This is a genomic window from Succiniclasticum ruminis DSM 9236, from assembly GCF_900112895.1.
Taxonomy (GTDB): domain Bacteria; phylum Bacillota; class Negativicutes; order Acidaminococcales; family Acidaminococcaceae; genus Succiniclasticum; species Succiniclasticum ruminis.
In genome coordinates, this window is sequence record NZ_FONL01000003.1 from 115,344 (window position 1) to 171,896 (window position 56,553).

Below are 56,553 nucleotides of genomic sequence, written 5' to 3' on the forward strand. Positions count from 1 at the left end.
CCTGTGCACAAAAAGTCGAAACCGGGATGAACCTGGAAGAAATCGACGGAGAGACGGTGCTCCTGTTTTCCACGCTGGGCTTCTGGCATTCCGTTCATGTTAAGTTGATGCCCCATTCCCGTTTTTTAATTCAGCACGACCGGGATACATTCAGCGAGCTGGTGAATACCACCATGCTGCCATCTTTTATGACGAATCTTTCGGTAAAATATTTCGGGAAAAACAATGACCGGGTGCTGGTTCCCCTGTTGAACCCGGAGGCCAGCGTAACTTTCCACTTCCTTTGCCGGAAAGAGAATTACAAAAAGCTGAAACCGTTTTTCAGGCAGTTGCCAAAGGGTGAATAGCAGATATCGTGAACAGTTTCACAATGTCTTTGTAATAGAAATTACAGTTTTTTTAAACAGAAAGCAGGAAAACCACATGAAACACAGAAAAATCTGGCAGTTGTTGCTCACAATCTTGTTGATGGGTGTGATGTTTGCAGGCTGCGCTTCAGCAGGCACAAAAACGGCGAACAACAATGGAAGCGCATCTGCGTCGCAAAAAACGGAAGAAACATCCGGGGCAGTGAAAAAGAAAGCTGCGGTAAAGAAAGAAAATGGAGAAAAAGGAACTGCTATGTCTGACACAAACCTGAAAATTAAAGTGGTTGCAAACGGTAAAGAAATTGTATTTGCGCTGAACGATACTTCCGTGTCCCGGTCGTTCTATGCGCAGCTACCGTTAACTGTTGATGTGGAAAATTACAGTAACAACGAAAAAATCTTCCAGCCTCCCAAAAAGCTGGACTGCAGCAAGGCGCAGGAAGGGGCCTGCCCTGTGGGGTCAATTGCCTATTTCTCGCCCTGGAACAACGTGTGCATGTATTACGGCGATATGTCACGCTACCCCGGCTTATATGTGATGGGCAAGGCGGTGAGCGGAGTGGAACAAATCCGTAACATAACGGGAAAAGTGAAAATAGAAGCAGTCAGGCAGTAACAAACAAACGGAGGAATCACCATGGCGAAAAAAGTATTAGTTATCAGCACAAGCATGAGAGGTAACAGCAACTCGGAAAAACTGGCGGAGGCGTTTGCGGACGGTGCGAAAGCGGCGGGCAATGAAGTGGAACTGGTTTCCCTGAAAAATAAAACGATTGCCTTTTGCAAAGGCTGCCTTGCCTGCCAGCAGACAGGTCATTGCGTAATCAAAGACGACGCGAATGCCATTACGGATAAAATTTTGGAGGCGGACGTGGTCGCCTGGGCGACGCCCATTTACTATTACGAGATGAGCGGACAGATGAAGACTATGATCGACCGCGCCAACTCCCTGTTCCCGAAAGATTACAAATTCCGGGACGTGTATCTTCTGACCGCGGCGGCAGAAGATGAGCCGGATGTGGATGAAGGCGCTGTCCACGGATTAAAAGGCTGGATTGCCTGCTTTGAAAAAGCGCGCTTTGCGGGTAAGGTCTGCGCGTGCGGTGTAGGTACTCCCGGAGAGATCAAAGGGAATGCAAAGCTGGCGGAAGCCTATGAAATGGGAAAAGGGATTGTGTGAGTATAAGTGATGCTTGCCCGACAAATTTAATTCAGAATCGTAATGAATGACAATGACGATGGGCACTCTTATGGTGATGTTGAGCGCTGCGATGTGGGGGCTCAGCGGGGTATGCGGGCAGTTTCTGTTTGAAAATTATCATCCGTACCCGGTCTGGCTGATTGCAGTGCGGCAGGTGGCAGCGGGGATATTATTTCTGCTGTTCATGCGTATAAAAGGAGAACCGCTGTTAGCTTTATGGCGGAGCGGGCGCAAAAATATTACAGAGATGCTTTGGTTCACCCTGGGGCTTTTGGGCGCGCAGTTTATGTATTATTACACGATCAGCGTTTCCAACGCGCCCACCTCGACCATCCTGCAGTATCAGGCGCCGATATTCATTATTCTATGGCAGGCTTTTGTCCGGAGGCGCATGCCGGAAGGGCGGGAACTGCTGGGCGTTGTGCTGGCCATGACCGGCGTGTTCCTCATCAGTACCCATGGCGATCCGTCGCATCTGGTCATTTCTCCCGTGGCGCTGGCATCAGGAGAGCTTTCTGCCATTGCGCTTTGCATTTATATGATTGCGCCGGAAAACATCCTGAAACAGTTTCCGACCATGCTGATCATGGGATGGGGGCAACTGATCTCTTCGTTGTTCCTCTTACCGTTCTGTAATCTCACTGATTCCGGTGTAAGCGCCTGGACGCCTGCAGCAGCAGGCGCGGTAGCGTTTATTATTCTGGGGGGAACAATCATTCCCTTTACACTGTTTCTGGCAGGGGTGAAACTTATCGGGCCGACGAAAGCGTCGCTTATCAGCTGTTTTGAACCCCTCGCTACAATCCTCTTTACCGTTTTCTTTTTGGGAACCGTGCTGCTTACCGTTGATTACGCAGGGATGGCACTCATTATGATTACGGTGTTTATGTTAAGCATGAAGAAGAATACGTGAAAATAGTAAAACCTGTAATTAAAATGCCCTCACTCTGATGTGTTTCAGGGTGAGGGCATAAATTATTCTTTTCTGTTTCCACTTGCATTTTCTGAAAAAACGTATATAATAAGTGCTGTCGTACAACTGAACAAAGGTGGATGAATCTTGTGGGAGAACGGCGCAAGCCTGCCGAAGGAGCTAAACTCTCAGGCGCTGTAAAAAGCGGAACCATAAGGGGACACGACTCTGGAGAGTCCCGGCACGGATGCGGTTCAGCCGTTTTTCCGGTACGGGCGCCGAAGGTGCACGGAAGCTTACGAGGCTTTCTTATCTCTCAGGCAAAAGGACAGAGAAAGATTTCAGGACGTTTCCTGTTATTTTGATTTGCAAACTTATCTCCGGAGCAGTTGGAGGTAAGTTTTTTATTTTGTACCCTTGGAGGAGAAACTATGAATCTGGAGTTGTTGAACGAAATTGACAGTTTTGTCTGGGGACCGCCGTTGCTTGTGCTGCTCGTGGGAACCGGCGTTTTTCTGAGTCTGCGCCTGGGATTCTTGCAGGTTGCGCGGCTGCCCAAAGCGCTGGGACTCATTTTTAAGGCAAAGAGCCAGGGCGAAGGGGACACCTCGTCGTTCCGGGCGTTGTGCACGGCTCTTGCCGCCACCATCGGCACCGGTAATATCGTCGGCGTGGCTACGGCCGTGAAAGCCGGCGGACCCGGCGCGCTGTTCTGGATGTGGGTGGCTGCGTTTTTCGGCATGGCGACCAAATATGCGGAAGGATTGCTGGCTGTGAAATACCGCGGCGTGGACGAACATGGCGAAATTGCCGGCGGTCCCATGTTTTATATTGAAAACGGCATGGGCAGGCAATGGAAACCGCTGGCTGTGTTTTTCGCGGCTGCGGGCGTGCTGGTTGCTTATTTTGGCATCGGCACCTTCGCCCAGGTGAATTCCATTGTGGATATTACAAAACTTTCCATCGGACTCGATCCCATGTATACGGCTGTCGTACTCACACTGGCAGTTGCCGCGGTAACCATCGGCGGGCTGCAGTCCATCGCCTCGGTTGCCAGCAAGATCGTTCCGGCAATGGCGGTGATTTACTTTGTCGCGACGGTTGGTTTCCTGCTTATGTTCATTGACAAAGTGCCCGGTGCGGTGATGGAAGTGCTGCGCTGCGCATTTACGCCGACAGCGGCGGCGGGAGGATTTGCCGGGGCAAGTGTCATGCTGGCCATGCGGTCCGGCGTGGCCCGCGGCGTGTTCTCCAACGAGTCCGGTCTGGGCTCTGCACCCATTGTGGCCGCTGCGGCTAAGACAAAATGGCCGGCGGAACAGGGACTGGTGTCCATGACAGGCACTTTTATCGACACGATTATCATCTGTACCCTTACCGGACTCACCCTTGTGGTATCCGGGCTGTGGAAGGGTGACCTGAACGGGGCGGCGCTGACTCAGGCGGCTTTCATGCAGGGCTATCCGGAAGCAGGGAAAATCGTGCTGATGGTGGGTCTTGTGCTGTTTGCCTTCACCACTATTTTGGGATGGAATTATTACGGGGAACGCTGCATCGTTTATCTGGCCGGCGTGAAGGCCATTCTTCCGTACCGTATCATTTTTATTGTGCTGGTAGCCGTGGGCGCTTTCCTGAAGTTAGAAGCTATCTGGGTGCTGGCGGATATTGTCAACGGCCTCATGGCGATTCCGAACCTGATCGCCCTGCTGGCGCTCAGCGGCGTGGTGGCTGCCGAGACGAAACGGTATTTCAAGCATGTTGAACAAGGGGATGTTGACGAGGTGAATGGGCTTCTGCCGGACGGACCGGAAGAAGTGATTGAACAAAAACTGGAAGGCAGATGAGAGTGTCATCGGCAAAAGTAAAAAGCCCGCACGGTCAAGATGCGGGCTTTTTTCTTGCCTTTATATAAAAAACTTGATTTTAACGCGTCGCCTCAATGGCAGCTTTCTCTGACAAAGCAATTAAATAAGCGAAAAGTATACTACCTGGAGACAAATAAATATGATTGTCTATATATATTAACAGAAAGCAGGCTGGAAAACCGTGCCACGACTGGAGTTGCGAAAAAAATCCGGTCACTAAAGTGACCGGAAAGAGGTTTTTGATTATACTTTTATTACTTAATTGATTTTCCGAGATTATATGCTTCGACAAGTTCTGGTTTCCCTTTCGTGTCCCCGGGTTGCGCTACATAGCCGCATAATATTTTTCCGATGCTTTTCCAGCCGATGTGGCGTTCCAGATGGTCGTACCAGAATTCGCTTTCCTGGAATTCATCACCTTCCGCCGCCATAATCAGCGCGGTTAACTTTTTAGGATTTTCATAGTTCGGATCGGCTTCTGCAATGGCAAACAGCCGGTCAAACGTGTTTTTCAAAAATCCGGAAATGAACCAGTAATAAAGTGGGGACGCAAGCACGACAATGTCCGCTTCTTTGTAAAGGGGATAGATTTTTTCCATGTCGTCGCGCTGTACACAGGGATGTGCCGCGTCTTTTCCGCCTTTCCAGCAGCCGAGGCAGCCGTTGATTTTCATATGCGCCGGGAAAAATTCCGTCACGGTATGGCCGGCTTCTTCCGCACCCCGTTTAAAAGCAGCGGTCAGCGAAGCGGTGTTGCCGTTTTTCCGGGGACTTCCATTTAAGATTACAATTTTTTTTGCCATTTAAATCAGCTCCTTTGCGCATTGATTTTTCCTGTTCGGTATGATACCATGAAGCGGGAAATGTAACAAGTACCAACATTTAAGTTAGGTACTTACCCGGAGGTAAGAAATGGGAAAAAAGCGGATTGAAGATGCAAATTTTAACGAAACCGGATACAGCTACACCCTTTCCCTGATTTCAGGTAAGTATAAACCGGTCATCCTGTACTGCCTGATGGAATATGAACCGGTCCGGTTTAACGAAATGCAGCGGTATCTGCAAAAGGTGGCGGATAAAACCCTCAGCCAGAATTTGAAAGAACTGGAAGCCGATGATCTTATCATGCGTAAGGTTTATCCGCAGATTCCTCCCAAGGTTGAGTATTCGCTGACCAAGCGGGGGCATTCCCTTGTCAAAGTACTGGATAAGCTTTGCGATTGGGGAAATGAAAACCGGAAATAATTGTTTTTGATAAAGTCGGCGTGCTGTGAGACGCTAAAAGGACGTGAGTGTATGATTATATATTTTTCCGGTACCGGGAATTCGTACAGCGTGGCAGAAAAACTGGCTGTAGCGCTGAATGACAGGGCGGTGCCGCTGATCCGGCTGCAGGAAGAACCGGATGCATTTGATCTGACAAAAGAAACAAAAATCGGTATTGTGTTTCCCGTGTACTTTGGGGATATTCCCCAACCGTTGGAGGACTATCTGAAAACCGCAGCGCTAAATCCTTCCACCTATTTTTATGGCGTAGCGACATGCGGGGGATCTTTTGGCGTTTCGCTGTATCATCTGCGGGAAATTCTGAAATCGCGCAGCTGTAAGTTAAGTTACGGACGGGTCTGCTATATGATTGCCAACAGTACGGCAACCTGGAAAAAAGAAGTATCGTATGATTACCGTAAGTTGGACGGGGAGGCGAAGGTGGTAAAAGAAACGGTGCAGGCGGTCACAGACAGAAAGGTTGATACGTCGCTGATGAAGCCGTCGCTTGTGGGAAAGATTATGGCAAGCGGTTTCGTTAAAAAGTTGGGGATGAAACGTTTTGCCGTTTCCGTTGATCCGGATCATTGTGTCGGCTGCGGTATTTGCGTCCGCATCTGCCCTGCGCATAATATAACGGTACAGAATCAAAAAGCGGTAACAGGTTCACATTGCGCGCACTGTATGGCCTGTGTGCATGCATGCCCTCATGGCGGCATGCTGGTAAACGGTCACAAGATTAAGAAGGAAAACCAGTACCGGCATCCGGAAGTGGAAATGAAAGACCTGTTTTTAAGATAAAGCGACGCTTTACCCTCGGTCATCGCACAAACTCATTTAATCAGCGTCTCCATATTTTTTTTGCAAAAAATAAATTCCAACTTGTGATTTAATTATGGCTGTGTTATAATACCCGCGTAATAAATTCCAATATGGTACTTATTTTCGAAAAGGTTTGTTCGGGAGGATTTATGAGCGTTTATGATAAACTTTTTAAAACGGAGGATGAGCAGAAGTATTTCCGCATAGCGCTGCCTGCGGCAGTGGAATGTGTTTTTATGAGTTTTCTGGCTTCCGCGGATTTGATCATGGTGGGGTCGCTGGGCGCGGTATCCATTGCCGCCGTCAGCATTTTTGCGCAGCCCCGCATGGTGCTTCTCTGTTTTGCCCGTTCCATTGCGTCCGCCGTTACGCTGCTGACCGCGAGAAAAGCCGGTGCAAAGGACGTGGTGGGCGTCTCGGAGCTGTTGCGCAAGTCGCTGTTCCTTGCCGGTATTTTTATGGGACTGCTTCACATCCTGTTTTATTTCCTGCTGGAAAAAATCTTATTGCTGATGGGTGCCGGAAGCGATTATCTTCCCCAGGCGCTGATGTACAGCCGCATTGCCATCTTTTCGGTATATGTTACGTCCATGACTTCGGTATTGCAGGCCGTCCAGCTTGGCTTCGGGGAAACGGCCGCGATTATGCGCACAAACGTGACCGGTAATATTGTCAATGTCATTGTGAACGCCCTGCTGATTTTCGGTGTGGGTCCGTTCCCAAAACTGGGCGTTGTGGGGGCGGCCATCGGTACCGTGACGGGAACGTTGTTTACGCTGTGCGCTACGGTTTATGTTATGAATTACAACAAATACTTTTCCCAGGGTGGCAGTTTTATTCCTGACAGAAAATATTTTAAAGAGTTTTTACCGTTTTTTGGCAGCATAATCAGCGAGCAGGGCTTTGAACGTCTCGGCATGGTGCTTTTCACCCGGATGGCAGCGGGTCTCGGCACGGTTCCCTTTGCAGTGCACAGCATCTGTATGAGTGTAGTTGACTATTACTGGGATTTTGCCATGGGGCTGGGCAAGGCGAACATGGTGCTGGCAGGGCAGAGCTGCGGCGCGAAGAATGAACGGGACTGGCATGTATTCCGTAAAATCGGCGTCAGGTGGGGTCTGATTTTTTCCACGGTCAGCTTTGTGTTTATTTTCCTGCTGCGTAAGCCGATTTTCATGGTGTACTCAGACGATCCGGCAGCATTGGCAATGAGCGGGATCATAATGTTCGTGGTTGCCATCGTGGGCTATCCGGAAGCGCAGGGGCTGGTGAGCGCCGGCATTTTGCGGGGCAGCGGGAAGACGGCTGTCGTCGCGTTGTATTCTTTTGTGTCCATCGCCGTGCTGCGCCCGTTGCTGACTGCGTTATTCCTGTACGTGGCCGGTCTTGGACTGCCTGGGGCCTGGATTGCCTTGTTTCTGGATCAGTCTATTCGTGCGGGCTGTGCCACGTTTTTGGTTCGGCGTCTGCAACCGCATATCGGGCGCCATATGGAAGAATTGGGCAAAGCGGCCTGAGTATGATATATTTTAATCAGGAATAACTGAAATTTTTTATAAAAATGCAGATGCAGACGGGATGTGGCAGCAATGGATTTTATCAGAGCGAGAAGCGAGGAGCAGAAAAGAATAAGAATAGAACAGATTACAGAAGTGGCGGCGGAGCTGTATGTGGAAATCGGATACGACAAAGTGACTTATTCAGAGATTGGGCGGAAGCTAAATTTTACGCGCCGTAACCTGTATAATTATTTTCGTTGCAAGGAAGATATCTTCCTGACACTTTTGCTGCAGGATATTGACAAAATGGTGGAAGATGCTGAAAAATCATTCACGGAACCGGTCGCGGATCAGGAGAAATTCTGCCTTGCCTGGGCCGGTATGCTGCTTCGTCATCAGCGGATGCTGGCCTTGTTCGGCATTGTGAATACAGTCATTTTGAAAGATGCTTCTTCCGATGTGCATCGCGGTTTCCGGATCGAGATGAACCGTTCGTTTAACAGGCTGAAGGCGGTGGTGCAACGAATCTTTCCCAAGTTTTCTGAGGAACAGGCATGTCAGTTTGTTGAGTACGAAAACAGCTATGCGATGACGTTGTATCCGGCGAGCCTGGAATATAAAGAGTTCCATCATATCGAAATATTCCCTGATGCAGGCTTTGGCACAAAGGGCTTTGTACCCCAGTTTGTAAAGTATTTGAGGAGGCTGCTGAAAGGGTTGCAGGAGTAAATTCATAGTTAGTTAACAGCCGTGGAATTTATTTTCTGCGGCTGTTTTGTTATAATTAAAAATAACGATGTTTACACATATAAACCGGGTCTTATTTGATTCGACGGATGAGAGATAAGGAGGACACATGAACAGGGCAGAAAACAATACAGCAATCATGAAACAGTTTGAAATTATGATTAACACGGCGGATGAAGCGTTATCCCGGAAACTGATATCCGAAAAGGCTTCATTTTTCACACCGGCAAGCCCGGTTCCGTTATATGGAGGCAAAGGCTATTTGTCCGTTGTGCATTGGATGCGCCAGGGTTTTTCTGATGTACAGTGGAAATTAGAGGAAATGGTCGCTGCCGAGGATAAAGTTGCGGTTCGCTGGACCATGACGGGAACACATGACGGTGACTTTTTAGGCATAAAAGCTACCGGAAAGAAGATTTCTGTCTGTGTCATGAACTTTTATTATTTTGATGAAGATGGGAAAATCAGTAACGATATTGCGGCGGAAGGTATGATAGGAATCCTGCGCGGCATAGGGGCGATGGACAGATAAACCGATGTTTTGAGGTATAATCATGTTTGGTATTTTGGAATGGGAATGCATTGTTCAGGGGAAAGAACTTGAAAACGTAAAACAAGACCGCAAACACAGCAAGCGGTTTGAACGTTATGAAGTTTCAGAAAACGCGATTTATTTTGAAGGGAAGTATCTTCCGGTTTCACTGATTAAGAGCATGCGAAGCCAGCCATCTGCGTATCGCCCGCATGGATGTTGCGGTATAGGCATTCCTGTTTTTAAAATCAGAGTGGAGTACGGCGCGGAGAAGCCTTTGGTTCTGGTTATCGAGCAGGAAGAAAAGGTGGAAGAACTGCTTGACATGGTTATCAAAGCAAATCCGTACATTACCCTGGAATACTATTTGAGTCCTCATACCGGACTAAAACCGGAAAAGATTTCACCGCCATTATATTGAGCAGAAAAAAATATTAGTTTTCTTAATGCTAAAAAATCCCTGTTTGCCACTGAAGTCTATCAGCGCAGGCAGGGATTGATTTTTTCTCAACGCAAACGTTTTCTCAATGCATACTCTTACATACTCGTCTCATGCAGTATTACGTTGCCGCAAAATTACAGGAATGCACCGTTGCAGACCTGGATGACCTGTCCTTTTACATGTTTACCCATGTCGGAAGCGAGGAAAAGGCAGGCGTTTGCCTGATCCATGGGATCGCATTCCGGGCCGGGAAAATATACAAAGTGTTTGCTGAACTCCAGCATCTTTGCGCCACCGGGTTGTTCGCCTGCTTTATTAGCCAGATGGGCAGGCGTTACGGTAGCGCCCGGAGCCACGGCGTTGATGCGGATATTGGTATTGATCAGACGCATAGCTACGTTTTTGGTCAGTGTGTTGATAGCGCCTTTAGAGGAGGTATAGGACGCCCCGCAGAAAGGACGGTCTCCATTGACGGAAGAAATGTTGATGATACAGCCTTCGTTTTTGGGCAGGAATACTTTCAATGCTTCCCGGATAAAACGGAATGGTCCGAACACATTGGTCTGATATACATGCTCCAGCCATTCGTCATCCGTTTCGTCGATCATTTTCTGTTCGCCGATGGCCGCATTGTTGATGACAATATCAAGATCGCCGTAAACAGTCAGAGCAGTCCGGATTACATTTTTTACGTCTTCCAGATTCTTATTGTCCGCTACCACGCCGGTAACTTCCAGTCCCTGTTCTTTCAACCGGTTGACCGCTGCCTCTAATTTCTCTTTGCCCCGCGCGGTCATAACAACTTTTGCGCCTTCTTTTGCAAAAAGTTCGGCCATGGTTTCTCCCATTCCATAGCTTGCGCCGGATACGATGGCAACTTTTCCTTCTAACATTTTTTCTTTCATATTATCTTGTCTCCTGTCGTTTAATTTTTGGAATTTGAATGTTGTTCCTGCTTTGTATTATAAAAAAACAGCTTCAGAAATGTCTAATACTTATTATTAATTTCCAGATATGCTTTTCGTCTATTTTTATGTTATACTGAAAAATAGAACAAGGCCGTCTGTCTGAATTTAAAAGGTCAAAAACAAAAATTACCAAATAACGGTCAGGAAGAAACCGAATCTAATTCGGTGGGTCAACAATTAAAATACGAGAAGACACCAATGTTAATGCAGGAACTTACCAACTTATAATTCAGAAAGTTACTATATTCATTTCAATAAAGTTACCAAAGGAGGCGCCATCATGGAAATCCGGGTGCTGCGTTATTTTCTGGAAACCGCGCGGGAAGGGAACATCACCCGCGCTGCCGAACGACTGCATGTTACCCAGCCCACCATGTCCAGGCAGTTAAAGGATTTGGAAGAGGAGCTGGGGAAAAAGCTGTTTGTCCGTACCAATTATGCCTTGAGGTTAACGGAAGCGGGGTTGCTTCTGCGCAAGCGGGCGGAGGACATTCTAGATCTGGTGGACAAGACGGAAACGGAATTTAAGATGCTGGACGATACCATGGGCGGCGAGATTTTTATCGGCTGCCCCGAATCCGATTCCCTGAAGTATTTTGCCAGGGCGCTGAAACGGGTGCAGGAGCTGCATCCCGGAATTCGCTGCAACATCACCAGCGGAAACAGTGAAGACATCACGGAAAAACTGGATAAAGGCATTTTGGATTTTGCGCTGGTCATGGAGTATGTGAATCCTCTGAAATATAATCATCTGGAGATTCCGGCAGAGGATACCTGGGGCGTCTTCATGCGAAAAGACTCACTGCTGGCAAAGAAAAATGCATTGCGCCTTGCGGATTTATACGACCTGCCTTTAATCTGCTCAAGGCAAAATATGGAACAGAATTTTCCTGCCTGGTTCGGAGAAAAACTGGACCGCCTGAACATTGTAGCTACCTACAATCTGTTTTTTAATGCTTCCATTTTTGTAAAGGAAGGGTTAGGGTATGCCATTGCCTATGATAAACTGGCGCATACCGGTAAAGGCAGCGATATGACGTTTGTACCGCTGACGGACGTACCTGCTTCAGAAATGAAAATCATCTGGAAAAAGTACCAGGTGTTTAGCCCCGTGGCGTCGTTGCTTCTGGCGGAACTGCAAAAAGAATATGGGGAAAATCAGATATAGATGAAGAGCATAACTAAAGATGATTATTAAGTATTAGACATTTCTGTGCGACTCCTTTAGAATGAACCTGAAAGAAGCAAACAGCTTCCGATGAAATCCAAATGAGTGATGATACAGGCTGCTTTAAGAAGACTGCAAACACGTCGTGCAAAGCTGACAGATAAGAAACGCAGTGTGAAACTGTGGCAGAACGGTCAGCGAAATATTCAGATTCATGAAAAAGGAGAAACGCAAATGAAAAAAACTTCCCGTACCCGCAAACTGATGAAATCCGTTGTCCTCAGCCTGGCACTGGCCGCTGTAAGTTTTGCAGGCGCCGCTTTTGCCGCTCCGGCCGATGCGAACGCTGCGGCTGTAATGGCAAGCCAGATGAAAAACTCTTCCATTACAGAACTGACCAACGATTCCCGCGTGTTCAAAGTTGATAAAAAAATCCAGACAAAGATGGTCCGTTTCCAAAACCGGTACGGCATCGAAGTTGCCGGTCATCTGTACCTGCCGGAAAACTTTGACGCGAACAAAAAATACAGCGCCATCGTATTCAGCGGTCCTTTTGGCGCAGTGAAAGAACAGTCTTCCGGTCTGTATGCCCAGGAAATGGCAAAGCGGGGATTTGTAACCGTAGCCTTTGACTGCTCCTTCACCGGAGAGAGCGGCAGCAACGTACACGACGTGGCATCCCCCGATATTTTTACCGAAGACTTCCATGCAGCGGTTGACTTCGTGGGTCTGCTGCCCTTTGTTGACAAAGAGCGCGTCGGCGCCATGGGCATCTGCGGGTTAGGCGGCATGGCTGTTACCGCAGCGATCAACGACGTGCGTATTAAAGCGGTGGCAACCTCTGCCCTGTACAATATGAACGACAGCATCCGGAATCACTATAAGGGAGATTACTATACTCCGGCCCAGCGGGAAACCGTGAAAGGATATCTGGCCGAGATGCGGTGGAAAGAGGCGGAACTGGGCAAAACGCTGCCCGGTTATCATGAAGTTGCCATCGGGTCTGACGGAAAAGCCGTTCACGCTACCGGCGAAGGCGTAACGCTGCTTCCCAACAAACTGCCGGAAGGGGCAGACCCTGTGACCACCGATTTCTTCAACTACTATAAAGGCCGCGCGTTCCATCCCCGTGCCATCAACTCCAACGGTATCTGGTCTTCAACCACGCCGTACGGTTTCTTTGACTTCGACCTGATGGCCCATGTGGAAGAACTGAGTCCCCGTCCGCTGCTGCTGATCACGGGTGACAAAGCCCATTCCCGTTACCATTCCGAAAACGTTTACGAACGTGCGAAGGAACCGAAGGAACTCATCGTGATGCCGGGTGCGACCCATTGCGACCTGTATGATATCTATGAAAAGATTCCCTTCGAAAGACTGGACGGGTTCTTTACCAAACACCTGGGAAAATAGGTAAAAACAAAACTGGGAAACTGCGTGAATCGTCCAACCTGAAGCTGATCAGGCAGCCGTGGATTTAGTATCTACGGCTGTTTTTTTACAGGGGCGGTGATGTCAAAGTCGTTGACAGTTGTTAAAAATTTTGTTAAAATTTACAAGTTAGCAAAGGCTAACAGAAATTTGGACTATACATACACTTAACAATTTCAGGAGGTTCTATGTTATCCGCTGTCTGCTTCGCAAACTACCAAATTGAACCCGGCACCAAGTTGCGTACTCTCGTTGAAGTGCCGCATACGCTGAACGCGATTCCCGTAACGTTTATCAACGGAAAATATGATGGTCCCACTGTGCTTGTCACCTCCGGTGTGCACGGCAGTGAGTATCCCGGCATTGCCGCTTCCATGGAGCTGGGCAAGGAATTAAAGCCCGAAGATATCCACGGCTGCCTTGTCATCATGCACCCTGTAAATGTCTCGGCCTTTTGGGCGCGTATGGCGGAGATCTGTCCCGAAGACGGGCTGAACCTGAACCGCGTTTTCCCCGGCAATTCCACCTTCAGCCGTACCTATAAACTTGCTGATTTCCTGCTGAACGAATTCATCCTTAAGGCTGACTACTATCTGGACCTGCACAGCGGCGATCTTCAGGAAGATCTGCATCCCTATGCCTATTTTCCCGGAAACGCTTCGGAAGAAGTCAACAAAAAATCCCGCGAGCTTGCCAGCCTGATCAACGTTGAGTATATGGTTCGCTCGACTGCCACCACGGGCGCGTATAACTGCGCGGCGTTGCACGGTGTGCCCAGCATCCTTGTGGAACGGGGCGGTACCGGTTTCTGCTGCCGTGAGGATATTGACGAGTACAAGGACGATGTCATGCATGTCCTGCAATATGTAGGCATGATTCCGGAGTATGACCACGGCCATTTCCACACGTTCACACCCCAGGAGCTGACCAAGATTGAGTACCTTGAAGCTACAGCGCCGGCATGCTGGTATCATGCAAAACACAGCGGCGAAATGATTGAAGAAGGCGAATTGCTGGGTTACACGACAGACTTTTTTAACGAGAAGCAGGAAGAATTCCACGCTAAGTTCAGCGGTGTGATTCTGTATATGACCCCGTCGTTTTCTGTTACTCCGGGCCGCGTGCTTTGTGCGTATGCTGAGCTGCCTGAAAACTATGTGCCTCAGGCTCCCCATACCCACGTCCATACCCATACGTTACCGGAAAAGGTGATTGAGTAAGGCGGTGGACACATTAAAATCAGTGGACGTGTAGGTTCATGATTTTCACTACAACCTCGGTTTGCAAAACAAACAATCCGTGTTATACTAAAGTGTCACAAGAGTGACGCGGTTCGCAGAAGCGAAACCGGAAACCCGTTACTAATTTTTAACGATTTGGCTATGAAGGCTTACTGTCGCAAATGCAGACAGCTTCATAGCCTTTTGTCTTTTGAAAGAAGCTATGATAATGATCAGGAAAGCGGGGTACATCTCATGACACAAATCAGCGAAAAGAGCATCGTCCACAGGATAAATGCAAAAGAATTTATAGAAGATTACTGGACAAAACGCGCGCCGGGTTTCAAAAGCCTGCGCCGGGAAGAACTGCAAAGCGAAAAAATGCGGCAATGGCAGGAGGAAATCTGCCGTCACCTGCCGACGGAGAAACCGCTGAAAATATTGGACATCGGCTGCGGCGCCGGTTTCTTTTCCATACTGCTGGCCGCGAAAGGCTATGACGTCACCGGCATCGACTTAACGGAATCCATGATTGAAGAAGCTGCCGCGTTAGCTGCGGAAGTGAAATCCAACGCGCGCTTTCAGGTTATGGATGCGGAAAAGTTGTCCTTTCCAGACGAAAGTTTTGACGTCGTGGTCTCCCGTAATGTGACATGGAACCTGCCTCATCCGGAAAAAGCTTACGCGGAATGGCTGCGCGTCCTGAAAACCGGTGGATTGCTTCTGAATTACGATGCGGAACACGGTAAGTATCATCACGGCGATTATGAAAAAGAAGCGGTTTATGCTCACAAGGACGTAACCAGAGAAATGGTGGAACAGTGCCACCAAATCTATCACATGCTGGACATCAGCATATTTGACCGCCCCCGCTGGGATCTGGATATATTGCGGAAACTGGGGGTAAGCGCCTGCTCTGCCGATACAACGGTAGGCCGGCGGCTGTATCCGAAAAAGGATAAGTTTTACGATCCGGCTCCGCTGTTTGGCATTGTTGCGGTAAAGTAAATGAATCATTCAGGTACGATTATATTCATGTTTAATTCAACAGCTGTGGAATTTATTTTCCACGGCTGTTTTGCTATAATAAATTATAGATGAGACTGTTAAAGAGATTTGGAAAAACCGGTTTGAAGAGGCAATTAAGCATGAAGCAAAAGAAGCGTGCTGTTGTAAACAGAAAACTATGTGTTGCCTGTGGAAGCTGCCAGAAGGTCTGTCCTATGGGAGCAATCCGCGTGTATAAAGGACTGTACGCGCAAACAGATGAGGCACGTTGCATCGGCTGCGGACGCTGCGCAAAAGAATGTCCGGCTTCTGTGATTACGCTGGAGGCGCAGCATGAAAACTGAAAAACACTGGTACGATTATTTATGGATTGCGGAACTGATCTACTTCAGTCTGGGCTTCTTCAACATCCTTTTTGCCTGGGTCGGGTTGTGTATGTTTTTTATCCCTTTGCTTTTGGCTCTGGCAGGCTGGGATAAAGCGTATTGTAACCGGTATTGCGGAAGGGGCCAGCTTTTTGCCCTGTTAGGCGGCAGGCTGAAGCTTTCCAGGTATCGCGATGTGCCGGGCTGGCTTCGCTCCCGTTTCTTCCGTTACGGTTTCCTGCTGTTTTTCATGGTCATGTTCTGCAATATGCTTCACGTGACATGGCTTGTGTTTAGCGGCGCTGAGAATCTGCGGCAGGTGGTGACGCTGCTCTGGGTTTTCAAATTACCCTGGCAATGGGCTTACAGCGTAGCGGTTACGCCCTGGGTCGCACAGTTCGCCTTTGGCTTTTACAGTATCATGATCACGTCTACGGTATTGGGCATTATTTCCCTGTTGCTGTGGAAACCCCGTTCCTGGTGCGTGTACTGTCCTATGGGAACCATGACGCAGTTAATTTGCAAAGCAAAACACGAGTGACGGCACTTTGATCAAAGATGGGGAAGAAGCAGTATTAAAGTGGGGATTGGAATGATTCATTCCGGTCTGCGGAGGAGAATTTGGTAATATGAACTACAGGATTATCGACAGGGAATCGTATTATCGGAAAGGTGTCTTTCATCATTTTTCCGAAGACTGCAAATGCTCCACATCGATGACAGCCCGGATTGATGTCACGGATCTTGCGGAGTGTTCCCAAAAAACAAATACGAAGTTTTATATCAATTTCCTGTATATTCTCTCCAAAGTGATGAACTCGAGAGAGGATTACAGAATGGGTTATCTCTGGCAGACGGAAGAACTGATCTGCTATGATGTAATTCATCCAATACAGTATGTTTTTCATGAAGATACGGAGACCTTCACGCTGGTTTATACAGAATACTGTGAGGACTACGCGGTGTTTTATGCCAACGCGCTTCAGGATGTGGAAACGGCAAAGAAGACACGGGAATACGGGCTGGATATGGAAAATCATCCGAACTGGTTTGATGCTTCCTGTATTCCGTGGCTTTCCTACGATTCGCTGCATATTGAATTGCCGGACGGATATTTGTTTTTCGCTCCTATTGTCAACTGGGGAAAATACCGCAGGGAAAACGGAAGGCTGTTAATGCCGGTGACCGTGCGTCTGAATCACGCCATAGCAGACGGGTATCTGGTTGCCAATGTTTATCGCCTGCTGCAGCAGGAAATTCAATCGTTTGTACAGCAAGAGGCGTAAAACCGGGTTTGTCAGGCTAATTTAACAGACAGTTTATCGATAAACCGCGGATTGCCTGAAAAGCAACAAATAAAGGATGATAGAGCATGGAGTATATTCATCATTATGATTCACCGCTTGGCGGCATTACAATGGCCAGTGACGGCTGCGCCCTGACCGGATTATGGTTCGATGGGCAGAAATACTTTGGCAACGGTCTGGGTAAAGATGTCCGGAAAGAAAATCTGCCTGTATTTGATCAGACAGTTCAATGGCTGGATATTTATTTCAGCGGCAGGGCACCCGGCTTTACTCCGCCGCTTAATATGAAAACTACGCCGTTTCGGAAGGAAGTCTGGGAAATCCTGCTGACCATTCCCTTTGGCCGGACCATGACTTATGGAGAGATTGCGGACAGGATCGCAAGGCAAAACGGTTTATCACGGATGTCGGCGCAGGCAGTCGGGGGAGCAGTGGGGCATAATGTAATTTCGCTTATTATTCCGTGCCACCGCATTGTCGGAACAAACGGCAGCCTGACCGGATATGCAGGGGGAATCGATAAGAAAGCGAAACTGTTAGCGCTGGAACAAGTGGATATGTCGTCGCTATTTGTGCCTGGGGCTTTAAATGTTTCGGGGTGATGCAATTTGATGGGGGGACAAAGTCAGCCTGCAAGTGGGATAGAGATATCCGTGTTTAGCGGAGGTGCTTCGTGATTCGTAATATGGTTTTTGATATTGGCAATGTGCTGATGGATTTCCGGTGGAAGGGGTATATGCGGTCTTTGTTTGGCGAAGATGAGACACTGATACAGACTATCAATCAGGGAATCTGGCATAACGGCTGCTGGGCCGCCATGGATAAAGGTGAGATGGACGGAGCCGCAACGTTGCGGAGCGCTGTTGCTTTTGCGCCGCAATATGAAAAAGAAATCAAATTGACACTGGACAAGGTTGCCCTTGCTTTTCATAAATGCGATTATGCGATTCCATGGGTACAGGAGCTGAAACGCATGGGGCTTAACGTATATTATCTTTCCAATTATTCCGCGTTTTCCATTGCGGCCAATCCGGATGTATTGGATTTTATTCCCTGCATGGACGGCGGTGTATTTTCGTTTGAGGTGAAGGCCGTGAAGCCGGAACCGGAGATTTACCGCTGCCTTTGCGACAAGTATGGGCTGAAGCCGGAGGAGTGTCTCTTTACCGACGATGTTCCGGCCAATGTGAAGGGAGCGCAGGCCTGCGGATTTCAGGGCGTTGTGTTCGAAGGATATGAAAAAACGTATCCGCTGATTATGAAAGCGTTGCGATGAGAATTTGGTTTATCACTAACAGCTGTGGTATTTAATTCCCACGGCTGTTTTGTTATAATGATTAAAAGAGTTACCGCATATGGAGGATACCTATGGATTTTCGCAGGGCAAACGGGGAAGAACAGAAACGGATACGGATGCAGCAGATTATTGACGCAACCGCCGCGCTGTATGACGATATAGGCTACGACAAGATAACGTTTTCAAAGATCGCGTCGCGCGTAAATTTTACCCGGAATCTGCTGTATCATTATTGTTCCTGCAAGGAAGATATCTTTTTGTTATTACTGCTGCAGGACATTGATAATTATGTAACCGATGCCGCGCAGACATTCACGGAAGAAGTAAAGGACGTAGATGCTTTCTGCAGGGAATGGAACGCGTTATGGCTGCGGCACCAGCGGATGGCGGGATTGTTCAGCATCGTCAACACCGTTATCCTGAAAGACGCGACGGAAGAAGCGCACATAAACTTCCGCGCGAAAATGCACGCCTCTTTCCTGCAGCTGCGAAAAGTCGTCCATCTTCTGTTTCCAACCTTTACCGGGAAAAAAGCGTACCAGTTTGTGGAGTATCTGCATATGTTTGCGCTGGCGCGGTACCCTGCCAGCCTGGAATATAAACAGATTCAGCACATCCCCGTGTATCCGCATGTGGGACATGGAACCAATCCATTTGCCGACGAATTCATTCCGTACATTAAACTGATTTTGCAGGCCCTGACGGAAAACGTCTGATATCGCAGGGGCAGTGACAAAAAATACCGTAAGATTTATTTCCAAATAATAAAATACACTATCAATTCTTTGCGCCGTTAGTTATATATCGGCGCATTTTTATTTTGCTGAATACTGCTTTAATACAGTATTACACTATATAAGCGAGATATTTACACGTTGACAATAAGAAAAAATTGCTGTATAATATCGACAGTTTAAGAAAAGTTTTTTATTAGAATTACATACTAATAATTTAAGAAAAAATGCAGAAAGGAATGAAATCTATGAAAAAATTATCCAAGAAATCGGCGGCTTTACTGGTGGCAGGTCTCGTAACCTGCGGTCTGCTGGGAGGCTGCGGCGGCGGTGACAAAAAAGCGGAACCGACGAAAGACGGCAAAGCTGCTGTCAAGACGCTGAACTTTGGAAGCCAGATGTACTCAGAAGGATATCTCAATCCGGCTGCCCAGGTCAACACGGCCTGGAACCTGACCCGCTACGGCATTGGGCAGGCGCTGTTCCGGTTTGACGATCATGTAAAACCGGTTCCCTGCCTGGCGGAATCCGCAACGCCCAGCGACGGCAACAAGACATGGGTCATCAAACTGCGCAAGGGCGTTAAGTTCAGCAACGGCGAAGCTATGACAGCTACCAAGGTCAAGGAATATCTGGACTGGATCCGGGAAGCCGGTAAGAAAGGCTCTTCCAACCCGACCAAGTTCCTGGATGCCAAGGCAGTGGTTACGGCTGACGATGCTGCAGGAACCATTACCATTAAATCTGAAAAGATTTATGCGAACATGCCGGCCAATCTGGCGGATCCCACCATGTGTATCCTTGATATTAAGAACACCAAGAACCTTGACACCGGTGTCATTGGTACCGGTCCGTACATGATTAAGAGTTTCAAACCGCATGTGGGCTACGAATTGGCTGCCAATCCCCATTATTGGAACGGCAAGCCGCCCTATGATACGGTTAACATCATTTACATGGGCGATGCTTCCGCCAAGGCCAATGCGCTGCGCGCCGGCCAGATCGATCTGGCAGAAAATATCATGAGCGTTGCGGATCTGAAGGCCATGCAGTCTGATAAAAAGTACAAGGTTGATATTGCCCCCGGCACCCGTGTAGGCTTCAGCTGGATGAATGTGAGAGAAGGCCGTCCGCTGGCTAACAAAGCCCTGCGTCAGGCAGTACTGAAAGCCATTGACTACAAGACCATCTGTAAATCCAACACGATCGGCGGTCTGTACACCCCGGGCGCGTCCATTATCCCCAGTTCTCTGGGCTATGGCTTTGACAAACTGAAAAATCCGTATGAATATGATCCGGAAGGCGCAAAGAAAATTCTGGATGAAGCCGGCATCAAAGACACGAATGGAGACGGTATCCGTGAGCTTAACGGCAAGAACATCGAGCTGCGTTACGTTTCCTACGCAAACCGTCTGCTGAACGACTTCTCCGATGCGCACACCCAGTATCTGAAAGCTGTCGGCATCGGCGTGAAGAGCGAGTACGGCAGCTCGGACGACTGCTGGCAGAAGCTGGTTGCCGGTGATTACGATTTTGACAATAACAACTGGAATGTAATGATTGCCGGATCGCCGACGGTCTTTATGGGCAACTGGTGGAGCAAAAACAAGGATAACTTCTGCGGTTTCAAGAGCGATGCCTACGATAAGGCCTATGAAGAACTGCGTGTAACCACGGACCAGAAACGTTATGCCGAACTGATGCAGCAGTGCCAGCAGATCCTGATTGATGAAGCGGCGGTCCTGGTGGACGGTTACTATAACAGCTGCTTCGTCTATAACACTGATAAAGTCGGGTACGCGCATATTTATCCGCTGGATTACTATCATATTACCGACGAAATCAAACCGGTCGGCGCGAAGTAAGCACATAATTTGCTGACAGACAACTGCAAGGCAGCAGAAAAATTCTGCCTGTCACAGACAGCCGGGACAAACCATTAATAATGGCGCTGCACAACAACCGGATTTGACAGAACTTTGAATAGTCTCCTTCCTTTCCGGTCTTGTCAAGTCCGGTGCAGTGCGTTATTTTGAACTGTTGATTACGTTAATACATAAGAAACAAATTCATATTCAGCCTGACAGCCGTAGATTTTTCTACGGCTGTTTTGTTATAATTAAAGCGATTATATTTAGATAGCCGGTGCAAATGTTTATTGCTGTTTTGTGTGGCGGGTACGGTTGGATTGATAGTATGCCGGGTGTCACGCCCTTTAAGGAGAAGTTGTTATATTTGGTAAAAGTGAGGAATTTATTATGGAACTTCGCCAGCTTTTATATTTTGTCACCTGTGCGCGCTGCGGGTCGCTGACAACTGCTGCAGAGGAGCTTTATACGACACAGCCCCACGTCAGCATGGTCATTCGTGAACTGGAAAAGGAACTGGGAACACGCCTTTTTCTGCGCCGGTCTAACGGTGTGGAGCTGACGGAGGCGGGCGCGCGGGTTTACGGCTATGCGCAGGACACGCTGCGAAACGCCGAACTGTTCCGTTCTGTGGGGCGCGAGCAACGGGAACATTCACTGCGTGTGCTGACAAACAACAGCAGCAACATGGCGGTCATGCTGACGGCGTTTTACAACGAGCGAACCCGTAACGATAAAAAGGAGCCGGGGCTTTATTTGCAGTTTACGGAATGCGGCATTGAAAAGATGATTGCGCTTCTTTCCGCCAACGAGTATGACCTGGGCTTTCTCTTTGTCCCGGACACAAAACGTTCCGTGCTCCGCTATCTGATTGACCGGCGCCAGCTCATGTTTACACCGCTTCTCGACACAGATCTTGTGCTTTATGTAGGAAAAGATCATCCGCTGGCCAATCGTTCTTCCGTAACTCCGGAGGAACTGGCATCGCTTTCCTTTATCCAACTTGAGGACGATTTTTTCACCGTTGAAGATCTTTTGACAGGTTCGCCTGCGTTTAGTAAACAGACACTGGCTATCCGCCGCGTGGTACGGACTAACAGCGACCATATGATGATCCGTATGCTCGAAAAAACAGAGCTTTGCAACCTGGGCAGCTATTGGCTCAGGGATACTTACCGGCAGTACGATTTCCGCCGCATTCCCGTGGAAGGGATGCAGGGACGTATTGCTTTCGGTTATATCTCGCGTAAGGGTGAGCCTCTGGGGGCGGACACGGCTGACTTCCTTACATTCCTGCATCGCACATTACAGTCGGATGCGGTGGGAGCAAGATAAAAAACTGATAAGAGTAGCCGATTCTTAATGCATTTACATGCTGTCCGGCGAATGGAGAGTTTTAACAGCAGAGCCATAAGGATTTCTTATACCCAAGCATAAAAATCACACCATATCGAAAACACGTCTTATTTGCTATACTTTTTTTACAACAAGAGTGTAGCAGGGAAGGCGTTTTTTCATGAAATTTTTTTCTTGCAATAAATCGAAGCTGGAATCAATCTCAATAAAAGACGGGAATTCATCCGGGGTGCCCGAAGAAGCGGCTACGGGTGAAGTGCGCATGGACGTAGGGCCCATTCACCGGAAACTGCTGGCGTATGCCGCACCGTTGCTCCTTATGCAGCTTCTGCTGCAGTTTTACAATATTGCGGACTGTGCCGTGGTCGGACGGTTTGGCGGTGCTTTCGATCTTGCGGCGGTTGGTGTTGCCGGGCTGGTGCTGGCGGTACATATCAATTTCTTTATCGGTTTTGGCGTCGGCGTCACGTCTGCTGTTTCACGACTCTTTGGTGCCCGGCAGTATGACAAACTGCGCCAGGCCATTGCTACATCGGTGGCGATTGCAACTGCCGCAGGCATTCTCCTGACACTGATAGGGGAACTGCTGGGCAGGCGCTACCTCGTATGGCTCTCCTGTCCGGCTGAAGCGATGGGCGACGCGCTTCTGTATGCCCAAATCTGTTTCCTCGGTCTGATTCCACAGCTCGTTTATAATGTTTCCAATGGCGTTTTGCGCGCCCTTGGCAATACAAAAACACCGCTCTATTATCTGGCTGGCTCGGCTGTTTTGAACGTGGCTCTCGACCTGGTGCTTGCGGTGGGAATGAACTGCGGTCTGGAAGGCGTTGCCTGGGCCACGGTATCGGCGCAGTGGGTGCTGGGACTTGCCATGCTCAGGCGGATTACGCGTCTTGACGAACGTTTCCGCCTGACTGCCGGCACAAAACTTCTGCCCATGTCCGAACTGTTCAGACTGCTGCGACTCGGTATTCCATCGGGCATGCAGGCCGCGTTTATGAGCATTTCTTCCCTGCTGATCCAGATCAGTATTGACGGTTTTGGTCCCGCGGCCATGGCAGGTATGGTGGTCTACGCGAAAATCGAGGGATTCCTGTATTATCCGGCCTTTGCCTATGGCATGGCGCTGACTGGCTTTATCGGACAAAATCTTGGTTCCGGACGGCTTGACCGTGTGGAAGAGGCCATGCGCATCAGCCGGCGTACGGCGATTTACGGTACGATGGCTGTCTGTGCCGGCCTGATACTGATCGCCGAACCGTTAGTTTCGTTCTTCACCGGAGACCCGGCAACTCACACAAACGCCCTTGCCGCCGTATATTGGACGTTTCCATTCTACTTCCTCTATTCCCTGAACCAGGTGTACATCGGCGGGCTCAAAGGGTTAGGCGAGACGGGTATTCCCATGTTTTCCGCGCTTTTCGCTTACGCCCTGTTCCGTGTTTTGTGGTGCGAGGCGTTGTTGCCTCACTGGAACGATATGGCTGTCATCTATAACGCATATAACGTCAGCTTCCTCGTATCGCTGGCGATTCTCATCCCTGCCTACCGTCGAGTTTATCAACACTTGCACACATCCAAAGGGGAGGGAACAACCATGCCTGAAAAGTATCGCTTAGCATAAAAAAGCAGTATTAGACATTTCAAAATGATTTTTTTACAATAGGAGCAGGAGAATTATCCTGCTCCTGTTTTCATTTATAAAATGCATGCACACGGATAGAATACAAAGAAAGTGAGGAAACTGTCTTGCGCGTATCTATTCAGAAAATGTTAGGAAAATCATTGAAGTCGTTAGTCTTAGCGGGGTGTTTGATGATGACAGCACAAGTTACGGAAGCAAAAGCAATTACTACACCGGACGGCGGGATGCCTCTGGTCCATTGGGCCGTGCTGCAGTCCAAGCCGGGTACAATGAGCGAAATGATGGGCATGGCCGCACGGAATGTGGCGCCCCTGGCAGCGAAAGAAACCGGCACGTACGCGTTGTATGGGAGCCTGGACAAACAGAACCCCAATGTAATGCGCCTGTTGGAAATTTATGAAGACGAAACTGCGTATGAAATCCATGTTGGAACCGACGGCTTTCATAAGTACAAAGAAGAACGGAAAGAAATTCTGGAAAAACTTGTGATTCTTCCCGTTGACCCCATTGTGCTGGAACAGAAAACCGAAGGAACCGGAACCAATGTGGTGCTTCACCTGTATGAAGTAAAACCGGAAAAGCTGGATGCGTTTAAGAAACTGATCGCTAAAGAAATGCGCCGGGGAGTGAAAGAAGACGCCGGCGTTATGGGACTGTTCGCGACGGCAGAACAGGAACGCTCCAACGTGATACACACGTATGAGTTGTTTAAAGATGACGCGGCGCGCGATGCATATAAAAATTCAAAAGCCCATCAGGCATTTTGGAAAAAAGCGCAGCAGATGCTGAACAGCACAAAAGAAATTGAAAATCTGCCGGGCAATGTAGTGCTGAGCAAAAAAGGATTTCACGATAAAAAGTAAAAAGAATAAGAAATGTAATATAAATAATTAAAACAAGGAGACTATTTAAAATGAAGATCGGTATGAACCTGAAAGCAAAAGCATTACTGGCAACTGCCGTCGTTAGTATCGGATTATTTGTTAACGCGTCACCCATCTGGTCAGAGCCTCAGCCTTTGACGATTCCCTCTGACGGAATCGTGCTGCAGGGAAAGGCGAAAGAAAAGTACGCAGCGGATTATATGAAAACGTATTTCCGTAATATGAAACCGCCTGCACAGTTTGAAGCGCCAGTTGGCTGGAAGATGGAAACCGTTACGGTAAACGGCATCACCCTGGAACGGATGACCGCAGACCAGAAAAAGAGCGACCGGGTGTTGCTGCAAATGCACGGCGGCGGTTATGTAGGCGGCATGAGCAATAACCACCGCATTTTGGGATTGCGTCAGGCAACTCTGGCAGACGCGGGGGAAGTGTATTTTGTCAATTACCGTCTGGCTCCCGCCCATGTGTATCCTGCGGCACTGGAAGACGCGGTGGCTGTTTACAAAGAGCTGCTGAACCGTGGCATTAAAGGGGAAAACATTATCCTGACCGGTGACTCCGCCGGCGGGAACCTGGCAGTTGAGCTTTCGCTGTACTTAAAGGAAAAAAAACTGCCCCAGCCCGGTGTCATCGCACTGGCTTCCCCCTGGACGACTTTTGAACATAAGAAAGGAACTTCCCGGTATTACAACGACGAAAGGGATGTCATTTTAGGAAAAGGGACGCCGCTGAACATTCCGGTCAAGGATGCGAAATACAAAGGCAAACTGAACCGCAAAGATCCCCGGCTCTCGCCCATATACGCCGACCTGTCCGGCCTGCCCCCGATGCTGATCCAGGCGGGCGGTAACGAAATCTTCCTGACGGAAAGCGTTCGGCTGGCGGAGAAGGCCGCAGCGGATGGGATTCCCGTTACATTAACGGTCTATCCCGGCATGTCCCATGACTTTGCGCTGCTGCTTCCCGAAATGAAGGACAGCATTGATTCACTGGACGAAATTGCCGATTTCGCAAACCGATATATGAAATAATACTATTTGGCAATACCAATTCCGCTTTTCTGACATAAAGCCGGAAAATGTTTTGTCACTTGCGCAAAAAATTTACTTGACTTACAGTCAACTTTAATGATTATTATAAATATATATATAAATTCTGTATATTGATTCATAAGTTTTCAGATATTCATAATGAAATAAATAAAGGAGGATGTAATTATGCTAAAACGAATTGTGTTTACCCTGATAGCGCTGTGCCTGTGCATTTCCTTTGCGGGCTGCGGCGGCGATAAAAAAGCCGAGGCGCCCAAAAGCGACGCGAAACCGGCGGCTGTGACCAAGAAGGCCGAAGCGGCTCCCGCCCCGGCAAACGGGAAAGTGCTGGTGGCATATTTCTCCTGGGGAGGCACTACCCGTAAGGTGGCGCAGACCATACAGCAAAAGACCGGCGGCGATTTGTTTGAAATCAAAACGGCAACTCCGTATCCCACCGATTACCATGCAACTATTGACATCGGCAAAAAAGAAAAAGCAGACAATGCCCGTCCCAAACTGGCGGGAACGCTGCCTGATATGAAACAGTACGATGTAATCCTGCTGGGTTATCCCATCTGGTGGTACATTGAACCCATGGCTGTGAAAACCTTTGTAGAAGCGCAGGACTTGTCCGGCAAAACGATTCTGCCCTTTGCCACCAGCGGTGGCAGCGGTGTTGAAGGAAGCGTGGATGATCTGCGGAAAACCCTTCCCAATGCCAAGGTGAAAGACGGTATCCTGCTTAACTCGACCGGCGGCCTCGACGGCTGGCTGAAGGATAACGGGCTGGGAAAATAAACTAAAAACAGGCTCAATCCAGAGTACGCCTGCACAACGGATAATGAACCGGATAACAAAACAGGTAAAAGAAATCAGTAAAGAAAACGGTTAAGAGTAACGGGTAAAGGAAACGGAAAAGGAAAAGGTATGGAAATCCGTGTACTGAAATATTTTCTTACAATAGCAAGAGAAGAAAACATTACCCGCGCGGCGGAACAGCTGCACATCACCCAGCCGACGCTTTCCCGGCAGATGATGCAGTTGGAAGAGGAACTTGGGGTTCGTCTGTTCCGGCGCAACCGTGTCAGTGTTACGCTTACGGAAGAAGGCCGGCTTCTGCGGCGTCGTGCCCAGGAGATTCTGGAACTGGCGGATAAAGCGGAACAGGAGATCATCCTGAACAGGGAAACGGTAACAGGCACCATTGGGATCGGCTGCGGAGAAACCAATAATATGGAAGGTCTGTCCCGCCTGATGACATCCTTCCGGCAACACTATCCGGAAGTTGTCTTTGATATCTACACGGCCAATGCGGACGACGTGAAGGAAAAGCTGGAGAACGGGACACTGGATTTCGGGCTGCTGCTGGAACCGGTGGAAATCAGCCGGTTTAATTTTGTACGCATGCCGTTACGGGAAAGATGGTGCCTTCTGATGCGCCGCGATTCTCCGCTGGCAGAAAAAGAAACGATAACGCCTGCCGATCTGGTGGGGGTGCCGTTGATTGTTGCCCGGCGCCATTCCGTGCGCAACGAACTGGATAACTGGTTCGGGGATTATTATCGCCGTATGCATGTGGTAACGACCGTGAACCTTTCTTACAACAATTGTTCCATCATGGTGGAAAATCATGTAGGGGTGGCGCTGGTTCATGATTTTGGAGTTCCCGGTAACGCTCTCTGCCTGCGGCCGTTATCACCGGAGATAGGCAACAACAGCGTGTTGGTATGGCGGAAAGAGCAGGTGTTTCCTCCGGCCGTGACAAAGTTCATTGAGCATGTCCGTGCTACGGCTCCGTTACTGTAACGACGGATGCAATATCTTGTTTAAATTTAATAATGAGTAGAAATTTGTATATGAGTTCTAAATAAACGCTGACGGTTTGTCAGCGTTTTTTACTTTCCTCATCATGCCCGGGAAGCATGGCTTTTAATAATAAACCGGTATTAGACTTTCACACTACAGTTTCTTACAATAAGAACAGATGAAACACCCTGAAAGGGCGTGTGAAAGGGAGGGATTGCATGACAATTACGGAAGTGAGTGAAAAATATAAGATTCCCCTTGCCCTGTTGCAGCGCTACGCAGTTGAAAAAACGGGCGCAGAGGGTACGGATGAAAAACGCAGGCAGGCAGATTTGTACCGGTTTACGGACAGCGACATTGAACAGCTGAGTGTTCGGATGACGTTACAGGATATCGGATTTGCGGAAGAAGAGATTGCTGCGTATCTGAGGCTGCGGCAGGACGGGGAGAATTCCGCGGAAGCCTGTCTGAACATGCTGAACAAATTACGCAGCAGGACGCTGGACACGATTCACGGCAAAGAGAAAGCGCTGGAACGGATTGATTACCTGCGCTATGAACTTCAGACAAAGAAGAAAGGGAGTTAAACATGGACAGAAGAGAGTTCCTGAAAGTAACCGGCGCCGGGGCGCTGACCTTGTTTCTCAGCGGCTGCGGCATCAACGCAGTCAGTGGGGACAAGAAAGCCGGCGCGGCGCCGTCGGCAGGCGGCGCGGAAGCAAAACCGGGCGGTGTGTCCAACGGAAAGAAATTGAAAATCGTAGTTCTTTGCGGCAGCCCGCATAAGGCCGGCACCTCGGCCCTGCTGGCGGATAAGTTCATTGAAGGGGCCCAGGCGGCGGGGCATGAAGTATTCCGCTTCAACGCCGCCTTTGAAGACATCAACCCCTGCCGGGGCTGCGATGCCTGCGGCATGAACGGGCCCTGCGTTATTCAGGACGCCATTTCCGCCAAACTGATCCAGAAGCTGGTGGACTGCGATATGGTCGCTCTGGTGACGCCGCTATATTATTACGGTTTTTCCGCCCAGATCAAAACCGTAATCGACAGGTTCTATTCCCGCACCAGCGCCATCCATCGCAAAAAGTCCATGCTGATGGCTACCGCCTGGAACAGTTCGGACATTACGTTCAACGCCTTGCAGGAGCATTATAATACGCTGGTGCGTTACATGGAATGGCAGGATGTGGGCCGGGTGCTGGGCTACGGTTGCGGCAGCCGCTCTGCCATTGAAGGAAGTGAATTCCCGGAACAGGCGTTCCGGATCGGTAAGAGCTTATAAGGAGGACACGGGATATGAAAATCGTCGTGGTTACAGGCAGTCCGCATAAGGCCGGCACGTCGGCCCTGCTGGCAGATAAATTTATTGAAGGTGCGGAAAGTAAAGGGCACAAAGTATTCCGTTTCAACGCTGCCTTCGAAGACATCCATCCCTGCCGGGGCTGCGATGCCTGCGGCATGAACGGTCCCTGTGTGCAGAAGGATGCCATTGAGGAGAAACTGATTCAGAAGCTGGTGGACTGCGATATGATCGTGCTGGTAACGCCTCTGTATTATTTCGGCTTTTCCGCCCAGCTTAAAACGGTCATCGACCGGTTCTATTCCCGTACCGGTTCCATCCATAAAAAGAAGTCCGCCCTGCTGGCAACCGCATGGAATAACGACAGCTGGACGATGACAGCGTTAAAAGCGCATTATACACGTCTTTGCCAATATATGGAGTGGCAGGACCAGGGACAAATCTACGCGACAGGCTGCGGTTACCGCAGCGCAATCGAAGGCACGGAATTCCCTGTCCAGGCCCTGGAATTAGGAAAGAAAGTGTGAGTGATGGAAATCGGGTTAGGCGAAATAGTAATGATAGGGATTCTCGCGGTTCTGCTGCTGGAACCGAAGGATTTGCCCCGTATCGCAAAAAAATCTGCCCGTGCCTATATGGGTCTGCGGGGATTTATGAAAACCAACTGGCTGGCGCTGGCAGAAGGCGAAACCGGTGAGGATGGCGCGCATAAGCCGGCCGCAAAAGGTTGAAGACGGAAAACTTATTGAAGAGTGAAGCGAAAAGAGAAAGACGATTTCCGGGTTTAAAGAACAGGAGGAATATAAAATGGGACGTATCGGAACGACAGAATTACTGGTTATCTTATTGATTGCGCTGGTATTATTTGGCGGCAGCCGGGTGGCCGGTTTAGGCAAGGCGTTGGGTACTAGCCTGCGGGAATTTCGTGCGGAACTGAATAAGGGCGCGGAGAAAGAAAATGAACCCACGGGAACTGCAGTTGCAGAAAAATAATATAGATATGGACGTATGGGAACATGTAGGAGAACTGCGCCGCCGGCTGATCAGGTGCATAGCGACTGTGGTTTTTACGTTTGCCGTTCTCATATATATCGGACCCGAACGGGTGATGGATGCCGTGGTGGCCCCGGTAAAAGAACAGGGCGTGCAGTTAATCTATCTGGGCCTGGCGGACGCGCTGTATGTTCAGCTGAAGGTGGTGTTTCTCTGTGCCGTGGTGCTGGCGGCTCCGGTGCTGCTGTGGCAGATATGGGCCTTTGTGCGGCCGGCGCTGTATCCGGAGGAAAGGAAGCTGGCTATTGGCTGGGCGGTATTCTCCCTGTTGCTGTTTGCGGCCGGCGTGGCTTTTGGCTATGGCGTTGTCTTTTTATCGGCCCTTGGCTTTTTTGTGTACGCAGGCGCGGGAACGGCCATGCCGCTGTTTGCTATTGACCGCTATGTAAATTTCCTGCTGGGCTTTGTGATCCCCTTCGGCCTGATTTTTGAAATGCCTTTAGCCTGCACTATCGCAGCGAAAGCGGGAGTGTTAAACGCAGATACGTTGCGTCGAGGCCGGCGCTTTGCTGTGTTGCTGAGTTTTATCGTCAGCGCCCTTTTAACACCGCCGGACGTACTGAGTCAGATCATGATGGCAGTTCCGACTATTCTTCTGTTTGAATGCAGCATTTACTGCACGGGATGGGCAGAAAGGAGCTTTGCAGAAAAAAAGGTTGGTTCTGTACATTTTTAAAGATTATCAATGGTATAATAATAATTAAAAGAGATTAGATAAAAGGATACCGGATATTTTAAGAGACACAAAGAATTACAGGTATTGGTTATGCATCACATGAAGCATCATCCGCATACGCTGATTGCGGATTTTACAACCGGAAACGTGAACCGGCAGCTTATCAGTTTTGCCATGCCGATGTTCCTGTCCCATCTGCTGCAGATCGTCTACAATATGGCGGATATGATCATAGTAGGGCAGACGCTGGGGAAGGTGGGGCTTTCCGCTATTTCGGTCGGCGGGGACATCATGAACTGCATGACGTTTATCGCCATGGGGTTTTCCAGCGCGGGACAGGTGTTGATTGCCCAGTACATCGGCGCAAAGCAGCATGACAAACTGAGCCGTTTTGTCGCTACCATGAGCGCTGCACTGTTTGTCTTTGCCTGCTGCGTCACCGGGGTAGGACTTTTGTTCCGCCGGGAGATCATGGAACTGATGCATACGCCTCCGGAAGCGTTCGCGGAGGCTTTGTCCTATGCCGGCATTTCCATGGCGGGCATTGTTTTTGTTTACGGATACAATGCAGTGAGCGCGATTCTGCGGGGCATGGGCGACGCGAAGCATCCGTTTTATTTCATCAGCCTTGCTGCGCTGCTTAACATTGTATTGGATGTCATTTTTGTCATGCAGATGGGCACGGGCGCCAAAGGCGCGGCGCTGGCGACCATTATCAGCCAGGGGGTCAGCTTTCTGCTGTGTGCCGCGTTCATATACAAAAACAGGGACCGGTATCATTTGTCGCTTACATTGGGACAGTTTTTCCATCCGGAAAAAGAGATGCTCATATCTCTGCTGAAGCTGGGCGTTCCCATGGCGATTAAAAATGCGGCGGTACAGTTTTCCAAAATGTTTGTCAACTCCTGGGTCAATTCCTTCGGCGTGGCCGTTTCCGCCTTTGCCGGCGTGGCCAACAAAATCAATATGTCTGTTAACATGATGTCAAATTCCGTGAACACGGCAGGGGCGTCCATGGTAGGACAGAATATTGGCGCGGAGCAGTACGGCAGGGTACGGCAGATCGTGTTTGCAGTGTACCGCATCATGATTGCGGTGGCTGTGGCGGCTTCCCTCGTCATCTATTTCTTCCCGGAACAGGTTTACGGGATTTTTACGGATGACCCGGCGGTCATCAGGATAGGCTATGAATATATTCCCATCGCGATTCTGGCATTTTTCAGCTGCGCGGGACGAAGCGGCAGCAACGCGCTGATCAACGGCAGCGGCAATTCCCATGTGAATTTTGTCACGGCCGTGTTTGACGGAATTGTGCTGCGGCTGGGGCTGTCCGTATTGTTCGGGATTGTGCTGGACATGAAATATATGGGTTTCTGGCTGGGGGATGCGCTGGCCAACTTTACGCCGCTGTGGGTAGGAATGCTGTTTTATCATTCGGGAGCGTGGAAGAAGAAAGCCGTGTGAAGGGTTATCGGCCGGCTTACAATAATGAAATAAGAATGGAGGCAGGGAGGATGTTGTTTTTTGAAAAGGAAATCAAAAAGTTAGGCTTTGGACTCATGCGTCTGCCAAAGCAGGGCGACCAAATCGACGTGGAACAGGTGAAGGCCATGGTGGACAAGTTTATGGCGGGCGGCTTTACCTATTTTGATACAGCCTGGGCCTATCCCGGTTCGGAAGACGCGATCCGTCAGGCGCTGGTGGAACGCTATCCCCGTGAGAGCTTCCAGCTGGCGACAAAGAACGCGGCGTGGATTAAATGCAAGACGCGGGAAGACGCGGTACAGCAGTTTGAAACTTCGTTGAAGCAGACGGGAGCCGGATATTTTGACAACTACCTGCTCCACAATCTGGGTGAGATGCGGACGCACTTCTTTGACGATTTTTCCATGTGGGACTTTGTTAAGGATAAGAAGGCAGAGGGAAAAATAAAGCATTACGGTTTTTCGTTCCACTCAACGCCGGAGGAACTGGATGAGATTCTCACGGCCCATCCGGACGCGGAGTTTGTACAGCTTCAGATTAATTACGCGGACTGGGAAAATCCAGCCATCCAGTCCCGGGGCGTGTACGAGGTGGCCCGTAAGCATGGGAAACCGGTGATTATCATGGAACCGTTGAAAGGCGGTCTGCTGGCCAATCCGCCGGCAGCGGTGGCCAACGTGCTGAAAGAAAGCAATCCGGCCGTTTCCGTAGCCTCCTGGGGCATCCGCTTCGCTGCCAACCTGGAAGGCGTGCTGGTAGTATTGTCCGGAATGAGCGACCTGCAGCAGATGGAAGATAATATTTCCTACATGAAAGACTTTACCGGACTGACCGCTGCCCAGAGCGCTGTTATTGAGAAAGCGAGGGAAGAACTGAACCGGATCCCGCTGATCCCCTGTACCACCTGTAACTATTGCGCCAAGGTCTGCCCCATGGAAATCGGCATTTCCGGCACGTTTACCGCGAAAAACATTTACACGTTATACGGTAATAAAGCGATGGCTCTGCATCAGGAAGGGTGGCTTGTAGGCGGTCACGGGCGTAAGCAGGCTATAAACTGCATACAATGCGGCGCCTGTGAAGGCGTCTGCCCGCAGCATATCAAAATCCGTGAAAACCTTGCGGAAATCGCGGAACTGTTTGAACAGAAAGCGTAAGAGGGAGGAATACATATGAGTAAAACACTGGTAGCATATTTCAGTGCAAGCGGAACTACGGCGAAGGTTGCGAAAAAGATGGCGGAGGCCATTGGCGCGGACCTGTTCGAGATTAAACCGGAGACACCGTATACCGGCGCTGACCTGAACTGGCAGAACAAGAACAGCCGCAGTTCGGTGGAGATGAATGACCGCAGTTCGCGCCCGGCGATTGCCGTTAAAGCGGCGGATATGCCGCAGTACGATGTGGTGTTTGTAGGTTTTCCGGTTTGGTGGTATCGTGAGCCTTCCATTATTGATACTTTTATGGAAAGCTACGACTTTGCGGGGAAAACCGTAATTCCGTTTGCCACATCCGGCGGCAGCGGTCTGGGCGATTCCGCCGCGAATATGCAGAAACTGGCAAAAGGCGCGAAGGTTGTCAACGGCAAACGTTTCAGCGGCAGCGTGTCCTCAGAAGAACTGAAGGCCTGGGCCGGTCAGTGGGCATAAGCGGAGAAAACAGTTAGTTTCAGTGGCTTTCAGAACCATTAAGACCGCAAATAAAAACGGCCCTCACTCTGATATATTTCAGGGTGAGGGCGTCTTATCACTGTATCGTAAATCAGTCAACAAAAAGTTCATCAATAGAAAACAGAGCTGCTTTGCCGGCCATGTAGATTTTCTTTCCTTCGCAACGGCAGAAAAGCGTGCCGCCGCGCCGGGAAGCCTGATAAGCAACCAGTTCGTCTTTGTTCAGGCGGTTTGCCCAATAGGGAATAATATGGCAGTGGCCGGAACCGCAGACAGCGGACTGGTTGCCGTGGAAAACCTTGTCGGTAAATGCGTCAACGACATACTGTTTTATAAATTGTCCTCCAAAACTTGAATTTTTCATATCTTTACTTTATACTCAAATCAGAAATAAGTAAAATTGTTATTTTGCAATAAAAAAGGAGGTTTCACCATGAAAGTTTTAGTAATCAACGGAAGTCCCAGAGCAAACCAATGCACGGCAACGGCGCTGGATGAGGTAATAAAGACACTGCAGGCGGAAGGCGTGGAAACCGAACTGATCCATGTGGGCAAGACCGCTGTCCGCGGCTGCATTGGCTGCAATTATTGCCGGACCCACGGCAAGTGTGTGTTTAACGATATTGTCAATGAAACTGCCAAAAAGTTTGAAGAGGCGGATGGTATCATTATCGGGAGCCCGGTGTATTTCGCTTCTCCTAACGGGACACTGCTCTCGTTTTTGGACAGGCTGTTTTTCAGCACGCCTTTCTCCAAACACATGAAGGTAGGCGCGGCGGTAGTCAGCTGCCGGCGGGGCGGAGCCACGGCATCTTTTGATGTGCTGAATAAATATTTCACGATTTCCGGCATGCAGGTGGTGGGCAGCACATATTGGAACCAGGTCCACGGCTTTACCGCCGAAGATGTGAAAAAAGATCTGGAAGGCCTGCAGACCATGCGCAACCTGGCCCGCAACATGGCCTTTCTTATGAAAGCCATTGCTGATGCCAAAGAAAAATATGGGCTGCCGAAACAGGAAACGGATGTATTCACCAGCTTCCCGGACGGGAAATGAGAATTGGAAATGATATTATTGCGAAAACAATAAACCCGGCTTTTAGCAAAGACAGTCTGGTATTGGGTTTTAAGAGGAGGAAGTCTTTTATGAAATGTTTGAAAACGTGGAAAAGACTCATATCCGTTTTGCTGTTGGGCCTTGTGGTTGCAGGTTGTGCGTCTGCAAACGGAAAGGCGGACAGCAAAAAGCCGGGGGAAGCCGTGCCGCCAGCAGCAAAATCAGTAATGAAAGCGAAAGGAACAGAGCCGGTGGTATTAAAGGAAAAGGGCATGTGGCGCGTAAAACTGAACAGCGGTTATGAAATGCCGGTACTGGGTCTGGGAACATGGTCGCAGAATAACAGGACGGCGGAGGAATCGGTATACGTGGCATTGAAGAACGGTTACCGCCTAATTGATACCGCACGCTATTACGGTAACGAAAAAGGGGTGGGGGAAGGCGTGCGCCGCGCCATTGCAGACGGCATTATAAAACGGGAAGAGGTATTCATCACCAGTAAAATTATGCCGACCGACTATCATAACGCGTCGGCAGCAATCGATGCCTCGCTAAAAGATTTAGGCCTGACATATCTTGACCTGATGCTGATCCATCAGCCCGGTTCCAACGACAAGGCGGTCTATCAGGCTATGGAACAGGGCGTAAAAGACGGCAAGATCCGTTCTGTCGGCATTTCCAATTATTACACGAAGCAGCAGGTGGATGAGGTGCTTTCTTACGCAAAAATCGTTCCCGCCGTAATCCAGAATGAAAATCATATATATTACCAGAACACAGCGCTGCAGGATTATGTAAGGCCATTCGGAACAGTGATAGAGTGCTGGTATCCGTTTGGAGGCCGGGGCAATACAAAGGACAGTTTCGGGAACCAAACAATTGTGGAGATTGCAAAACATCACGGCAAGAGTCCCGCGCAGGTTATTTTACGCTGGCAGTTGCAGGCGGGATACGTCACGGTGCCCGGTTCCGTCAATCCGGATCATATTGCAGAGAACATCAATGTGTTTGATTTTGAACTTACGCCGGAAGAAATGCAGAAAATCGCCGGGCTGAACCAGCGACGGCGATACGAGAACTGGTAAAAGAAGATAGTATGTTTTTGAGCCGGATTGATTATTAATAATCCGCGCTTGCTTTTGAGAATCAGGAATGGGGGAATCAGTATGAAACGGATAGTGTTACTGATTGTTATTGTTTTGTTGGCTGCAATTGTCATCAAAGGGCCGGATTCTTTAATCGGGCTTGCCAAAATGTCACGCTCGGCCTCAGATAACGGGGGCAGCCTGCCCAATGTTACCGGTAAAGCAACCGGTGTAACCGGGAAAAAAGTGCTGGTGGCGTATTTCAGCTGGGGCGGCAATACCCGCGAGGTGGCGAAACTGATCCACAGTAAAACTGGCGGCGATTTGTTTGAAATCAAAAAGGAAACACCCTATCCGAAAGAATATAAACCGACGACAGATGTCGGAAAACAGGAACGGGAACAGGACGCCCGGCCGAAACTGAAAGGCCCGCTGCCAGACATGAAGCAGTACGATGTAATTGTGCTGGGGTATCCTATCTGGTGGTATATTGAGCCCATGCCGGTGAAAACCTTTGTGGAAGCACAGGACCTGTCAGGCAAAACGATCCTGCCTTTTGCTACCAGCGGCGGCAGCGGTATTGAGGGAAGCGTAGCGGATTTGCGGAAAACGCTGCCGAAATCACAGGTGAAAGACGGCCTTCTGGCAAACATGACCAGCGGCATTGACCGCTGGCTGAAAGAAAACGGTCTGACGAAATAACGGACGCCCGGGCCGGTACGTTACGCAGTGAAAGACTGTGCAACAAAGTTGGTTTTTATTAATTCCACAGAGATTTTACTTGACTTACAGTTATCTTTAATGAGTACAATAATTATATCGAAGTCACGTTATTTTCTAATGGTCATATTGTTAAAGTGCAGGAGGATGCTATGAAAACTTCTTGGAAAAAGATTCTTCCCATCGTGCTGACCGCTTCTCTGGTTGCGGCCTGCGGCGGCACTGCGGCCAAGCAGCAACCGGCGCCGGAAAAGAAAGCGGAAGCCAAACCGGCAGCAGCGGCCCAGATTAACACCGACGGTTCCAAATACATTCCTATGGATAAGCGGAGCGGCGCGAAATCCGTTGTATATTTTACCCGGGACCTGAGCGCCAAAGGGCTGCAGAAGATTTATGAAAAAGTGAATCAGGATATTACCGGTAAAGTTGCTATTAAACTGCACACCGGAGAAAAGAACGGCCCCAACATTATTCCCCGTCCCTGGGTGAAGGAACTGATTGAAAAGGATATTCCGGGGGCGACGATTGTGGAAACCAATACGTACTACCATGGCGACCGTTATACTACGGAAGGACACCGGGAGACACTGAAAGTGAACGGCTGGACTTTCTGCCCGGTGGATATCCTGGACGAAGAAGGCACGGTCATGCTGCCGGTTAAAGGCGGCAAATACTTTAAGGAAATGTCCATGGGCAGCCACATCACCAGGTATGATTCCCTGGTGACCCTGACCCACTTTAAGGGACATACCATGGGCGGTTTCGGCGGCTCCAACAAAAACCTGGCCATTGGCATAGCAGACGGACGTATTGGCAAGAAAATGATCCATTCCGGTGAAAGCGGATCCCAGTGGGGCATTGGCAAGGAAGAATTTATGGAACGCATGGTGGAATCCACCAAGGCGACGGTGGACCATTTCGGGAAACACATTACCTTTATTAACGTGCTGCGGAACATGTCCGTGTCCTGCGACTGCGAAGGGACTGCGGCTGCGCCGGTAACTACGCCGGATATCGGTATCCTGGCTTCCAAAGATATTCTGGCGCTGGATCAGGCTTCCGTGGACATGGTTTACGCCCTCCATGACGGCAAAGGCCACGACCTGATCGAACGGATGGAAAGCCGTCACGGTCTGCGGCAGCTTACCTACATGAAAGAGATGGGCATGGGCAACGACCTGTACGAAATCGTGGACTTGGATAAATAGTTTAATAGTTAATCATTTAATAGTGGATCCGGGAAAATAGTTTTAGAAAGGCTTTGCCTGGGAAGGTACGATATGAGGATACGCAGCGCGACAACGCAGGACGCGGCACGGCTTCTTGCCATTTATACTTATTATGTGGAAAAAACGGCGATATCTTTTGAGTGTGAAGTTCCTTCCTTAGCGGAGTTTACCGGCCGGATTGCAAAAACACTGTTGAAATATCCATACCTCGTAGTGGAAGAGGATGGAGTAGTGGAGGGATATGCCTATGCCGGACCCTTTAAGGAACGGGCTGCCTATGATCGCTCCTGTGAATTGAGCATCTATCTGGCCCGTGACTCGAAAGGCCGGGGCTACGGCAGAAAGCTGTACGAAGCGATGGAAGCCGCATTAAAAGATATGGGAATTATGAATATGTATGCCTGTATCGCCGATCCCATTACCGAAGATGAGTACCTCACAAAAAACAGTGAACATTTCCACCGGCATCTCGGTTTTGTCAAAGTGGGGGAGTTTCACAAATGCGCCTGTAAGTTCGGGCGCTGGTATAACATGATCTGGATGGAAAAACTCATTGGAAAACATATATAATCCCAGGTAAAAACTGATAGTTGTTATTGCTTGCCAGAGAAAAGAAAAATGCGGGACATTGCTCCGTTTGGAGTACGTCCTGCATTTTTTTACTTGGTTTGTTTTTAATTAAAGAGTCGTTTTATTATCAGTAAAGAATTTGTTTAATGATTTGTATAGGAAAAAGATGTTTAGAGAGTTGCTCTGTTTTCTGCCTGTGGCTCGTATGATATAATTATAAATAGAATAACCCTGTGATTAAGAAGAGGTAGCTGGATTAACCAAGTTGAAAGTGATGGAGACGGCAGAACTGAGTTCCCGGCTGATAATTTTCGGGAAAGTGATGGGCCGGGACAGGAAGTTTCCGGCTGATGGTTTTAAGGAAAGTGGTGCAGGAAACCATGAAAATTCTGGAAATGGATCATTTTGTGCTTACCACACAAAATCTGGAAGCCTGCCTGCGTTTTTATACAGAAATGCTGGGCATGGAGCAAAAAGAAACAAATGGGAGGTTTATATTGCGGTTTGGCGCACAAAAGATAAATATACACACGCGCCCGGCGGAATTCCTGCCGGCGGCAGAGCATCCGGTTGCTGGCAGCCTTGACCTGTGTTTTGCAATTGAAGACGATATCGAAGCGGTTCTGGCAGAGTTAAAAGGTAAAAACGCCCAATTAGTAACCGGCATTGTGGAACGCAACGGTGCAAAAGGAAAAATGCGCAGCATCTATCTGCGCGATCCGGACGGCAACCTGATTGAAATTGCATCTTATCATTGAACCATGTAAGTGAGTCATGAATTCTGATATAATCCTCAAAACCGGTAATTATTTCTGAAAGACTGTGTGAACAGCAAAACTATCGTTGGAGAAAACGTAAACTGGAAGAATGGAGGTTTCCATGAAAAAGCATACGTTAAAAAAAATGTTCCTGATGCTTCCCCTGCTGGGTATTCTGGGGGGAGCTTATTTTCCGGAGCCGGCAGAAGCTGCGGAACCCTGGCCGCCAAGGGATAATTTTTTCTGGCTGGGGCAGATCAACAAAGCCAGCGATATCATCAATACGGATGAGAATCTGCTGACAAAAGAAGAAGGACGGCGTTTTGCGGCCGCCATTCAGAAGGTGCTGGATGCCGGAAACACTAAAGGGGCGGAACGCCCTACGGTGGTAATCACTTTTGAACCCTTGCTGATTAAGGCCGGCGGGCCGGACATCACCAAAATTCACGCAGGCCGGTCCAGCCAGGACATGCTGACCACGGTGAGCATTTTAATGCAGCGGGAGCAGCTGCTGGAACTTTCCGCAGCGCTGAACAGGATGACAGAAACCTTGCTTAACCTGGCCAAGGCCCATGAGGGCACGCTTATCCCGAACTATACCAACGGAGTGCAGGCGCAACCCAACAGCCTGGGGCACTTCCTGCTGGCGTACGTGGATGCCTACGAGCGTGACCAGGAACGCGTCAAAGAGTATTATAAACGCCTGAATCGTTCTCCCATGGGCGCAACGGTGCTGAACGGTACCGGCTGGCCGTTAAACCGCGACCGTATGGCTTCCTATCTTGGTTTTGACGGCATTGCTTACAACACCTATGACGCGGGACAGGTCTTTCCACAGGAAGCGCCCATAGAAATGGGCAGTATTGCCAGCAGCATTGCCATCCATACGACAAGCCTGATCCAGGAGATCATGCAGCAGTACGCCCAGCCCCGGCCCTGGATCTTATTGCAGGAAGGAAACGGCAACACGTATGTTTCCAGCGCCATGCCGCAAAAACGCAACCCCGGCATCCTGAACCGTTGCCGTACTGACAGTTCCACATTGTTAGGTCTGGCAGTTGGTGAGGCGTTCCGCGCTCATAATATTCCGGCGGGAATGGCTGATGGCCGTATTCGTGGCACGGACAGCATTGTCAAAAAGACGACCAGCGTTGTGAATCAGGTGGACCGAATTTTACAAGTGCTTGACATCCGGCCGGAACGCGCTTTGGAAGAACTGAATCTGGACTGGACCTGTTCCCAGGAAATCGCGGACGTAATGATGCGCAAACATAATATACCGTTCCGTTCCGGACATCACTTTGCTTCGGAAATTGTTACCTACGCGCGGGCCCGTGACATTACGCCGGTTGATTTCACTTATGACCAGGCCCGGGAGGTTTATCAAAACGTTGCCGCGGCAGATGCCTCACTTCCCAAAGAACTGCCTCTGACTCCCGAAGAATTACAGGAGGCGAAAGATCCGGCTGCCATTATCAGGAACCGGGCAGTAAAAGGCGGACCGCAGCACAGCGAGATGGTGATTATGTTCAGTAAGGTGCGGAAGGTATTGGACAATAACACTGCATGGCAAAAGAACGCGGCGGACAAAGTTAAAAATGCGGAATTGAAACTGAACGAAGACTTCATAAAAATGTTGTAAAAGTTTTATCCGTCAATGTGACATCACAATGACGGATAAAACAAATTTTTCAAATAAAAAGCCTCTTATACGTGTCTGCAGCAATAAAGATTTACCGCGGACATTGCTAATTGGCCTGAAATTTAGTAAAATAATTATGAAAAGAACATGAATGTAAAACCGGTGCTGAAAAGGATATAAACAATACGCAGGCTTACGTTAATTGAGGGGCTGACCGAAAAATGCGACAGGAAAACTCTTTTGGGGCAGGGGGAAAGTTCGCTTTACCTTATAACATTTCTACATAAAACAGACTGACCGTTATGGCGTAACATGTTTTAGTGTTGCGTCAGACGGTTGTTTTTTTCTGTGGGAATCCGATTACATTATGGCTGATTAAAACGGGGGAGTTTTTCATTGAACGGCAGTATTTTGATTGCAGCAGCTCTCGTATGCTGCGTCTTCGGTTTTCTTCTGAACAGAATATATGCTAAAAAGTATGGAGATCCGGCAATACAGTGGAAACCGTGTGTCCTGCAGTTTATTTGCATTGGTGGTGCTCTGACGCAGCTTCCCGGTGACGAAATGTCGTTGCGGTTTTTGTTTTGGATTATTGCAAGCATGATTTCCTGTGCAGCGGCTTTATGGATGTGCCGGCAGCATGCTAAGAGTCAACAGGCCGGACCGGGTGATACTGTTGTCGCCATGGTGGCGCAGGCGATATTACCCGTTGGCGCAGCGGTATTGGTTCTGCTGGCTGCCGGTATGATAGCGTTTGGTTTTCTTTGGGATCATTAATTCATGATAAGATTCATAGATTTTATGGGGAGGTGAAAATTCGTTATGAGAAAAAGCATGCGATTCGGTATGGCGGCGTTGTGTTTCACATTAACGTTGGCTTCTGTTATCGACACGGCAAACGCGGCTCCTAAAACGTTGAAGAATGCGGAGCGTTCCGTAGCGAACTGGTATTGGAGCGATGAGGGCGAAGTATGGCCACCTGCTGCCGGGCGGTATGAACGGAAAAATGACAACGGCGTGACAAACGCGTATATCAACGTGACGGTACTGCCGGATCAATGGCCGGTGATTACACTGCGCGCTTGTGATTACAACGGAACTGATGATGAAAAAGGCTGGGAAATGTTATCCCAGGCGCCAGCTGTCGTTCTGGGCGGACAGATTATCGGTCTGGCAATCACGGATTCCCCTCCGGACAAGAAATATATTAAAGCCGGTAAGAAACCTGTCCAGCTTCGCCTGGGCGCCCGGTTTGCCACTGGCGCCGAAGTCCAGGGCATCCATAGAGGAAACGGGACTGGGGCCATGCTGGATGATGTACAAATTAATCTGATGCATGCCGGCGTCACATCAGAAAAAGACGGGCTGGTTCTGGACTATTTTGGGCATAACGGACTGCGTTTACCAGATGTTCGTGGCAAATATGTATTGAATAAAAACCGTACGCCGCGGGCTGACGAGTTCGCCGCCTGTGCGCTGGTTGCCGCGCTGCCTCTTCGCGAAACCAACACCGACTTTACGGATAAGACGTTGCAAATCATACCGGAGGCTGTAACGGGCAGTATGATGCCGAAATACAAATACATCATTAAGAATTATGGCTTTGCCGTTAAAGTATTCCAAAATGGTAAACTGCTCCGCACCTTCATGGTGCCGAAAGATTTAAGCGCTGTGTACCGCTTCGACAGCGATGGCGGCGATGTGATGATTTACAATATCGACGGGTCGAAAGGATGATGAACAGATCCTCTGCATGGAATGGAAACAAGGGAGGATTGTATTATTCAGGTTGTTTAAAATTTATATACATTTAAGGAGGTTTGTTATTATGGATCGGGTGCGAAAAATAATAGCCCTAAGCCTTGTGGCGGTATTTCTTGTTACCGTGACAGTGTTTGCTGCCGTAAAAGGGTTTTCGTCAAAAGTATCATTTAACGGTACAAAAGGCTTTGCGTGGATGTCTTGGGCAGGACATACTTCGCAAAGGGGAGCTTATATCCTGGATAGCAAGAATAAAAGAATCGCGAATTTTAAAGTCATGAAGCCCCAAAAAGTGTATAAAAAGAATAATACAACTTACGGGTATTACTCATACCGGCTTAACATGTCCCGGTTTAAGGCCGGAAAATACAAACTGGTCACGTATAAGCCGTATTACAATTGGGGTGAAGAATATATAACGATTCCTTTTACATACCCTGGTGCTTCTTTTCTGCAATTTCATTCTACAAAGGTTATCCGGAACGATAACGGCGACCTGATGCAGCGGTTATATTTCAAACGGAATAATGCCAGAGGAAAAGGTTTGCATTTCCAGATATTCAACAATAAAAATCAACTGGTGCGCAGTTTCAACTTCAAGTCGAGTAATTCCAACCAGTGGTTCTGTTTCGACTGGAACGGCTGGGCCACAAAGAATTCGGGCAGACGTTCTCCCCGAGGTGTATATACGATTAAGTACTGGGTTGACGGCAGATCGCCCCGTACGGCAAAATTCAGGCTGGCACTGTAAGGAGGCGTAAGGACATGAAACGAAATATTAAGATAACAAAGCTTGCGGTTTTTATGCTGACGCTGATTGTAATGCTGGCCGTTTCCGCTGTGGGTATGGCTAAAGGCGGCGAGGAATGGAAAAAGGCGGAAGGCAATTATACCTGGAAAGAAAGCTCCCAGTACAACAACGGGCACCTCATCATTAAACCCATGGAAGAAGGTCTCTTCCTGTTTGAATTTGACGTAATGCGGGGCAGTGAAGCGGAAGACAGTTCATATGATTTCAGTACGGCCGGCATTTTACTGGTCAATGATAACGGCGTGGGCGAAGCTGAATTTGATGTAGATAAAAAACCGGTGAAACTGACATTTACCCTGAAAGACAAAACGATTACCGTGAAACAGGAAGGCTCCATGCCGGCTGATGTGAGCGGCGCTTATGAGTTTATGGAAAAGGGATTTGATGTTTCGGAAGCGGCGGCGATGGCAGTCCTGGAAGGAATTTCCCCGGTAAAGACCAGCCTGAACAGTGCTAACAGACCGTACCGGCTGATATATGCTCATGAAGCCGTTGGAGGTTGGTTCTATGATATACGGGCCATTCATCAGCCAGATAACAAACTGTTTGCCCGGTTTCTGGTGGCAGCAGACCTGACTGCGGTCTACCGCAACGATGATGTTAAGAACCCGAAGCTGATTTACGGTTCTCCTGCTACCATGCTCACGACAAAGAAAGCGCCCCTGTTACCGGAAGAAGAGGAAGAAGAAGAGGTTCCCGTGCCGGAAGGGGCTACTGAGGAAAAGACAGATGGGAAAGATGCAGACGCCAAGGACAACCTGTTTACTGTCAGTGCCGTGGTGAATGTGGAACCGGCAGACCCTGCCATTAAAGTAGGGGAAAGCAGCAAACTGACAGTTACCGTTCCTGGCAATCTGAAATATAAATTGTCCGATTTAAAATCCAGCGCCGACGACAAGGTCAGCGTGGCCAGTGACGGTACGCTAGCCGCCAAAGCTGACGGTGTGGCGACGATCACCGGAAAATTAACCGTAGATAATGCCTCCCGTGATTTTAAGGTGGAGGTAACCGCTTACGTCCCAAAGCTGGAGTGCAATGCACTGCCTGCACACGTAGACGTTAACGAAAAGTTGGAGTTGTCAACTTACATCACCGGACAGGAAGGGGAGGTAAAGCCCCAGTGGAGCGTCAGCGACAGCAAGATTGTAGAAATTAAAGACGGCGTGCTTGTGGGTAAGGCTGACGGCGTTGCAGATGTGACTGCAAAAAACGGTGATATGACCCGCACCTGGAAGGTTGCGGTAGGAAAGGCAGAGCTGCCAAAACCCAAAGCAGGAGAAGCGGACGACAGTGACTTTGATATTTTTGACCTGTTAATCATTGGCCTGCCGATAGTTCTGATTGGCGGCGGTATCTGGATGTTCATGAAACGGAAAAAGAAATAAAAAGAAACCAGATAGTAACCAAGTGCATCCGTCCGTTATTTAAAGGCGTGCGCACAGCGATTCGTTTGTGGCTTGCTGCGGACGGATGCTTTGCCGCTTTTGAAAGGACTTGTTGGCAATGAGTAAAGAAAAAGAGCATCTTGTGGTTAAAGCCAGTGGTCTGGGGATTTGCCTGTTTATTCTTTTCTTTGGAATTCTGGCCGGGGATATTGTCCTTTCCAATGAGGATATGGAGTTTTTTCCGAAATCCGTTATCCTGCTGACGGCTTCAGTCTGCGCGGGGATTTCTTTTCGGCTGCTGTTGAAAAGAGGCTTTGCCTGGGACCGCATCGGTGAAACGGATTTTCAGGAAAAGAAGAATTCCCTGAACCGCCGGATCTATGAGTTTTTCCATCCCTTTAAAATCAAATATGAAGATGCCCCGCCGGATTCCACTGTACTGGAGAAAAAACTGACGGTGTTTAAGCAGGAATACGCAGGCTTCTGTAAAGGACAGGAATTACGGTATACCGTGACGAATTTTTACCGGCATATACTGCAACTTCAGAAAAAACGGCTGGACCGGTTGGGCTTACGTATGGAAGTTTCGTTGGAGCGTAAGTGCTATACACAGGAAACACCGGTACGGGAGAGCTGTTTCTTTGACGGATGCTTTCTTCATACCGCTGCCAGTGAAAATGTGGCAGGCTTTTACCGGTATCTGCAGGGAAATCGTACGGTTTTCGAACAGAGAAATAACGACTGCGCGGATTATGACCTGATAGGAGCTCTGAAGGCAAGGGACGGGCAGGCAGTGACCTGCCCCAGCTGCGGCGCAAAGGCAAAAATGGAAGAAATGACTTCCGGCTGTCCTTATTGCGGGGTAAAATTCCGTATGGAAGATTTGTCGGAGCGTGTGTCCGGTTTTGCGCTGCGGAAGGATTACCGGCTGTTGGAAACAGTTTTTCAGGGAAAACTGTACGCATATGCCAAAACAATAATCTTTGCGGTTGCCTTGATGCTGTGCGCGCTCGCCGTCTGGTGGATGAAACCGCTGGAAGGACTGACGGTTGCTGGTTTTTCCTATAGCATTGGTGTATTTCTTTTTACAGCAGTCCTCTGCCTGTTGGTTACCATAGTGTCAGTTATGGTAATCTCGATTCCTTTGCTGGCAGTTCTGGGGGTTGCCTACCGGATGATGCGTCCTTCCCTGTTTCCCCACGTAAGGCGGGAACGCCGGACCGATACCCATTGGAAAGATGCAGTCCGGTTCGATAAAAACTTCTCTTTGCAGGACTTTTTCGCTAATGTGGAAAACAAGCTGAGCGGGATTCATTTTGCGGATACGGAAGAACAGGTCAATGCGTTTTCCTGTCTCAGCCTGACAGATTTCCTGCCGGGGTACCGGGATGTCGCGTCCTGTTCGTTTGACAGTCTGGAACTGTTGGATTTCCGGGTGGACGGCGACCGTCAACTTGCCCGGGTACGGGCGGAGATGGAGCTTCTTCGCTGGCGCAACGGAACTATGAAGGAAGAGAAAGAAAGTGTTGAACTGCTGCTGGCAAAAGCGGCTTCCTGCCTGGCACAGGCGGTCTTTGAACCGATAGTGCTACGGTGTCGGAGTTGCGGTTCTTCTCTGGATCTGATGGAAGGACGGCGATGTCTGTACTGCGGCAGAGAAATGGAATTGGAAAACTATGATTGGTCCATCAGAGAATATAAAATTGTGTAAAACCGGTACAGAATAATCAGAAAAAAGATTTGCGATTGGAGACTGAACATGAAAAGAGTATTTGCTGTCTGCCTGCTCCTGCTTTCATTTTTGTGCTGCCTGCCTGCTTTTGCCGCTGCGGCGGGCCAGACAGGCAAAAAGGATTATGAACTGATTTCCCCGGAGAGTTACGAAGGATACTGGGAAGAAAAGAAAGAAGGACGGTTACTCATGGCTGTTACGCCGACGGAGGAACCAGGTTGGTATGATGTGGCTGTCACTTTACGCGAAAAGCGTCCGAAGATGGATGTATATATGATGCGGGCACACTATCAGGAAGATGGCAGCATGTATTATGAGAACTGCCTGTTTGTGCTCCGCAAGGTGAAAAGCGACGGCAGCGTGAAGGATAAAGTAAAGTATCGCAACGGGTCAGGGCTTTTATATTACAGTTTTGATGAAAATGTCCTGTATTGGACCGACTACACGCTGAAGCCGGAAAAGCGTGTGCTTACTTTTATAAAAACAGCTTCGCCTGATACAGACGAAGCCAAGTGAAGTGACAAAAAAGATTATAGTTTTTATAATATAAACAGGGAGCACGGACCAACAAGCCGTCGCTTCCTTTTTTATTGATTATCGGAAAACGTGTTTTCTTTCATGAAATGATACCCGAATACAATAATGCGGAAGACCCAGTCGACGAACATGGCATACCATACCCACAATACGTTTTTGTGCCAGAGGTCAATAAAGAGATAGGCCAGCCCTACACGGAATACCGCCATGGCAAAAACAGCGACTTTCATGGTAAAGGCTGCTTTACCGATGGCCCGGAAATAATAGGGTAACAAAAACGCGACCGGCCAGATAATCATGGCTGCGGAATGGGCAAGAATGAGATCTTCCGCCAAACCGGCGGAAAGGGGCGACAGGTTATAACAGCCGACCCAGAAACTTCTGCCTATGATTAATACGGAACAGATTATGGCAAGGAACGCATAATTCAGGTATAAAAGAATCTTTGCGTAATACTTGGCCTGTTCCGGTTTCTTTGCTCCGTAACACTGGCCCACGACAGTGATCATCCCGGCTCCCAGCGCGTTCCCGGGCAGGTACAGATAGGTTGCCAGGTTGGACGCGACCGCGTATGCTGCTATGGATGCAGTGCCCAGCGTAGACACCAGGCTTTGCAGCAGGATCTTTCCAAAATTGAACAGACCGCTTTCCACGCTGTTAGGGATTCCGATAGACAGGATTTTCCGGATAATCTCTCTGTCCGGCTTTAACTGTGAAAAAGCATAAATCCGGATTTCTTTACCGAAACGCTGCAGGCTGTACACCATAAACAGTGCCGCCGCCATCCTCGCGAGCAGGGTTGGAAGGGCTACGCCTGTCACGCCCATGTGGAACCCGAAGATACAGATTGCGTTGCCGATAATATTGAGCAGGTTCATTCCCAAAGACACCAGCATGGCCAGCTTTGTATTACCGGATGCCCGGAAAATGGCTGCTGCCGAATAATAAATTGCCAAAAAAGGGAAAGAAGCGGCGGTAAATAACAGGTATTTGACTGCGTCTTCCATAACCCGGCTTTCAACCTGCCCGAAAATCACCGACAGCAGGGAAGTTCCTTTTAACAGAAACGCCGCCGCGATGCAGAGCATCAGCGAGGTGGTGATAAATAGCATTTGTCCGCCGCTTTTACCTGCGGCTTTGTAATTCCCGGCGCCGATGAACTGGGCGCAGACTACCGTCCCTCCTGCGGTAAGGGCGAAGAGGACCTGAATCACCAGCATGTTTACGGAATCCACAAGGGATACGCCGGAAACGGTGGCTTCACCTACATAGGCAACCATCAGCACATCCACCATGCCTACCAGTACCGAAAGGAGCTGTTCCACCACAAGAGGCCACAGCAGGTGAAACAAGTGGTGTTTACTGAACAGTAATTCTGAATCAGGAGTGTTGTTGAAATGATTTGTCATTTTGTGCTCTTGCTATTCTACTTTAAGTTTCAAAGATGAAATTTCTGCCAGGGTTTGGCGTTGTTTATTGTGAGTGTGTTAATGAATGCATCTGCGGTTACGTAAGGCAATCGGATGATTTACAGATAACCTGTGTGTTCCAGCAGCACTTTTATCCCAATCAGGCACAGGACCAGGCCGCCGGCCCGGGTCGCGTGATTCCGGAAGCGTTCTCCCAACTTGAACCCGATGGTGCCGCCCAGAAAAGAAATGATAAAAGTGATCACGCCGATGAGCAGCGAACTGGTCCAGATGTTCACATCCAATACGGCAAAGCTGACACCCACAGCCAGGGCATCGATGCTGGTGGCAACAGCCAGCAGGAACATGCGCTTCACACCGTAGCTTTCAATCACTTCGGCGTCTTCACCGGCTTCCCGGATCATGTTGATGCCGATGTACAGCAACAGGAAGAACGCAATCCAGTGGTCATATGCTTCGATGTATTCTACGGCCCAATAGGCTGTCCAGTAGCCGATGACCGGCATGAGGAACTGGAATGCGCCGAACCAGGCGCCGAACTTGACTGCTCCTGCAAACCGGGAAGAGGGTGCCAGCGCCAGACTGCCGCAAATGGATACGGAAAAGGCATCCATGGCCAGGCTTACTGCGATTAATAAAAGTTCAAAAAAGCTCATGGTGATGTCTCCAGTTTATAGCTGTAAAGATGTACGGATTAACCGCTGAAAAGCAGTCAAATTCACTTATTTGGCTGACAGTTGCTGCTTGTCTGTCGTATCCAGGTAATGTTTGGCAAAGGAAAAACCGGCGCCCCGTACTTCATTAACTTCGGAAATGGTAAAGAACGCATCCGGGTCCGTGGCGGATATTAGCTGGGTGATAGGGTACAGCTTCCGCCGGGGAATTACGCACATGATACATTTCCCCTGCCTGCCTGTGTAGGCTTTTTCAACGTAAAACATAGTAGCGCCGGCGTCTTCCGCAAGGATTTGCTGCCGGATTGTTTCGCTTTCATCTGAAATAATAAACAATTGTATCTGTGACTTGCCCATGAGCATGATCCTGTTCATGGTCATGGTGAAAAGCGCCAGTACGAAAATGCCGTACAGGATTTGTTCTATACTGGAGAAAAATGCCTGGCTGCATAAAACAAGTCCGTCGATAACATACAACAAGGCAGACACGTTGAGATGAAAGTATTTATTAAGAATCAGCGCAGGAATGTCTGTTCCGCCGGAAGAACCGCCGGCCCGTAAAAGAAGCCCGATGCCTCCGCCCATCAGCACGCCGCCGAAGACAGCTGCAAGCATGATATTATCAGTGACCGGTTTACCCGCGATGGGCAGCTGTTCCAGCAACGACATAGCCAGTGGGTAGAGAATGGAATTGGCGATAGTTGTAAGCGCGAATTTTTTTCCTAAACAGACGAAGCCGGTTACAAAAAACAGCATATTGATTATAAACACTGTGGCTGAAAGCGGAAAGGAAATATAATGCGTCAGTGCCAGCGCGATACCTGTGGAACCGCCCAGGATGATGCCCTGGGGCGCGATAAAAATGATAACAGCAGCCGCTACGGCAAAATTGCCCAGCAACATAGCCACAATGCTGTTAGTGATGCTTTTGTTCATGGTAATGCTTGTCCCTCAAAATCAAATAATAATTTATAGAAGTTCCTTGTATTTCGAAATCACTTCGTCCCGCAGCGTCAGAAAGTCGTATACGGCGTCTTCCGACAACACACCGCGTTTTAAATCCCGGGGAAGTTTGCCTGCCTCATCGTCGGCAAAATCTTTTTGCCATTGCCTGCCTGCATAATACAGTTCCAGTTCGCGTATCTCTTCTTCAAGAGCAATGTAACGATTCAGCGCCTCCTGTAAATCCCGTACGGCTTTGCTGCTTTTATCCAGTATTTCTTCCATCCGGTAAATCCGTGCAATCTGTGATTCACTGGCTTTTGCATCTTCATTTATTATGTCGGGCTGCCTTAAGTCCTGCATCATAAAAAACTCCAGTTTCTTTGATATTATAATTCTAAATTATATCACAACAGCACAAGAAATGTTATAATAAAATTGACCATGGAATGAAATTTTCTAAATTTAGAATAACTTTATAAATTAGAAAAACTTAACACAGTTATATGATATGGTATAATATAAACAGAAATCCCCTGAATTAATATACGGAAAGAACTGGAAGGAGCAGTGAACCATGATTAAATTTGCCCACAATAATTTTAACGTACTGAACTTGGAAAAAAGCATGGCGTTTTATGAGGAAGCGTTAAACCTGAAAGAAGTCCGGCGGGTAGAAAAACCGGATTTTACATTAGTTTATTTAGGCGACAACGGCGAAACGCCCCATACGCTGGAACTGACCTGGCTGAAAGACCGTAAGGAACCCTATAACCTGGGAGAGAATGAATTCCATCTGGCTTTTGTTACCGATGATTATGAAGCCTTGCATGAAAAACACAAGAAGATGGGCTGCATCTGTTATGAAAATCCGGTGATGGGCATCTATTTTATCAACGACCCGGACGGCTACTGGCTGGAAATCCTGCCGGTACGGTGAGGTTGGGAAACGTTTATAAAATTAATTTATGCGATTTCCGGCAGGGTATGTGTCTGGATTAATCAGTGGTTCAATAAAAATCTGAGAATTTAGAGAGGCTAATTATGCGTATTCTTGTAATTGACGGACAGGGCGGCGGTATCGGCCGTTCTTTAGTGGAGTTGCTTGTTAAAAATTTTCCGGATGCGGAAGTCGGGGCGACCGGTACGAATTCCATCGCTACGGAAACCATGCTGAAAGGCGGCCCGTCTTTTGCGGCCACTGGTGAAAACGCGATTTTGTTTAATGCAGCAGAAGCAGATGTAATCATCGGGCCGGCGGGCATCATCATGGCCAACGCCCTGCACGGGGAAATCAGCCCGGCTATTGCCATGGCAGTTTCTTCCAGCAAGGCAAAGGTGGTGCTGATCCCCATGAATCACTGCCGGGCTTACATTGCCGGCGTAGAAGAAAAGAAGGTTGCGGAATATCTCCAGGACGCTGTGGACATTATACGGAAGATTGCGGAAAAATGAACTAAACATCTGAGGAAATGTTTGCATAATTATTCCGACACATGTTATAATGAATTGTCACAAGAGTGACGGGCTTCGCAAAAGCGAAGCAAAGCACTAACAGTTTTGTCCTTAACTGAATACAAATGCTAAAGCTATGAAGGCTTACCGGTTCCGGAAGGAGCCAGCCGCTTCATAGCTTTTTTGTTTTCTGTGCAGCATAGTTGCAGGAGTGAGCGGAAGAGTTGCTCATAAAAAACAGCGAGGCCGAAAAAAGTGCATGATTGCAAGCTGGACAGGCAACCAGGAAACTAATTATGTAAGCGGAATAGATTGTATCCGGCTTTTACGAAGTATGCCGGCATTATGGGAAGGAGAAATGTAATATGAAGGTGAAGAAGCTTTTATGTGTTATTATGCTGGCTGCACTGGTATTGTCCAGCTGTGCCGGGGAAAAGAAAAAAGAAGCGGCGGTGTTCAAGGTGGGCGTGCCCCACTTAATGGCTACGTACGATCACACGAAAGGGTATGACGGCTGGTCCACCACGCGTATCGGGGTAGGCGAAACCGTTTTGAAGTTCGATGCAGACGGAAAACTGGTTCCCTGGCTGGCAGACTTTGACGGGAAGGTGTTTACGGTAAAGAACGTAAAATTTACCGACGGCAGCAGGGTGACTGCCAAAGATATCTGCGACAGCCTGACCGATTCCTGTGCAAAGAACGTCCGTGCCAGAGAAGTGATGAAGAACAGCAGCTGGAAAGTGCTGACGGACAACACGTTTGAATATGTTGGCGAGAAGTCTGTCCTTACCGATCCCGTGTTCTGCATTGCCAAAGGCGGCAACGTGTATACCGGCGGCAAGGTAATTTTCTATTCCGCCGAGAAAGCGGTGGTAGAGCGTAACGGCAGAAAATATGAATACCTTGCCATAGGTCATAATGCTACCCGGGGCATGGCTATTGAAACGGGAGATGTAGATGTTGTGTTCGATGTTGACCCGCAGTATTACAAAGGACGCGAGCATGAAGAAGTCGGCGGGGCCCGTACCATCATGAGCAGGATGAACATGGCGCCGGGCCGGCCGTTAAGCGATCCGAAGCTGCGTAAAATTCTGGCGGAGTGCATCAATCTGCAGGATATGGAAAAACCGCTGCGGGGTTATGTGGTCTGCAATCCTAACTATTCCCGCTATACAAAATCCAATCGGATTTATAATCCGGTAAAAGCAGATAAGCCGGTCACCCTGAAGATGGTGTTCTACGAAAGCCGGCCGGAATTCAAAATAATTGCGGAAGCCACCCAGCTCCAGGCCAAAAAGGCAGGCATCGACATCAAACTGCAGTCGGTGCACGTGAACGCGCTGCGCGACGTGGAAGTGAGCGGCGATTATGACCTTGTTCTTTCGTCTACAACCAATATTCAGAGCGGTACTGTGGAGAATTATTACCGTCTGTATTTCGACAGCAAAAGCCCGGAGAATCATACCAGATACAACAATCCTGCTTTCGACAATGCAAAAACCCTGCAGGAGATGCAGGACATCCTCGACAAAGATTATGCGGTCATCGTGTATGGCAACCCGCTGCACAACCGGGTCAGCAAGAAAAAAATGGTAAAGCTGAACCCGCTGGACTTTTACTATGACGTGGAGGAAGTGAAATAGCGGCAATGCATAAAGAAATGCCGTCAACCATCACTGTGATGATTGGCGGCATTACTGTTTGGTCATTCAAAGGGCTGGTAGATTCCCTCTGCCCTTCTGCGGGTTGCCGTCTGGGAAATATAGGTTCCTTCAATAACCTTGAAGCCCCGGCGTTCTATAGTCTTTTTCAGATAATTCCTGAAGGGGCAGGGCAGGCGGTGATGATTCTCCGAGCAGATACAGGTGGACAGATGGATTACAACATCTTCTTTCTTTTCTTCATTGGCCAACAGCCGTTTTTCCAGATTTTCGATTTTTACATCGATCCCCGCTCCGCAGCAGCCGCCGCAGTTCATGACCATGTAACGTGCTCCTTCCGGATATCCTTCCATTTTCCCGCTGCGCTGGGTAAATGCTTTCATGCAATTATAGCCGGAGCAGCGCTTGGTCACCAGTTCGCACTGTACGATTACCACTAATTTTGACATGTTCATCCTCCTTAACAACATTATTTCAGCTTGAAATCTGTATAATCAGGGTTTATAATATAGAAAAACAAATACGATAGCCTGAAAGAAACGTTGGTTGAAAAGCCAGCGGTTTTTGTTTTTGTGAAGATTTTGGAAGACACAGGCGGATATGTAAACGAATGAAACAGTCTTTCCGTAACGCTTTGGAGGCGATATTTATGAGTTCGGATATGAAACGTAATTTTGCATTACTGTCAGGACCGCTGGCGTTTTTGCTGCTGCGGTTCACGGCGCAATCCTTTGGCAGCGCGGCGGCAAGCGCCCTGGGAATGGCGGCCTGGATGGCGCTGTGGTGGGTATTCCGTCCGGTGGGAATTGCGGTGACGGCGCTGTTGCCGATTGCCGTCAATGCAGTATTGAATCTGATTCCCAGCGGGCACGTAATCAGTAATTATTTTTCGGAAATCGTGGTACTGCTGCTGGGGGCCGACCTGATTTGCCTGACCTGGAGCCGTACCGGTCTGGACCGGCGTGTGGCTGTGAAAGCGTTGTGCGGTATCGGCACATCCATGCGGCAGCAGATCCTGGCATGGCTGGGAGCATCGGTAGTTCTCTCCGTCTTTCTGCCGAACGTGGTGGTAGCGGCGATTCTTTGTCCCATTGCGGCAGCCATGCTGAAGTTTGTGAACGGCGGCAAGAATCCGGATGTCCGGCAATCTGCGCCGATTCTGCTGGCAATTGGCTGGGGCAGTGGCATCGGCGGCTTCGGCTCTCCCATCGGCGGCGCGGCAAACCTGGTTGCCATTGCCTACATGGAACAGCTTACGGGACATGAATTCATGTACGTGGACTGGGTGCTGCGGTTTGTGCCAATCCTGTTTCTGGTTTTTCTTTTAAACCTGTTCTTTCTCTGGCAGATCAATCGCACTACACAGGATTTAAACGGTTCAGCTTCCTATTTTAAAAAGTTAAGTGAAGAGTTCGGACCGTTGAAGCGGGGCGAAAAAATAGGGCTAACGTTATTTGTGCTGGCTACACTCCTGGCGTTCCTGCGTCCTCTTTACGCGGAACTGTTGCCCGGGCTGAAGCCTGCTTATTCATTTCTGACGTTGGGCTTGCTGATGTTTGTGCTGCGTGATGAGAACGGTGAAGTGATGCTGGACTGGAAATATGCGGAAAGCCATGTCATGTGGGGCATGATGTTCCTTTTTGCCAGCGGTATGGCCCTGGGACGCATGCTGATTGAAACCGGAGCGGTAAAGCAGTTGACGGCTTTGATTGCCGCAAGCGGGCCTTCCGGCGGGCTGGGAACCATTGCGCTGTTTGCAGCGTTCGGTTGTTTTCTTACAGAAATGTCCAGCAATACGGCGGCCGCTTCCATCGCGCTGCCGGTGGTCATCAGCATTACCCAGACTCTCAGGCTGAATCCGGTGCCCTATATGCTGCTTACGGTAGTGGCAGTGAACTGCGCCTACGTTCTGCCGGTTTCTACCCGCGCGATTCCTGTATCTTACGGACTGGACGCCGGGCTGCAGATTCGCAAGGGCCTGAGGCTGACTGTTCTCAATGTACTGCTGGTAACGGCTTTGGGCTGGTTCTGCATAAACTATGTACCGTTTTTCGCAAGGTTTTAAATTATACTACTTCTTTCAAAATTCTGATCAGTTCACGTACGGTTTCTTCTTTTGTTGCCCAGCTGGTGACAAAGCGGATGACGGTTTTGCCGGGGGAGGTCTTTTCCCAGAAGCTGTAAACGACACCCTTTTCGTCCAGTCTCTTGATCACAGTATCGGGCAGTTCCACAAATTGCTGGTTAGTGGGAGAGTTGATAGAAAGTTGTAAACCTGCATCCAGAAAGCCCTTTTGTAAGATCTGTGCGAGCCGGATGGCGTGGGCGCCGATTTCATTATACAGGTTGTCTGTAAACAGGGTATCAAACTGGATTCCCAGCATATGCCCTTTGGCCAGCAGCGCGCCGTGCTGTTTGACCCGGGTCAGGAAACGGGCGGGCATATTGTTTTTGGTAAATACGACGGCTTCCCCGAAAAACGCGCCGCATTTGGTGCCGCCGATATAAAACACATCACAAAGGCGGGCAATATCCTGCAACGTAACATCCGTACCGGGAGCTGTCAGCCCGTAGGCCAGCCGGGCGCCGTCCATATATAAAGGCAGTTTATACTCATGGCAGGTCTGCGATATGGCTTCCAGTTCCTCTTTGCTGTACAGTGTGCCATATTCGGTCGGGTGGGAGATATAGACCATGCCGGGGAAAACCATGTGCTCATGGTTGCCGTCCTGCCAGAACCCGCTGGCAAGTTCCCGGAGTTCTGCCGCCTGTATCTTTCCTTCATGCTGGGGCAATTCCAGCACTTTATGGCCGGTAAATTCAATGGCTCCGGCTTCGTGGGTGCTTACATGCCCCGTGAGGGCTGCCACGACCCCTTCGTAGGACGCCAGCATGGTGTCAATGACGACCTGGTTGGTCTGGGTTCCGCCAACTAAGAAGAAAACTTCCGCTTCCGGGCAGGCGCAGGCCTTACGGATTTTTTCCGCTGCGCCGGCGCAGTAAGCATCGCTGCAGTAACCGGGATTCTGCTCCAGATTGATTTCTGCCAGCCGTTTCAGAATTTGCGGATGGGCGCCTTCGCTGTAATCGTTTTGCAAACTGATCATGTTCTACAACTCCTGTTCACTACATTTAGTTTTTCGCTATTACCTCAGGCCTGTTTATGCTAAT

The 56,553-nt window shown here is 49.0% G+C and carries 63 protein-coding genes and 1 riboswitch (1 of these 64 cut by a window edge); of the genes, 54 read left to right on the forward strand and 9 right to left on the reverse strand.

Annotated features, from left to right (window positions below; all coding sequences use genetic code 11):
- From BM159_RS03835 to BM159_RS03855, 5 genes are all read left to right on the forward strand, one after another.
- Positions 1–347, forward strand: partial view of a LysR family transcriptional regulator gene (locus BM159_RS03835; protein WP_093912946.1) — the 3' portion only. Its footprint begins 511 nt before the window's first position; 347 of the gene's 858 nt are visible here — the last part of the coding sequence; its start codon lies beyond the left edge, outside the window; it ends in the stop codon at positions 345–347.
- Positions 348–423: 76 nt separating this feature from the next.
- A complete protein-coding gene (locus tag BM159_RS03840) occupies positions 424–984 on the forward strand; it encodes a cyclophilin-like fold protein (protein WP_093912947.1) in 561 nt (186 codons plus the stop codon).
- Positions 985–1,005: 21 nt separating this feature from the next.
- Positions 1,006–1,548 carry a flavodoxin family protein gene (locus tag BM159_RS03845; protein WP_093912948.1) on the forward strand — a complete coding sequence of 181 codons (543 nt, stop codon included), beginning with the start codon at positions 1,006–1,008 and terminating at the stop codon, positions 1,546–1,548.
- A gap of 46 nt (positions 1,549–1,594) precedes the next feature.
- Positions 1,595–2,482, forward strand: coding sequence for a DMT family transporter (locus BM159_RS03850; protein ID WP_093912949.1), 888 nt, complete (start codon positions 1,595–1,597; stop codon positions 2,480–2,482).
- Positions 2,483–2,700: 218 nt separating this feature from the next.
- A riboswitch (glycine riboswitch) is annotated at positions 2,701–2,824 on the forward strand.
- Positions 2,825–2,913: 89 nt separating this feature from the next.
- Positions 2,914–4,326 (forward strand): alanine/glycine:cation symporter family protein, encoded by a 1,413-nt coding sequence (locus tag BM159_RS03855; RefSeq protein WP_093912950.1) that lies wholly within the window; start codon positions 2,914–2,916, stop codon positions 4,324–4,326.
- 275 nt (positions 4,327–4,601) lie between these two features.
- Here the strand turns inward: BM159_RS03855 and BM159_RS03860 are convergent, their stop codons facing one another.
- On the reverse strand, positions 4,602–5,150 hold the full coding sequence (locus tag BM159_RS03860; RefSeq protein ID WP_093912951.1) for a flavodoxin family protein: 549 nt from the start codon (positions 5,148–5,150) through the stop codon (positions 4,602–4,604).
- 109 nt (positions 5,151–5,259) lie between these two features.
- Between BM159_RS03860 and BM159_RS03865 the strand changes: the two genes are divergently transcribed.
- The 6 genes from BM159_RS03865 (at position 5,260) to BM159_RS03890 (ending at position 9,634) form a co-directional block, all read left to right on the forward strand.
- Positions 5,260–5,592: a winged helix-turn-helix transcriptional regulator gene (locus BM159_RS03865; RefSeq protein WP_093912952.1), complete on the forward strand. Its 333-nt coding sequence runs from the start codon at positions 5,260–5,262 to the stop codon at positions 5,590–5,592.
- A gap of 51 nt (positions 5,593–5,643) precedes the next feature.
- Complete coding sequence (locus tag BM159_RS03870) at positions 5,644–6,414, forward strand: EFR1 family ferrodoxin (protein ID WP_093912953.1); 771 nt, start codon at positions 5,644–5,646, stop codon at positions 6,412–6,414.
- Positions 6,415–6,584: 170 nt separating this feature from the next.
- A complete protein-coding gene (locus BM159_RS03875; RefSeq protein WP_093912954.1) occupies positions 6,585–7,952 on the forward strand; it encodes an MATE family efflux transporter in 1,368 nt (455 codons plus the stop codon).
- A gap of 72 nt (positions 7,953–8,024) precedes the next feature.
- Positions 8,025–8,663, forward strand: coding sequence for a TetR/AcrR family transcriptional regulator (locus BM159_RS03880; RefSeq protein ID WP_093912955.1), 639 nt, complete (start codon positions 8,025–8,027; stop codon positions 8,661–8,663).
- A 127-nt stretch (positions 8,664–8,790) separates the two neighbouring features.
- Positions 8,791–9,213, forward strand: coding sequence for an ester cyclase (locus BM159_RS03885; protein ID WP_093912956.1), 423 nt, complete (start codon positions 8,791–8,793; stop codon positions 9,211–9,213).
- Positions 9,214–9,235: 22 nt separating this feature from the next.
- Positions 9,236–9,634 carry a hypothetical protein gene (locus tag BM159_RS03890; RefSeq protein ID WP_093912957.1) on the forward strand — a complete coding sequence of 133 codons (399 nt, stop codon included), beginning with the start codon at positions 9,236–9,238 and terminating at the stop codon, positions 9,632–9,634.
- A 155-nt stretch (positions 9,635–9,789) separates the two neighbouring features.
- Here BM159_RS03890 and BM159_RS03895 read toward each other — a convergent pair whose 3' ends face one another.
- Positions 9,790–10,560 (reverse strand): SDR family NAD(P)-dependent oxidoreductase, encoded by a 771-nt coding sequence (locus BM159_RS03895; protein WP_093730374.1) that lies wholly within the window; start codon positions 10,558–10,560, stop codon positions 9,790–9,792.
- A 343-nt stretch (positions 10,561–10,903) separates the two neighbouring features.
- On the opposite strand from BM159_RS03895, the gene BM159_RS03900 reads away from it, so the two are divergent.
- The 26 genes from BM159_RS03900 (at position 10,904) to BM159_RS04025 (ending at position 33,912) form a co-directional block, all read left to right on the forward strand.
- A complete protein-coding gene (locus tag BM159_RS03900) occupies positions 10,904–11,791 on the forward strand; it encodes a LysR family transcriptional regulator (RefSeq protein WP_093912958.1) in 888 nt (295 codons plus the stop codon).
- A gap of 234 nt (positions 11,792–12,025) precedes the next feature.
- Positions 12,026–13,204 (forward strand): alpha/beta hydrolase, encoded by a 1,179-nt coding sequence (locus BM159_RS03905; protein WP_245763629.1) that lies wholly within the window; start codon positions 12,026–12,028, stop codon positions 13,202–13,204.
- A 206-nt stretch (positions 13,205–13,410) separates the two neighbouring features.
- Positions 13,411–14,442, forward strand: coding sequence for a M14 family metallopeptidase (locus BM159_RS03910; RefSeq protein ID WP_093912959.1), 1,032 nt, complete (start codon positions 13,411–13,413; stop codon positions 14,440–14,442).
- Positions 14,443–14,646: 204 nt separating this feature from the next.
- Positions 14,647–15,450, forward strand: a complete 804-nt coding sequence (locus BM159_RS03915) for a class I SAM-dependent methyltransferase (RefSeq protein WP_218149493.1) — start codon at positions 14,647–14,649, stop codon at positions 15,448–15,450.
- Positions 15,451–15,590: 140 nt separating this feature from the next.
- On the forward strand, positions 15,591–15,794 hold the full coding sequence (locus BM159_RS03920; protein ID WP_093912961.1) for a 4Fe-4S dicluster domain-containing protein: 204 nt from the start codon (positions 15,591–15,593) through the stop codon (positions 15,792–15,794).
- The gene (locus BM159_RS03925) at positions 15,784–16,356 is read left to right on the forward strand and encodes a hypothetical protein (protein WP_093912962.1); all 573 of its coding nucleotides are present in this window, start codon (positions 15,784–15,786) and stop codon (positions 16,354–16,356) included. Before BM159_RS03920 ends, BM159_RS03925 begins: the two co-directional genes overlap by 11 nt.
- Positions 16,357–16,444: 88 nt before the next feature.
- Positions 16,445–17,101 (forward strand): CatA-like O-acetyltransferase, family 3, encoded by a 657-nt coding sequence (locus tag BM159_RS03930; RefSeq protein WP_093912963.1) that lies wholly within the window; start codon positions 16,445–16,447, stop codon positions 17,099–17,101.
- Between the two features lie 86 nt (positions 17,102–17,187).
- Positions 17,188–17,724 carry a methylated-DNA--[protein]-cysteine S-methyltransferase gene (locus tag BM159_RS03935; protein ID WP_093912964.1) on the forward strand — a complete coding sequence of 179 codons (537 nt, stop codon included), beginning with the start codon at positions 17,188–17,190 and terminating at the stop codon, positions 17,722–17,724.
- A 71-nt stretch (positions 17,725–17,795) separates the two neighbouring features.
- Complete coding sequence (locus BM159_RS03940) at positions 17,796–18,398, forward strand: HAD family hydrolase (protein ID WP_143089387.1); 603 nt, start codon at positions 17,796–17,798, stop codon at positions 18,396–18,398.
- Positions 18,399–18,490: 92 nt separating this feature from the next.
- A complete protein-coding gene (locus BM159_RS03945; RefSeq protein ID WP_093912966.1) occupies positions 18,491–19,135 on the forward strand; it encodes a TetR/AcrR family transcriptional regulator in 645 nt (214 codons plus the stop codon).
- A 266-nt stretch (positions 19,136–19,401) separates the two neighbouring features.
- Positions 19,402–21,018, forward strand: a complete 1,617-nt coding sequence (locus BM159_RS03950; RefSeq protein ID WP_177205900.1) for an ABC transporter substrate-binding protein — start codon at positions 19,402–19,404, stop codon at positions 21,016–21,018.
- Between the two features lie 393 nt (positions 21,019–21,411).
- Positions 21,412–22,356 (forward strand): LysR family transcriptional regulator, encoded by a 945-nt coding sequence (locus BM159_RS03955; RefSeq protein ID WP_093912968.1) that lies wholly within the window; start codon positions 21,412–21,414, stop codon positions 22,354–22,356.
- Between the two features lie 181 nt (positions 22,357–22,537).
- On the forward strand, positions 22,538–24,001 hold the full coding sequence (locus BM159_RS03960; protein WP_093912969.1) for an MATE family efflux transporter: 1,464 nt from the start codon (positions 22,538–22,540) through the stop codon (positions 23,999–24,001).
- A 191-nt stretch (positions 24,002–24,192) separates the two neighbouring features.
- Positions 24,193–24,885 (forward strand): putative quinol monooxygenase, encoded by a 693-nt coding sequence (locus tag BM159_RS03965; RefSeq protein ID WP_245763630.1) that lies wholly within the window; start codon positions 24,193–24,195, stop codon positions 24,883–24,885.
- Between the two features lie 50 nt (positions 24,886–24,935).
- The gene (locus tag BM159_RS03970; RefSeq protein WP_093912970.1) at positions 24,936–25,940 is read left to right on the forward strand and encodes an alpha/beta hydrolase; all 1,005 of its coding nucleotides are present in this window, start codon (positions 24,936–24,938) and stop codon (positions 25,938–25,940) included.
- Positions 25,941–26,126: 186 nt separating this feature from the next.
- Positions 26,127–26,741: a flavodoxin gene (locus BM159_RS03975; protein WP_093912971.1), complete on the forward strand. Its 615-nt coding sequence runs from the start codon at positions 26,127–26,129 to the stop codon at positions 26,739–26,741.
- Positions 26,742–26,870: 129 nt separating this feature from the next.
- Entirely contained in the window at positions 26,871–27,749 is an 879-nt protein-coding gene (locus BM159_RS03980; protein ID WP_093912972.1) for a LysR family transcriptional regulator, read from the forward strand.
- Positions 27,750–27,967: 218 nt separating this feature from the next.
- On the forward strand, positions 27,968–28,336 hold the full coding sequence (locus BM159_RS03985; RefSeq protein WP_093912973.1) for a MerR family transcriptional regulator: 369 nt from the start codon (positions 27,968–27,970) through the stop codon (positions 28,334–28,336).
- Between the two features lie 2 nt (positions 28,337–28,338).
- Entirely contained in the window at positions 28,339–29,031 is a 693-nt protein-coding gene (locus BM159_RS03990) for a flavodoxin family protein (protein WP_093912974.1), read from the forward strand.
- Positions 29,032–29,045: 14 nt separating this feature from the next.
- Positions 29,046–29,576, forward strand: a complete 531-nt coding sequence (locus BM159_RS03995; protein WP_093912975.1) for a flavodoxin family protein — start codon at positions 29,046–29,048, stop codon at positions 29,574–29,576.
- 3 nt (positions 29,577–29,579) lie between these two features.
- The gene (locus tag BM159_RS04000) at positions 29,580–29,780 is read left to right on the forward strand and encodes a twin-arginine translocase TatA/TatE family subunit (protein WP_093912976.1); all 201 of its coding nucleotides are present in this window, start codon (positions 29,580–29,582) and stop codon (positions 29,778–29,780) included.
- Positions 29,781–29,856: 76 nt separating this feature from the next.
- Positions 29,857–30,042 carry a twin-arginine translocase TatA/TatE family subunit gene (locus BM159_RS04005; RefSeq protein ID WP_093912977.1) on the forward strand — a complete coding sequence of 62 codons (186 nt, stop codon included), beginning with the start codon at positions 29,857–29,859 and terminating at the stop codon, positions 30,040–30,042.
- Positions 30,008–30,778: a twin-arginine translocase subunit TatC gene (gene tatC, locus BM159_RS04010; protein WP_093912978.1), complete on the forward strand. Its 771-nt coding sequence runs from the start codon at positions 30,008–30,010 to the stop codon at positions 30,776–30,778. The genes BM159_RS04005 and tatC overlap by 35 nt, the downstream gene beginning before the upstream one ends.
- Positions 30,779–30,877: 99 nt before the next feature.
- Positions 30,878–32,242 (forward strand): MATE family efflux transporter, encoded by a 1,365-nt coding sequence (locus BM159_RS04015; protein WP_177205901.1) that lies wholly within the window; start codon positions 30,878–30,880, stop codon positions 32,240–32,242.
- 50 nt (positions 32,243–32,292) lie between these two features.
- A complete protein-coding gene (locus tag BM159_RS04020; RefSeq protein WP_093912980.1) occupies positions 32,293–33,420 on the forward strand; it encodes an aldo/keto reductase in 1,128 nt (375 codons plus the stop codon).
- 15 nt (positions 33,421–33,435) lie between these two features.
- A complete protein-coding gene (locus tag BM159_RS04025) occupies positions 33,436–33,912 on the forward strand; it encodes a flavodoxin (RefSeq protein WP_093912981.1) in 477 nt (158 codons plus the stop codon).
- 112 nt (positions 33,913–34,024) lie between these two features.
- Here BM159_RS04025 and BM159_RS04030 read toward each other — a convergent pair whose 3' ends face one another.
- A complete protein-coding gene (locus tag BM159_RS04030; protein ID WP_093912982.1) occupies positions 34,025–34,297 on the reverse strand; it encodes a PhzF family phenazine biosynthesis protein in 273 nt (90 codons plus the stop codon).
- 69 nt (positions 34,298–34,366) lie between these two features.
- On the opposite strand from BM159_RS04030, the gene BM159_RS04035 reads away from it, so the two are divergent.
- The 13 genes from BM159_RS04035 to BM159_RS04095 all read left to right on the forward strand — a co-directional run bounded on the left by BM159_RS04035 (position 34,367) and on the right by BM159_RS04095 (position 47,199).
- The gene (locus BM159_RS04035; RefSeq protein WP_093912983.1) at positions 34,367–34,990 is read left to right on the forward strand and encodes a flavodoxin family protein; all 624 of its coding nucleotides are present in this window, start codon (positions 34,367–34,369) and stop codon (positions 34,988–34,990) included.
- 89 nt (positions 34,991–35,079) lie between these two features.
- Positions 35,080–36,075 carry an aldo/keto reductase gene (locus tag BM159_RS04040; protein ID WP_218149494.1) on the forward strand — a complete coding sequence of 332 codons (996 nt, stop codon included), beginning with the start codon at positions 35,080–35,082 and terminating at the stop codon, positions 36,073–36,075.
- 81 nt (positions 36,076–36,156) lie between these two features.
- Positions 36,157–36,777: a flavodoxin gene (locus tag BM159_RS04045; protein ID WP_093912984.1), complete on the forward strand. Its 621-nt coding sequence runs from the start codon at positions 36,157–36,159 to the stop codon at positions 36,775–36,777.
- A 335-nt stretch (positions 36,778–37,112) separates the two neighbouring features.
- Complete coding sequence (locus BM159_RS04050; protein ID WP_342745745.1) at positions 37,113–38,003, forward strand: DUF362 domain-containing protein; 891 nt, start codon at positions 37,113–37,115, stop codon at positions 38,001–38,003.
- Positions 38,004–38,075: 72 nt separating this feature from the next.
- The gene (locus BM159_RS04055) at positions 38,076–38,594 is read left to right on the forward strand and encodes a GNAT family N-acetyltransferase (protein WP_093912986.1); all 519 of its coding nucleotides are present in this window, start codon (positions 38,076–38,078) and stop codon (positions 38,592–38,594) included.
- A gap of 380 nt (positions 38,595–38,974) precedes the next feature.
- On the forward strand, positions 38,975–39,352 hold the full coding sequence (locus BM159_RS04060) for a VOC family protein (RefSeq protein ID WP_093913053.1): 378 nt from the start codon (positions 38,975–38,977) through the stop codon (positions 39,350–39,352).
- Between the two features lie 121 nt (positions 39,353–39,473).
- Positions 39,474–40,994, forward strand: coding sequence for a lyase family protein (locus BM159_RS04065; protein WP_218149496.1), 1,521 nt, complete (start codon positions 39,474–39,476; stop codon positions 40,992–40,994).
- A 396-nt stretch (positions 40,995–41,390) separates the two neighbouring features.
- Entirely contained in the window at positions 41,391–41,771 is a 381-nt protein-coding gene (locus tag BM159_RS04070) for a hypothetical protein (RefSeq protein WP_093912987.1), read from the forward strand.
- Positions 41,772–41,816: 45 nt separating this feature from the next.
- Positions 41,817–42,731, forward strand: coding sequence for a hypothetical protein (locus tag BM159_RS04075; RefSeq protein WP_093912988.1), 915 nt, complete (start codon positions 41,817–41,819; stop codon positions 42,729–42,731).
- Positions 42,732–42,822: 91 nt separating this feature from the next.
- Positions 42,823–43,506 (forward strand): flagellar hook assembly protein FlgD, encoded by a 684-nt coding sequence (locus tag BM159_RS04080; RefSeq protein WP_093912989.1) that lies wholly within the window; start codon positions 42,823–42,825, stop codon positions 43,504–43,506.
- 14 nt (positions 43,507–43,520) lie between these two features.
- Positions 43,521–44,951, forward strand: coding sequence for an LPXTG cell wall anchor domain-containing protein (locus BM159_RS04085; protein ID WP_093912990.1), 1,431 nt, complete (start codon positions 43,521–43,523; stop codon positions 44,949–44,951).
- 118 nt (positions 44,952–45,069) lie between these two features.
- Positions 45,070–46,662 carry a hypothetical protein gene (locus tag BM159_RS04090; RefSeq protein ID WP_093912991.1) on the forward strand — a complete coding sequence of 531 codons (1,593 nt, stop codon included), beginning with the start codon at positions 45,070–45,072 and terminating at the stop codon, positions 46,660–46,662.
- Positions 46,663–46,710: 48 nt separating this feature from the next.
- Positions 46,711–47,199: a hypothetical protein gene (locus BM159_RS04095; RefSeq protein WP_093912992.1), complete on the forward strand. Its 489-nt coding sequence runs from the start codon at positions 46,711–46,713 to the stop codon at positions 47,197–47,199.
- A gap of 71 nt (positions 47,200–47,270) precedes the next feature.
- Here BM159_RS04095 and BM159_RS04100 read toward each other — a convergent pair whose 3' ends face one another.
- The 4 genes from BM159_RS04100 to BM159_RS04115 all read right to left on the reverse strand — a co-directional run bounded on the left by BM159_RS04100 (position 47,271) and on the right by BM159_RS04115 (position 50,632).
- Positions 47,271–48,629, reverse strand: coding sequence for an MATE family efflux transporter (locus tag BM159_RS04100; RefSeq protein WP_218149497.1), 1,359 nt, complete (start codon positions 48,627–48,629; stop codon positions 47,271–47,273).
- Between the two features lie 119 nt (positions 48,630–48,748).
- Entirely contained in the window at positions 48,749–49,306 is a 558-nt protein-coding gene (locus BM159_RS04105) for a manganese efflux pump MntP (protein WP_093912993.1), read from the reverse strand.
- Positions 49,307–49,372: 66 nt separating this feature from the next.
- Positions 49,373–50,260, reverse strand: coding sequence for a YitT family protein (locus tag BM159_RS04110; protein ID WP_093912994.1), 888 nt, complete (start codon positions 50,258–50,260; stop codon positions 49,373–49,375).
- A gap of 33 nt (positions 50,261–50,293) precedes the next feature.
- The gene (locus BM159_RS04115) at positions 50,294–50,632 is read right to left on the reverse strand and encodes a DUF4298 domain-containing protein (protein WP_143089388.1); all 339 of its coding nucleotides are present in this window, start codon (positions 50,630–50,632) and stop codon (positions 50,294–50,296) included.
- Between the two features lie 211 nt (positions 50,633–50,843).
- On the opposite strand from BM159_RS04115, the gene BM159_RS04120 reads away from it, so the two are divergent.
- The 3 genes from BM159_RS04120 to BM159_RS04130 all read left to right on the forward strand — a co-directional run bounded on the left by BM159_RS04120 (position 50,844) and on the right by BM159_RS04130 (position 53,364).
- Positions 50,844–51,206: a VOC family protein gene (locus BM159_RS04120; RefSeq protein ID WP_093912995.1), complete on the forward strand. Its 363-nt coding sequence runs from the start codon at positions 50,844–50,846 to the stop codon at positions 51,204–51,206.
- Positions 51,207–51,310: 104 nt separating this feature from the next.
- Positions 51,311–51,721 (forward strand): DUF3842 family protein, encoded by a 411-nt coding sequence (locus tag BM159_RS04125; RefSeq protein ID WP_093912996.1) that lies wholly within the window; start codon positions 51,311–51,313, stop codon positions 51,719–51,721.
- Positions 51,722–52,086: 365 nt separating this feature from the next.
- A complete protein-coding gene (locus BM159_RS04130; protein ID WP_093912997.1) occupies positions 52,087–53,364 on the forward strand; it encodes an ABC transporter substrate-binding protein in 1,278 nt (425 codons plus the stop codon).
- Positions 53,365–53,426: 62 nt separating this feature from the next.
- Here BM159_RS04130 and BM159_RS04135 read toward each other — a convergent pair whose 3' ends face one another.
- Positions 53,427–53,831, reverse strand: coding sequence for a CGGC domain-containing protein (locus BM159_RS04135; protein ID WP_093912998.1), 405 nt, complete (start codon positions 53,829–53,831; stop codon positions 53,427–53,429).
- 200 nt (positions 53,832–54,031) lie between these two features.
- Between BM159_RS04135 and BM159_RS04140 the strand changes: the two genes are divergently transcribed.
- A complete protein-coding gene (locus BM159_RS04140; protein ID WP_245763631.1) occupies positions 54,032–55,447 on the forward strand; it encodes an SLC13 family permease in 1,416 nt (471 codons plus the stop codon).
- A 1-nt stretch (position 55,448) separates the two neighbouring features.
- Here BM159_RS04140 and BM159_RS04145 read toward each other — a convergent pair whose 3' ends face one another.
- Positions 55,449–56,489 carry a threonine aldolase family protein gene (locus BM159_RS04145; protein WP_093912999.1) on the reverse strand — a complete coding sequence of 347 codons (1,041 nt, stop codon included), beginning with the start codon at positions 56,487–56,489 and terminating at the stop codon, positions 55,449–55,451.
- Between the last annotated feature and the right edge of the window lie 64 nt (positions 56,490–56,553).

Bases quoted from the DNA above. Each gene is read 5' to 3' on its own strand.
- BM159_RS03840 (WP_093912947.1), top strand. From the start codon at position 424: ATGAAACACAGAAAAATCTGGCAGTTGTTGCTCACAATCTTGTTGATG.
- BM159_RS03845 (WP_093912948.1), top strand. From the start codon at position 1,006: ATGGCGAAAAAAGTATTAGTTATCAGCACAAGCATGAGAGGTAACAGC.
- BM159_RS03850 (WP_093912949.1), top strand. From the start codon at position 1,595: ATGACAATGACGATGGGCACTCTTATGGTGATGTTGAGCGCTGCGATG.
- BM159_RS03855 (WP_093912950.1), top strand. From the start codon at position 2,914: ATGAATCTGGAGTTGTTGAACGAAATTGACAGTTTTGTCTGGGGACCG.
- BM159_RS03860 (WP_093912951.1), bottom strand. From the start codon at position 5,150: ATGGCAAAAAAAATTGTAATCTTAAATGGAAGTCCCCGGAAAAACGGC.
- BM159_RS03865 (WP_093912952.1), top strand. From the start codon at position 5,260: ATGGGAAAAAAGCGGATTGAAGATGCAAATTTTAACGAAACCGGATAC.
- BM159_RS03870 (WP_093912953.1), top strand. From the start codon at position 5,644: ATGATTATATATTTTTCCGGTACCGGGAATTCGTACAGCGTGGCAGAA.
- BM159_RS03875 (WP_093912954.1), top strand. From the start codon at position 6,585: ATGAGCGTTTATGATAAACTTTTTAAAACGGAGGATGAGCAGAAGTAT.
- BM159_RS03880 (WP_093912955.1), top strand. From the start codon at position 8,025: ATGGATTTTATCAGAGCGAGAAGCGAGGAGCAGAAAAGAATAAGAATA.
- BM159_RS03885 (WP_093912956.1), top strand. From the start codon at position 8,791: ATGAACAGGGCAGAAAACAATACAGCAATCATGAAACAGTTTGAAATT.
- BM159_RS03890 (WP_093912957.1), top strand. From the start codon at position 9,236: ATGTTTGGTATTTTGGAATGGGAATGCATTGTTCAGGGGAAAGAACTT.
- BM159_RS03895 (WP_093730374.1), bottom strand. From the start codon at position 10,560: ATGAAAGAAAAAATGTTAGAAGGAAAAGTTGCCATCGTATCCGGCGCA.
- BM159_RS03900 (WP_093912958.1), top strand. From the start codon at position 10,904: ATGGAAATCCGGGTGCTGCGTTATTTTCTGGAAACCGCGCGGGAAGGG.
- BM159_RS03905 (WP_245763629.1), top strand. From the start codon at position 12,026: ATGAAAAAAACTTCCCGTACCCGCAAACTGATGAAATCCGTTGTCCTC.
- BM159_RS03910 (WP_093912959.1), top strand. From the start codon at position 13,411: ATGTTATCCGCTGTCTGCTTCGCAAACTACCAAATTGAACCCGGCACC.
- BM159_RS03920 (WP_093912961.1), top strand. From the start codon at position 15,591: ATGAAGCAAAAGAAGCGTGCTGTTGTAAACAGAAAACTATGTGTTGCC.
- BM159_RS03925 (WP_093912962.1), top strand. From the start codon at position 15,784: ATGAAAACTGAAAAACACTGGTACGATTATTTATGGATTGCGGAACTG.
- BM159_RS03930 (WP_093912963.1), top strand. From the start codon at position 16,445: ATGAACTACAGGATTATCGACAGGGAATCGTATTATCGGAAAGGTGTC.
- BM159_RS03935 (WP_093912964.1), top strand. From the start codon at position 17,188: ATGGAGTATATTCATCATTATGATTCACCGCTTGGCGGCATTACAATG.
- BM159_RS03945 (WP_093912966.1), top strand. From the start codon at position 18,491: ATGGATTTTCGCAGGGCAAACGGGGAAGAACAGAAACGGATACGGATG.
- BM159_RS03950 (WP_177205900.1), top strand. From the start codon at position 19,402: ATGAAAAAATTATCCAAGAAATCGGCGGCTTTACTGGTGGCAGGTCTC.
- BM159_RS03955 (WP_093912968.1), top strand. From the start codon at position 21,412: ATGGAACTTCGCCAGCTTTTATATTTTGTCACCTGTGCGCGCTGCGGG.
- BM159_RS03960 (WP_093912969.1), top strand. From the start codon at position 22,538: ATGAAATTTTTTTCTTGCAATAAATCGAAGCTGGAATCAATCTCAATA.
- BM159_RS03965 (WP_245763630.1), top strand. From the start codon at position 24,193: ATGATGACAGCACAAGTTACGGAAGCAAAAGCAATTACTACACCGGAC.
- BM159_RS03970 (WP_093912970.1), top strand. From the start codon at position 24,936: ATGAAGATCGGTATGAACCTGAAAGCAAAAGCATTACTGGCAACTGCC.
- BM159_RS03975 (WP_093912971.1), top strand. From the start codon at position 26,127: ATGCTAAAACGAATTGTGTTTACCCTGATAGCGCTGTGCCTGTGCATT.
- BM159_RS03980 (WP_093912972.1), top strand. From the start codon at position 26,871: ATGGAAATCCGTGTACTGAAATATTTTCTTACAATAGCAAGAGAAGAA.
- BM159_RS03985 (WP_093912973.1), top strand. From the start codon at position 27,968: ATGACAATTACGGAAGTGAGTGAAAAATATAAGATTCCCCTTGCCCTG.
- BM159_RS03990 (WP_093912974.1), top strand. From the start codon at position 28,339: ATGGACAGAAGAGAGTTCCTGAAAGTAACCGGCGCCGGGGCGCTGACC.
- BM159_RS03995 (WP_093912975.1), top strand. From the start codon at position 29,046: ATGAAAATCGTCGTGGTTACAGGCAGTCCGCATAAGGCCGGCACGTCG.
- BM159_RS04000 (WP_093912976.1), top strand. From the start codon at position 29,580: ATGGAAATCGGGTTAGGCGAAATAGTAATGATAGGGATTCTCGCGGTT.
- BM159_RS04005 (WP_093912977.1), top strand. From the start codon at position 29,857: ATGGGACGTATCGGAACGACAGAATTACTGGTTATCTTATTGATTGCG.
- tatC (WP_093912978.1), top strand. From the start codon at position 30,008: ATGAACCCACGGGAACTGCAGTTGCAGAAAAATAATATAGATATGGAC.
- BM159_RS04015 (WP_177205901.1), top strand. From the start codon at position 30,878: ATGAAGCATCATCCGCATACGCTGATTGCGGATTTTACAACCGGAAAC.
- BM159_RS04020 (WP_093912980.1), top strand. From the start codon at position 32,293: ATGTTGTTTTTTGAAAAGGAAATCAAAAAGTTAGGCTTTGGACTCATG.
- BM159_RS04025 (WP_093912981.1), top strand. From the start codon at position 33,436: ATGAGTAAAACACTGGTAGCATATTTCAGTGCAAGCGGAACTACGGCG.
- BM159_RS04030 (WP_093912982.1), bottom strand. From the start codon at position 34,297: ATGAAAAATTCAAGTTTTGGAGGACAATTTATAAAACAGTATGTCGTT.
- BM159_RS04035 (WP_093912983.1), top strand. From the start codon at position 34,367: ATGAAAGTTTTAGTAATCAACGGAAGTCCCAGAGCAAACCAATGCACG.
- BM159_RS04040 (WP_218149494.1), top strand. From the start codon at position 35,080: ATGAAATGTTTGAAAACGTGGAAAAGACTCATATCCGTTTTGCTGTTG.
- BM159_RS04045 (WP_093912984.1), top strand. From the start codon at position 36,157: ATGAAACGGATAGTGTTACTGATTGTTATTGTTTTGTTGGCTGCAATT.
- BM159_RS04050 (WP_342745745.1), top strand. From the start codon at position 37,113: ATGGATAAGCGGAGCGGCGCGAAATCCGTTGTATATTTTACCCGGGAC.
- BM159_RS04055 (WP_093912986.1), top strand. From the start codon at position 38,076: ATGAGGATACGCAGCGCGACAACGCAGGACGCGGCACGGCTTCTTGCC.
- BM159_RS04060 (WP_093913053.1), top strand. From the start codon at position 38,975: ATGAAAATTCTGGAAATGGATCATTTTGTGCTTACCACACAAAATCTG.
- BM159_RS04065 (WP_218149496.1), top strand. From the start codon at position 39,474: ATGAAAAAGCATACGTTAAAAAAAATGTTCCTGATGCTTCCCCTGCTG.
- BM159_RS04075 (WP_093912988.1), top strand. From the start codon at position 41,817: ATGAGAAAAAGCATGCGATTCGGTATGGCGGCGTTGTGTTTCACATTA.
- BM159_RS04080 (WP_093912989.1), top strand. From the start codon at position 42,823: ATGGATCGGGTGCGAAAAATAATAGCCCTAAGCCTTGTGGCGGTATTT.
- BM159_RS04085 (WP_093912990.1), top strand. From the start codon at position 43,521: ATGAAACGAAATATTAAGATAACAAAGCTTGCGGTTTTTATGCTGACG.
- BM159_RS04090 (WP_093912991.1), top strand. From the start codon at position 45,070: ATGAGTAAAGAAAAAGAGCATCTTGTGGTTAAAGCCAGTGGTCTGGGG.
- BM159_RS04095 (WP_093912992.1), top strand. From the start codon at position 46,711: ATGAAAAGAGTATTTGCTGTCTGCCTGCTCCTGCTTTCATTTTTGTGC.
- BM159_RS04100 (WP_218149497.1), bottom strand. From the start codon at position 48,629: ATGACAAATCATTTCAACAACACTCCTGATTCAGAATTACTGTTCAGT.
- BM159_RS04105 (WP_093912993.1), bottom strand. From the start codon at position 49,306: ATGAGCTTTTTTGAACTTTTATTAATCGCAGTAAGCCTGGCCATGGAT.
- BM159_RS04110 (WP_093912994.1), bottom strand. From the start codon at position 50,260: ATGAACAAAAGCATCACTAACAGCATTGTGGCTATGTTGCTGGGCAAT.
- BM159_RS04115 (WP_143089388.1), bottom strand. From the start codon at position 50,632: ATGATGCAGGACTTAAGGCAGCCCGACATAATAAATGAAGATGCAAAA.
- BM159_RS04120 (WP_093912995.1), top strand. From the start codon at position 50,844: ATGATTAAATTTGCCCACAATAATTTTAACGTACTGAACTTGGAAAAA.
- BM159_RS04125 (WP_093912996.1), top strand. From the start codon at position 51,311: ATGCGTATTCTTGTAATTGACGGACAGGGCGGCGGTATCGGCCGTTCT.
- BM159_RS04130 (WP_093912997.1), top strand. From the start codon at position 52,087: ATGAAGGTGAAGAAGCTTTTATGTGTTATTATGCTGGCTGCACTGGTA.
- BM159_RS04135 (WP_093912998.1), bottom strand. From the start codon at position 53,831: ATGTCAAAATTAGTGGTAATCGTACAGTGCGAACTGGTGACCAAGCGC.
- BM159_RS04140 (WP_245763631.1), top strand. From the start codon at position 54,032: ATGAGTTCGGATATGAAACGTAATTTTGCATTACTGTCAGGACCGCTG.
- BM159_RS04145 (WP_093912999.1), bottom strand. From the start codon at position 56,489: ATGATCAGTTTGCAAAACGATTACAGCGAAGGCGCCCATCCGCAAATT.